The organism is Rhizobium sp. RHZ01, assembly GCF_014851595.1.
In the GTDB taxonomy this organism is placed as follows: domain Bacteria; phylum Pseudomonadota; class Alphaproteobacteria; order Rhizobiales; family Rhizobiaceae; genus Rhizobium; species Rhizobium altiplani.
In genome coordinates, this window is record NZ_JACUZZ010000009.1 from 1 (window position 1) to 55,291 (window position 55,291).

General features: G+C 60.4%; 62 protein-coding genes (1 of these 62 cut by a window edge). 40 read left to right on the plus strand and 22 right to left on the minus strand.

Features of this window, described 5'->3' with window-relative positions:
* Positions 1–385: ubiquinol-cytochrome c reductase iron-sulfur subunit (gene petA / locus IB248_RS11530; protein WP_246779233.1), on the minus strand; the 385-nt coding region annotated here is incomplete at its 3' end.
* 333 nt (positions 386–718) lie between these two features.
* Here petA and napE point away from each other — a divergent pair.
* From napE to IB248_RS11560, 6 genes are read left to right on the plus strand one after another with little or no spacing between them, the layout of a single operon-like run.
* Positions 719–913: a periplasmic nitrate reductase, NapE protein gene (gene napE / locus IB248_RS11535; protein ID WP_062368223.1), complete on the plus strand. Its 195-nt coding sequence runs from the start codon at positions 719–721 to the stop codon at positions 911–913.
* A 7-nt stretch (positions 914–920) separates the two neighbouring features.
* Positions 921–1,421 carry a ferredoxin-type protein NapF gene (locus IB248_RS11540; protein WP_192240805.1) on the plus strand — a complete coding sequence of 167 codons (501 nt, stop codon included), beginning with the start codon at positions 921–923 and terminating at the stop codon, positions 1,419–1,421.
* The gene (locus IB248_RS11545) at positions 1,414–1,701 is read left to right on the plus strand and encodes a chaperone NapD (RefSeq protein ID WP_192240806.1); all 288 of its coding nucleotides are present in this window, start codon (positions 1,414–1,416) and stop codon (positions 1,699–1,701) included. The genes IB248_RS11540 and IB248_RS11545 overlap by 8 nt, the downstream gene beginning before the upstream one ends.
* Complete coding sequence (napA, locus tag IB248_RS11550) at positions 1,676–4,183, plus strand: periplasmic nitrate reductase subunit alpha (RefSeq protein ID WP_192240807.1); 2,508 nt, start codon at positions 1,676–1,678, stop codon at positions 4,181–4,183. The genes IB248_RS11545 and napA overlap by 26 nt, the downstream gene beginning before the upstream one ends.
* Positions 4,150–4,653 (plus strand): nitrate reductase cytochrome c-type subunit, encoded by a 504-nt coding sequence (locus IB248_RS11555; protein WP_062368227.1) that lies wholly within the window; start codon positions 4,150–4,152, stop codon positions 4,651–4,653. The genes napA and IB248_RS11555 overlap by 34 nt, the downstream gene beginning before the upstream one ends.
* 8 nt (positions 4,654–4,661) lie before the next feature.
* Positions 4,662–5,372, plus strand: coding sequence for a NapC/NirT family cytochrome c (locus IB248_RS11560; protein WP_112644740.1), 711 nt, complete (start codon positions 4,662–4,664; stop codon positions 5,370–5,372).
* Between the two features lie 256 nt (positions 5,373–5,628).
* Here IB248_RS11560 and IB248_RS11565 read toward each other — a convergent pair whose 3' ends face one another.
* The 10 genes from IB248_RS11565 to IB248_RS11610 form a co-directional block, all read right to left on the minus strand.
* Positions 5,629–6,441: a c-type cytochrome gene (locus IB248_RS11565; protein WP_192240808.1), complete on the minus strand. Its 813-nt coding sequence runs from the start codon at positions 6,439–6,441 to the stop codon at positions 5,629–5,631.
* Positions 6,441–8,063, minus strand: coding sequence for a b(o/a)3-type cytochrome-c oxidase subunit 1 (locus tag IB248_RS11570; protein ID WP_192240809.1), 1,623 nt, complete (start codon positions 8,061–8,063; stop codon positions 6,441–6,443). Before IB248_RS11570 ends, IB248_RS11565 begins: the two co-directional genes overlap by 1 nt.
* Positions 8,053–8,610 carry a cytochrome C oxidase subunit II gene (locus IB248_RS11575; protein ID WP_062368230.1) on the minus strand — a complete coding sequence of 186 codons (558 nt, stop codon included), beginning with the start codon at positions 8,608–8,610 and terminating at the stop codon, positions 8,053–8,055. Before IB248_RS11575 ends, IB248_RS11570 begins: the two co-directional genes overlap by 11 nt.
* On the minus strand, positions 8,610–8,777 hold the full coding sequence (locus tag IB248_RS11580) for a hypothetical protein (protein WP_018856232.1): 168 nt from the start codon (positions 8,775–8,777) through the stop codon (positions 8,610–8,612). Before IB248_RS11580 ends, IB248_RS11575 begins: the two co-directional genes overlap by 1 nt.
* 7 nt (positions 8,778–8,784) lie before the next feature.
* Positions 8,785–10,044, minus strand: a complete 1,260-nt coding sequence (locus IB248_RS11585) for a cytochrome c (protein ID WP_192240810.1) — start codon at positions 10,042–10,044, stop codon at positions 8,785–8,787.
* A complete protein-coding gene (locus IB248_RS11590; protein ID WP_246779234.1) occupies positions 10,041–10,709 on the minus strand; it encodes a c-type cytochrome in 669 nt (222 codons plus the stop codon). Before IB248_RS11590 ends, IB248_RS11585 begins: the two co-directional genes overlap by 4 nt.
* A gap of 598 nt (positions 10,710–11,307) precedes the next feature.
* Positions 11,308–12,819, minus strand: a complete 1,512-nt coding sequence (locus tag IB248_RS11595) for a mechanosensitive ion channel family protein (protein ID WP_192240811.1) — start codon at positions 12,817–12,819, stop codon at positions 11,308–11,310.
* 433 nt (positions 12,820–13,252) lie between these two features.
* Positions 13,253–14,206 carry a C45 family autoproteolytic acyltransferase/hydolase gene (locus tag IB248_RS11600; RefSeq protein ID WP_192240812.1) on the minus strand — a complete coding sequence of 318 codons (954 nt, stop codon included), beginning with the start codon at positions 14,204–14,206 and terminating at the stop codon, positions 13,253–13,255.
* Positions 14,207–14,546: 340 nt separating this feature from the next.
* A complete protein-coding gene (locus tag IB248_RS11605; RefSeq protein WP_192240934.1) occupies positions 14,547–15,035 on the minus strand; it encodes a hypothetical protein in 489 nt (162 codons plus the stop codon).
* Positions 15,036–15,044: 9 nt separating this feature from the next.
* Positions 15,045–15,200, minus strand: a complete 156-nt coding sequence (locus IB248_RS11610; RefSeq protein WP_018856222.1) for a hypothetical protein — start codon at positions 15,198–15,200, stop codon at positions 15,045–15,047.
* A gap of 297 nt (positions 15,201–15,497) precedes the next feature.
* On the opposite strand from IB248_RS11610, the gene IB248_RS11615 reads away from it, so the two are divergent.
* The 6 genes from IB248_RS11615 (at position 15,498) to IB248_RS11640 (ending at position 21,219) form a co-directional block, all read left to right on the plus strand.
* On the plus strand, positions 15,498–16,037 hold the full coding sequence (locus IB248_RS11615; protein WP_192240813.1) for a cytochrome c oxidase subunit 3: 540 nt from the start codon (positions 15,498–15,500) through the stop codon (positions 16,035–16,037).
* The gene (locus tag IB248_RS11620) at positions 16,034–16,321 is read left to right on the plus strand and encodes a hypothetical protein (protein ID WP_192240814.1); all 288 of its coding nucleotides are present in this window, start codon (positions 16,034–16,036) and stop codon (positions 16,319–16,321) included. The genes IB248_RS11615 and IB248_RS11620 overlap by 4 nt, the downstream gene beginning before the upstream one ends.
* Before the next feature lie 347 nt (positions 16,322–16,668).
* Positions 16,669–17,121 (plus strand): cytochrome c, encoded by a 453-nt coding sequence (locus IB248_RS11625; protein WP_018856218.1) that lies wholly within the window; start codon positions 16,669–16,671, stop codon positions 17,119–17,121.
* A gap of 17 nt (positions 17,122–17,138) precedes the next feature.
* Positions 17,139–18,479: a cbb3-type cytochrome c oxidase subunit I gene (locus IB248_RS11630; protein WP_018856217.1), complete on the plus strand. Its 1,341-nt coding sequence runs from the start codon at positions 17,139–17,141 to the stop codon at positions 18,477–18,479.
* 27 nt (positions 18,480–18,506) lie between these two features.
* Positions 18,507–19,319 carry a CbbQ/NirQ/NorQ/GpvN family protein gene (locus IB248_RS11635; protein ID WP_062368241.1) on the plus strand — a complete coding sequence of 271 codons (813 nt, stop codon included), beginning with the start codon at positions 18,507–18,509 and terminating at the stop codon, positions 19,317–19,319.
* 7 nt (positions 19,320–19,326) lie between these two features.
* Positions 19,327–21,219: a VWA domain-containing protein gene (locus IB248_RS11640; RefSeq protein ID WP_192240815.1), complete on the plus strand. Its 1,893-nt coding sequence runs from the start codon at positions 19,327–19,329 to the stop codon at positions 21,217–21,219.
* 520 nt (positions 21,220–21,739) lie between these two features.
* On the opposite strand, the gene hemN is transcribed toward IB248_RS11640, so the two are convergent.
* A complete protein-coding gene (gene hemN / locus IB248_RS11645; RefSeq protein WP_192240816.1) occupies positions 21,740–23,092 on the minus strand; it encodes an oxygen-independent coproporphyrinogen III oxidase in 1,353 nt (450 codons plus the stop codon).
* Between the two features lie 219 nt (positions 23,093–23,311).
* Here hemN and IB248_RS11650 point away from each other — a divergent pair, with 219 nt between their 5' ends.
* Genes IB248_RS11650 through IB248_RS11670 form a run of 5 tightly spaced genes read left to right on the plus strand, consistent with a single transcriptional unit; the run spans position 23,312 to position 26,073 of the window.
* Positions 23,312–23,596 (plus strand): DUF2249 domain-containing protein, encoded by a 285-nt coding sequence (locus IB248_RS11650; RefSeq protein WP_062368245.1) that lies wholly within the window; start codon positions 23,312–23,314, stop codon positions 23,594–23,596.
* A 15-nt stretch (positions 23,597–23,611) separates the two neighbouring features.
* On the plus strand, positions 23,612–24,985 hold the full coding sequence (locus IB248_RS11655; RefSeq protein ID WP_192240817.1) for a hypothetical protein: 1,374 nt from the start codon (positions 23,612–23,614) through the stop codon (positions 24,983–24,985).
* Entirely contained in the window at positions 24,969–25,487 is a 519-nt protein-coding gene (locus tag IB248_RS11660; RefSeq protein WP_192240818.1) for a DUF2249 domain-containing protein, read from the plus strand. Before IB248_RS11655 ends, IB248_RS11660 begins: the two co-directional genes overlap by 17 nt.
* Entirely contained in the window at positions 25,480–25,782 is a 303-nt protein-coding gene (locus IB248_RS11665) for an iron-sulfur cluster assembly protein (RefSeq protein WP_192240819.1), read from the plus strand. Before IB248_RS11660 ends, IB248_RS11665 begins: the two co-directional genes overlap by 8 nt.
* A gap of 30 nt (positions 25,783–25,812) precedes the next feature.
* Positions 25,813–26,073, plus strand: a complete 261-nt coding sequence (locus IB248_RS11670) for a DUF6522 family protein (protein ID WP_169680313.1) — start codon at positions 25,813–25,815, stop codon at positions 26,071–26,073.
* Positions 26,074–26,253: 180 nt separating this feature from the next.
* Here the strand turns inward: IB248_RS11670 and IB248_RS11675 are convergent, their stop codons facing one another.
* Positions 26,254–27,468: an NnrS family protein gene (locus tag IB248_RS11675; RefSeq protein ID WP_192240820.1), complete on the minus strand. Its 1,215-nt coding sequence runs from the start codon at positions 27,466–27,468 to the stop codon at positions 26,254–26,256.
* Between the two features lie 201 nt (positions 27,469–27,669).
* Here IB248_RS11675 and nirK point away from each other — a divergent pair, with 201 nt between their 5' ends.
* The 4 genes from nirK (at position 27,670) to IB248_RS11700 (ending at position 31,283) form a co-directional block, all read left to right on the plus strand.
* The gene (gene nirK, locus IB248_RS11680; RefSeq protein WP_192240821.1) at positions 27,670–28,818 is read left to right on the plus strand and encodes a copper-containing nitrite reductase; all 1,149 of its coding nucleotides are present in this window, start codon (positions 27,670–27,672) and stop codon (positions 28,816–28,818) included.
* 78 nt (positions 28,819–28,896) lie between these two features.
* A complete protein-coding gene (locus IB248_RS11685; protein WP_192240822.1) occupies positions 28,897–29,856 on the plus strand; it encodes an SUMF1/EgtB/PvdO family nonheme iron enzyme in 960 nt (319 codons plus the stop codon).
* A complete protein-coding gene (locus tag IB248_RS11690; protein WP_025660781.1) occupies positions 29,846–30,541 on the plus strand; it encodes a Crp/Fnr family transcriptional regulator in 696 nt (231 codons plus the stop codon). Before IB248_RS11685 ends, IB248_RS11690 begins: the two co-directional genes overlap by 11 nt.
* A 571-nt stretch (positions 30,542–31,112) precedes the next feature.
* Positions 31,113–31,283, plus strand: a complete 171-nt coding sequence (locus IB248_RS11700) for a hypothetical protein (RefSeq protein WP_156828727.1) — start codon at positions 31,113–31,115, stop codon at positions 31,281–31,283.
* A gap of 230 nt (positions 31,284–31,513) precedes the next feature.
* Here IB248_RS11700 and IB248_RS11705 read toward each other — a convergent pair whose 3' ends face one another.
* Genes IB248_RS11705 through IB248_RS11720 form a run of 4 tightly spaced genes read right to left on the minus strand, consistent with a single transcriptional unit; the run spans position 31,514 to position 34,612 of the window.
* Positions 31,514–32,887 carry a 4Fe-4S binding protein gene (locus tag IB248_RS11705; RefSeq protein WP_192240823.1) on the minus strand — a complete coding sequence of 458 codons (1,374 nt, stop codon included), beginning with the start codon at positions 32,885–32,887 and terminating at the stop codon, positions 31,514–31,516.
* Positions 32,884–33,738, minus strand: coding sequence for an FTR1 family protein (locus tag IB248_RS11710; protein WP_192240824.1), 855 nt, complete (start codon positions 33,736–33,738; stop codon positions 32,884–32,886). Before IB248_RS11710 ends, IB248_RS11705 begins: the two co-directional genes overlap by 4 nt.
* Positions 33,735–34,070: a cupredoxin domain-containing protein gene (locus IB248_RS11715; protein ID WP_192240825.1), complete on the minus strand. Its 336-nt coding sequence runs from the start codon at positions 34,068–34,070 to the stop codon at positions 33,735–33,737. Before IB248_RS11715 ends, IB248_RS11710 begins: the two co-directional genes overlap by 4 nt.
* Entirely contained in the window at positions 34,070–34,612 is a 543-nt protein-coding gene (locus tag IB248_RS11720) for an iron transporter (RefSeq protein ID WP_025660787.1), read from the minus strand. Before IB248_RS11720 ends, IB248_RS11715 begins: the two co-directional genes overlap by 1 nt.
* 161 nt (positions 34,613–34,773) lie before the next feature.
* Between IB248_RS11720 and IB248_RS11725 the strand changes: the two genes are divergently transcribed.
* Entirely contained in the window at positions 34,774–35,454 is a 681-nt protein-coding gene (locus IB248_RS11725; protein ID WP_192240826.1) for an NnrU family protein, read from the plus strand.
* Here the strand turns inward: IB248_RS11725 and IB248_RS11730 are convergent.
* Positions 35,409–36,044, minus strand: coding sequence for a UbiX family flavin prenyltransferase (locus IB248_RS11730; RefSeq protein WP_192240827.1), 636 nt, complete (start codon positions 36,042–36,044; stop codon positions 35,409–35,411). The two genes, IB248_RS11725 and IB248_RS11730, sit on opposite strands and share 46 nt — an antisense overlap.
* Positions 36,031–37,539 (minus strand): UbiD family decarboxylase, encoded by a 1,509-nt coding sequence (locus IB248_RS11735; RefSeq protein WP_192240828.1) that lies wholly within the window; start codon positions 37,537–37,539, stop codon positions 36,031–36,033. The genes IB248_RS11730 and IB248_RS11735 overlap by 14 nt, the downstream gene beginning before the upstream one ends.
* A gap of 101 nt (positions 37,540–37,640) precedes the next feature.
* Between IB248_RS11735 and IB248_RS11740 the strand changes: the two genes are divergently transcribed.
* The 6 genes from IB248_RS11740 (at position 37,641) to IB248_RS31330 (ending at position 41,188) form a co-directional block, all read left to right on the plus strand.
* Positions 37,641–38,147: an SCP2 sterol-binding domain-containing protein gene (locus tag IB248_RS11740; protein WP_192240829.1), complete on the plus strand. Its 507-nt coding sequence runs from the start codon at positions 37,641–37,643 to the stop codon at positions 38,145–38,147.
* A complete protein-coding gene (locus IB248_RS11745; RefSeq protein ID WP_113471726.1) occupies positions 38,138–39,115 on the plus strand; it encodes a peptidase U32 family protein in 978 nt (325 codons plus the stop codon). Before IB248_RS11740 ends, IB248_RS11745 begins: the two co-directional genes overlap by 10 nt.
* A 3-nt stretch (positions 39,116–39,118) precedes the next feature.
* Complete coding sequence (locus IB248_RS11750; RefSeq protein WP_192240830.1) at positions 39,119–40,048, plus strand: U32 family peptidase; 930 nt, start codon at positions 39,119–39,121, stop codon at positions 40,046–40,048.
* The gene (locus IB248_RS11755; RefSeq protein WP_192240831.1) at positions 40,045–40,461 is read left to right on the plus strand and encodes a hypothetical protein; all 417 of its coding nucleotides are present in this window, start codon (positions 40,045–40,047) and stop codon (positions 40,459–40,461) included. Before IB248_RS11750 ends, IB248_RS11755 begins: the two co-directional genes overlap by 4 nt.
* Positions 40,458–40,640: a hypothetical protein gene (locus tag IB248_RS11760; RefSeq protein WP_018856190.1), complete on the plus strand. Its 183-nt coding sequence runs from the start codon at positions 40,458–40,460 to the stop codon at positions 40,638–40,640. Before IB248_RS11755 ends, IB248_RS11760 begins: the two co-directional genes overlap by 4 nt.
* A gap of 191 nt (positions 40,641–40,831) precedes the next feature.
* The gene (locus IB248_RS31330) at positions 40,832–41,188 is read left to right on the plus strand and encodes a hypothetical protein (protein ID WP_025660795.1); all 357 of its coding nucleotides are present in this window, start codon (positions 40,832–40,834) and stop codon (positions 41,186–41,188) included.
* An 85-nt stretch (positions 41,189–41,273) separates the two neighbouring features.
* On the opposite strand, the gene IB248_RS11770 is transcribed toward IB248_RS31330, so the two are convergent.
* Positions 41,274–41,486 carry a hypothetical protein gene (locus IB248_RS11770; RefSeq protein WP_018856187.1) on the minus strand — a complete coding sequence of 71 codons (213 nt, stop codon included), beginning with the start codon at positions 41,484–41,486 and terminating at the stop codon, positions 41,274–41,276.
* 123 nt (positions 41,487–41,609) lie between these two features.
* Between IB248_RS11770 and IB248_RS11775 the strand changes: the two genes are divergently transcribed.
* From IB248_RS11775 to IB248_RS11785, 3 genes are all read left to right on the plus strand, one after another.
* A complete protein-coding gene (locus IB248_RS11775) occupies positions 41,610–42,173 on the plus strand; it encodes a threonine transporter RhtB (protein WP_025660796.1) in 564 nt (187 codons plus the stop codon).
* Positions 42,174–42,268: 95 nt separating this feature from the next.
* Entirely contained in the window at positions 42,269–42,601 is a 333-nt protein-coding gene (locus IB248_RS11780; RefSeq protein ID WP_192240833.1) for a metalloregulator ArsR/SmtB family transcription factor, read from the plus strand.
* Between the two features lie 45 nt (positions 42,602–42,646).
* Complete coding sequence (locus IB248_RS11785) at positions 42,647–43,369, plus strand: CBS domain-containing protein (RefSeq protein ID WP_192240834.1); 723 nt, start codon at positions 42,647–42,649, stop codon at positions 43,367–43,369.
* A 295-nt stretch (positions 43,370–43,664) separates the two neighbouring features.
* On the opposite strand, the gene hutC is transcribed toward IB248_RS11785, so the two are convergent.
* Positions 43,665–44,387 carry a histidine utilization repressor gene (gene hutC, locus IB248_RS11790; protein WP_169680335.1) on the minus strand — a complete coding sequence of 241 codons (723 nt, stop codon included), beginning with the start codon at positions 44,385–44,387 and terminating at the stop codon, positions 43,665–43,667.
* A 56-nt stretch (positions 44,388–44,443) separates the two neighbouring features.
* Positions 44,444–45,805: a formimidoylglutamate deiminase gene (locus IB248_RS11795; RefSeq protein ID WP_192240835.1), complete on the minus strand. Its 1,362-nt coding sequence runs from the start codon at positions 45,803–45,805 to the stop codon at positions 44,444–44,446.
* A gap of 121 nt (positions 45,806–45,926) precedes the next feature.
* Here IB248_RS11795 and hutI point away from each other — a divergent pair, with 121 nt between their 5' ends.
* The 9 genes from hutI to IB248_RS11840 form a co-directional block, all read left to right on the plus strand.
* Positions 45,927–47,189, plus strand: a complete 1,263-nt coding sequence (gene hutI, locus IB248_RS11800) for an imidazolonepropionase (protein WP_192240836.1) — start codon at positions 45,927–45,929, stop codon at positions 47,187–47,189.
* Complete coding sequence (hutH, locus tag IB248_RS11805; RefSeq protein ID WP_192240837.1) at positions 47,186–48,721, plus strand: histidine ammonia-lyase; 1,536 nt, start codon at positions 47,186–47,188, stop codon at positions 48,719–48,721. Before hutI ends, hutH begins: the two co-directional genes overlap by 4 nt.
* Before the next feature lies 1 nt (position 48,722).
* A complete protein-coding gene (hutG, locus tag IB248_RS11810; protein ID WP_192240838.1) occupies positions 48,723–49,523 on the plus strand; it encodes an N-formylglutamate deformylase in 801 nt (266 codons plus the stop codon).
* 26 nt (positions 49,524–49,549) lie between these two features.
* Positions 49,550–51,238, plus strand: coding sequence for a urocanate hydratase (hutU, locus tag IB248_RS11815; RefSeq protein WP_192240839.1), 1,689 nt, complete (start codon positions 49,550–49,552; stop codon positions 51,236–51,238).
* A gap of 187 nt (positions 51,239–51,425) precedes the next feature.
* A complete protein-coding gene (locus IB248_RS11820; RefSeq protein WP_192240840.1) occupies positions 51,426–52,034 on the plus strand; it encodes a HutD family protein in 609 nt (202 codons plus the stop codon).
* A 210-nt stretch (positions 52,035–52,244) separates the two neighbouring features.
* Entirely contained in the window at positions 52,245–53,258 is a 1,014-nt protein-coding gene (gene tauA / locus IB248_RS11825; protein WP_192240841.1) for a taurine ABC transporter substrate-binding protein, read from the plus strand.
* Between the two features lie 75 nt (positions 53,259–53,333).
* Complete coding sequence (locus tag IB248_RS11830) at positions 53,334–54,125, plus strand: ABC transporter ATP-binding protein (RefSeq protein WP_192240842.1); 792 nt, start codon at positions 53,334–53,336, stop codon at positions 54,123–54,125.
* The gene (locus tag IB248_RS11835) at positions 54,122–54,976 is read left to right on the plus strand and encodes an ABC transporter permease subunit (RefSeq protein ID WP_192240843.1); all 855 of its coding nucleotides are present in this window, start codon (positions 54,122–54,124) and stop codon (positions 54,974–54,976) included. The genes IB248_RS11830 and IB248_RS11835 overlap by 4 nt, the downstream gene beginning before the upstream one ends.
* A gap of 66 nt (positions 54,977–55,042) precedes the next feature.
* Positions 55,043–55,291: the start of an LLM class flavin-dependent oxidoreductase gene (locus tag IB248_RS11840; protein ID WP_192240844.1), read on the plus strand. 1,107 nt of this gene lie beyond the right edge of the window; the window shows 249 of its 1,356 coding nt (coding positions 1–249); the start codon lies at positions 55,043–55,045; its stop codon lies off the right edge, out of view.

Here is a 55,291-nt window from a genome sequence, read left to right on the forward strand (position 1 = left end):
AGAACCAACCATTGTATTCGCCGGCCTGGCCGAGCGGGATGCAGCCGAGATGGGTGCACGAGCCGATCATGACGATCCAGTTTTCCTTGTCCTTGCCGGCCGAACGGTCGACGCCGGTCGCCTGCGCGTCGGACGGCAGGTTGGCGTTGCGCGCCACCGGGTCCTTCAGGTCGGAAAGCGGCACCTCATCGGCAGCCTTCACTTCCTCGGGCGTCCGGTTGCGGATGAAGATCGGCTTGCCGCGCCACTTGGCCGTCAGCGACATTCCCGGCTCGAGGCTGGAAACGTCAACCTCGATCGAGGCCAGCGCCAACGTCGAAGCATCCGGACGCATCTGGTCGATAAACGGCCATGCAACCGCAACGGCCCCAACCGCCCCCGCCATGCCTGTGGTGAGATAAAGGAAATCACGGCGAGTCGGCTCGTTTACGATTTCTTGCTCTGTGCTGTCTGTCACGCGTTGACCTTTCGACGCTTCAATCGATCGCTTCGCCGACTGGCGTCCCCTTGCTAAGCAAGCGGCTGCACGGCGATTATGACCTCCATAGGTCGAAGGGCGCTCCCGGTATTTGCGCTCCCTCAAAGATCGCTGCGCTCGCCCGACCGCCCTGGCAAAACAGCTCAACTTTCCCACGGTCCTTGCACGCAGGAGGAAGTGCAATTGAGACTATGCGTCTCCAAAAACGTGTGCTACGATTTTTGCCGTGGGGGAGCCGCCATGACCGATTTGATAGACAAAGCTCCGAAGGAAATCACTCCCCGCGGACGGCGGCGGGTCGAACTCCTTGCTTTCCTTGTCTTGGCCTTTGGAATCTGGCCGCTCGTCGCCGTTGGCGTCGTCGGCGGATACGGTTTCCTCGTCTGGATGTTCCAGATCATTTACGGCCCGCCGGGGCCGCCTGCGGGTCATTGAGGGCGTCATGCGGACAGAGCCCATCTCACGTCGAGCGTTGTTTTTCGGCCGACCCGCCAGGAGAAATATCGGAATCTGTCCTCCTGGGGCGACGGCCGAAAGCCTCAACGCGTGCACGGGATGCGGGCTTTGCGCCGAACGATGTCCGACCGGCATCATCCGGCTTTCGGACGGGATGCCCTCGATCGATTTCGCTTTTGGCGAATGCACCTTCTGCGGCGAATGCAGCTCGGTCTGTCCCGAACCCGTCTTTTTGACCGTGAAAGCCGATCGTTTCCCGCATGTCGCGGTAGTCGGCGATGGTTGCCTGGCGAAGCGCCACGTCGCCTGCCAGTCGTGCGGCGAATGCTGTCCCGAGCAAGCGATCCGCTTCCTCCCGCGGATGGGCGGCCCGTTCGTCCCGGAACTGAACGAAGCGCTCTGCAGCGGTTGCGGCGCGTGCCTCAGCATATGCCCGGTCAGCGCCATCGGCCTCCAGGCCCGCGAAATGGAGGCCGCCGATGTCTGAGCAGCCGCAGCGCTATCATATTTCCAGCGCGGTGATCGCGACGGTGCCGGCGCGAACCGAAGACGTCCTGGCTGCAATCGCCGGGATGGAGAATGTCGAAATCCATGGCCACGGCGGCGGCAAGATCGTCGTGGTGATCGAGGGAACGAATACGGGCATGCTCGGCGAATGCCTGACGCGCATTTCGCTGCTTGATGGGGTGATCACGGCGAGCATGGTTTTCGAGCACGTCGAGACAGAGGAGATGCGAAGCGATGACCGGAACACTGACGCGGCGTGACATCCTGAAGGCCCACGCCGCCGGCATCGCCGCGGCGACCGCCGGTATAGCACTACCTGCCGCCGCCCAGCCGGTCCCAGGCGGCGTCGAGGCGCTCGAGATCAAATGGTCCAAGGCACCCTGCCGCTTCTGCGGCACCGGCTGCGGCGTGATGGTCGGCGTGAAGGATGGCAAGGTGGTCGCCACCCATGGCGACATGCAGGCCGAGGTCAATCGCGGCCTGAACTGCATCAAGGGATACTTCCTTTCCAAGATCATGTACGGCGAGGACCGGCTGAAGACGCCGCTCTTGCGCAAGCGTAACGGCGCCTATGCCAAGGACGGCGAGTTCGAACCGATCACGTGGGACGAGGCGTTCGACGTGATGGCCGAGCAATGCAAGAAGGTGCTGAAGGAGAAGGGACCGACGGCCGTCGGCATGTTCGGCTCCGGCCAGTGGACGATCTTCGAGGGCTATGCCGCGACGAAACTGATGCGCGCCGGCCTGCGCTCCAACAATCTCGATCCGAACGCTCGCCACTGCATGGCCTCGGCGGCCTACGCCTTCATGCGCACCTTCGGCATGGATGAGCCGATGGGCGTCTATGACGATTTCGAGCATGCTGACGCCTTCGTGCTCTGGGGCTCGAATATGGCGGAGATGCATCCGATCCTGTGGACCCGCGTCGCCGACCGTCGTCTCGGTCACCCGCATGTCAGGGTTGCGGTTCTATCCACTTTCACCCACCGCAGCATGGATCTCGCGGACATACCGATGATCTTCAAGCCGGGGTCGGACCTGGCAATCCTCAACTACATCGCGAACCACATCATCCAGACCGGGCGGGTCAACCAGGACTTCGTGGATCGGCATACGCGGTTCGCCCGCGGCGTTACCGACATCGGTTACGGGTTGAGGCCGGATAATCCGCTGGAATTGAAGGCTGCCAATGCGACCGACCCGGCGAAGATGGAGCCAATTGACTTTGCCGCCTTCAAGAAATTCGTGTCCGAGTACACGCTGGAAAAGGCAGCTGAACTGAGCGGCGTTGATGCAGGCTTCCTGGAGCAGTTGGCGGAACTCTACGCCGATCCGGAACGCAAGGTCATGTCGCTCTGGACGATGGGCTTCAACCAGCATGTGCGCGGCGTCTGGGCGAACCAGATGGTCTACAACATCCACCTGCTGACGGGTAAGATATCGGAACCCGGCAACAGTCCCTTCTCACTGACCGGGCAGCCGTCGGCCTGCGGTACCGCGCGCGAGGTCGGCACCTTCGCCCATCGCCTCCCGGCCGACATGACCGTTACCAATCCCGAGCACCGCAAGCGTGCGGAGGAAATCTGGCGCATCCCGCATGGCATCATCCCGGAAAAGCCTGGCTACCACGCCGTTCAGCAGGACCGCATGCTGAAGGATGGAAAGCTCAATTTCTACTGGGTGCAGGTCAACAACAATATCCAGGCAGCACCCAACACGAGCAACGAGACCTGGCAGGGATACCGAAACCCGGACAACTTCATCGTCGTCTCCGATGCCTATCCGACGATCACGGCGATGAGCGCCGACCTGATCCTGCCGGCTGCGATGTGGGTCGAGAAAGAGGGCGGCTACGGCAATGCCGAGCGCCGCACCCAGCTCTGGCGCCAGCTTGTCCAAGCCCCCGGAGAGGGACGGTCGGACCTCTGGCAGATCGCGGAATTCTCCAAGCGCTTCAAGACCGACGAGGTCTGGCCCGCCAATATCCTCGACGCCAATCCGGAATATCGCGACAAGAGCCTGTTTGACGTGATCTTCCGCAATGGCGAGGTCGACCGCTTTCCCCTCAGCGAACTCGATGCCGACTACGACAATCAGGAAGCGAAGGCCTTTGGCTTCTACATTCAGAAAGGCCTGTTTGAGGAATATGCCACCTTCGGGCGCGGACACGGCCACGATCTCGCACCCTTCAACATGTACCACGAGGTGCGCGGGCTGCGTTGGCCGGTGGTCAACGGCCAGGAGACGCTCTGGCGCTATCGCGAGGGCTTTGATCCTTTCGTGAAACCTGGCGAAGGCGTGAACTTCTATGGCCAGCCGGACGGCAAGGCGGTCATCCTGGCCGTTCCCTACGAGCCGCCGGCGGAGGCCCCGGATGAGGAGTTTGACGTCTGGCTGGTGACTGGCCGCGTGCTGGAACACTGGCACTCGGGTTCAATGACATTGCGCGTTCCCGAGCTCTTCAAGGCATTCCCGGGTGCACGGGTATTCATGAACGCGGAGGACGCCCGCAAGCGCGGCATCAACCAGGGTGCGGAAGTACGGATCGTGTCACGTCGCGGCGAGATCCGGTCGCGTGTCGAGACGCGCGGGCGAAACCGCATGCCGCCCGGCGTCATCTTCGTTCCCTGGTTCGATGCAAGCCAACTGATCAACAAGGTTACTCTCGACGCCACCGATCCCATCTCAAAACAGACGGATTTCAAAAAATGCGCGGTCAAGATTCTCCCCGTCGCCATTTGAGGCGGCCTGATTGGATGCTGGTCACGGCGGGTATTCTGCTTTTCGTCGCGACGGCCACGATTGCCCAGGTATTGCCGGAGGCGGCACCGCAACTGGTCGGGCGAGTGCCGTCGATGGCGATCGGCCCGGCGGCGCCGCTGCCGAAGTGGATCGTGGATGACCGCCGCAGGATGCGCGCCTATCCCGACCAGCCGCCAGTGATCCCTCATTCGATCGAGGGATACGAGCTCTCGGTGAACGCGAACCGATGCCTTTCCTGCCACAAGCGCGAGTTCACCCAGGACTCCGGTGCGCCGATGATCAGCGTGACACACTACATGACCCGTGACGGCCAGATGCTCGCGGATGTCTCGCCCCGGCGCTATTTCTGCACCGCCTGCCACGTGCCGCAGGCGGACGTGCGTCCGCTGGTGAACAACCTGTTCAGGGATATGAGCGAAATGGGCGTCAAGCCTGCCGGAAGCGAGTGACGCCGATGATCTCATGGATCAAGAAAGCGATTGTCTGGGCCTGGTCGATCCTGACGACGCCTGCGGCCACGATTGGGCTCGGCGTCCTGACGCTCGGTGGTTTCATTGGTGGGGTGATGTTCTGGGGCGCGTTCAATACGGCGCTGGAACTCACCAATACCGAGAAGTTCTGTACCTCCTGTCATGAGATGCATGACAATGTTTACCAGGAACTGTCTCGCACGATTCACTTCTCGAACCGCTCAGGCGTCAGGGCCACCTGTCCGGACTGTCACGTGCCGCATCAATGGACCGACAAGATCGCTCGCAAGATGCAGGCATCCAAGGAGGTGTGGGGCAAGATATTCGGCACGATCAATACGCGGCCCAAATTCCTGGAGAAGCGGTTGGAGTTGGCACAGCACGAATGGGCGCGTATGAAGGCCAACGACAGCCTGGAATGCCGCAACTGCCACACCGCGGTGGCAATGGATCTGCAGAAGCAGACGCAGCGCGCTGCCGAGATTCACACCCGATATCTGCTATCTGGACAGGCAACCTGTATCGACTGCCACAAAGGGATCGCCCATGAGCTTCCAAACATGGAAGGCGTCGACCCCGGCTGGAAGATGCCGAAAGAGCTGGAAGGCAATGCGATGACGAGATCGACGCCGATCGAGGATCTGCAGGATGCCATAGCCAGAGCGCATGGATCCGCTTCCTCGCAGATGGTTGATTGATCTGCCGCGGAAACCGCACGCGAAGTGGCCATTCATTGGAAGGACGGCAAAAGGATGAGACCGCCTTCCGCGGAGTGGCTGACAGCCGAACACGATCGCGGTGAGGACCTCGCCCTCCCCCCTGAGAGGAAATGTTTTATCGGTCGTTCTTCTTCACGTGGCGTGTAACCACACGGGCGCGATCGAACGAGATGACAGTCGCCATTCAAGCACCGTTCGAATCACCGGCATTTTGACGACACTGCGACGGATCGGTTCATTCGGTGGACAGATAGGGCGGCGGCTGGTTAGCGTAGTACCGGGCTGCCTCTTCAATCTCTTCGGGCGTCATCGCGCGCGCAACGTTGCGCATCTGACTGCTGATGTCGTTCTGCCGCGAGCCAGATACGAAGGCCTGGAGCTGGGTCTTGAGGTAAAGTTCGGACTGGCCCTCGAGCCACGGACTGCCCAGCTTGTTTTCAATAGTGCCATGACACGAACCACAGGGCGCGATTCCTCTCGTTGGCGCGCCGCTGATCACGATCCGCGGGGCCGGATTGGCCCCGGCGGGATGAAAGCCCGGCAGTCGCGGCAAGAAGGCGTAGTATGCAGCAAGATCCTGCATGTCCCGCTCGGTCAGTTTTGCCGTGAACGGGCTCATGACAGCATTGACACGAACGCCGTCCTTGAAGTCGCGAAGCTGTTTATAGACCACGCTCGCATACTGGCCGGCCAGATTAGGGGAGTCTGCGCGGCTTACGCCTGTGGGGCCGTGACAGATGGCGCACTGCTGCGCAAGCGTGGCTCCTCTGCCTATCGCCTCCTCGTTGCGAGTTCGCGAAACTGCGGTTGCAATCTTCACAAGAGAAGTCTTGTAACCTGGCTGCACGGGTTCAGAAGCTTCTCCGCGCTGCGGCAGCCCGGCGGCCCGGCAGATGGTATCCCATAAGCCCACCACCTGCTCCCTTGCGTCAAGGCGCGGAAGCAGCACAAAGCCCAATAGCGCGGCGACAACGAAGATTGCGGCTGTGACGAAGACGCTGGTCAGCGTCCACCGGTTCCGAAAGCTGGTCAGCCTGTCGCCGTTCATCACCTTTCTCCCACATATACCGCTGGCACGGAGGTGTCATTGCGTATGGCAAGTTGAAGGATCGGATATCCATAGTTCGTGATCGTCAGTGCTACCATCAGGCCAACCCAAAGACCGTAGCTGTTCAGGGCCGCAGGAACTCTGGTGGTAGGATGGACGGCCAGCGCGAACCGATACTCCTCCGGCTGGCTCGGCGAAGCGAGATGCGAGCGGATAAGAACGACCAGGAAAAGAATACCCGAGGCAACGAGTATGAACCCGCCAATTGCCGAGAGCACGACCGAAACCGCCTCGTTCGCAAGCGCCGGATCGGTATAGTCGAAGAAGGACATCCGGCGCGGCATGCCGAGGATCCCGACATAGTGCCATGGGAAAGTCGTCACGATCATTCCGATGAACCAGAGCCAGAGCTGAAGCCTGACCAGACCAAGGCTGACGAGAGGACGTCCCGTCAGATGGGGCCACAGGTCATAAGCGATGGCGAAATACATTATGACGATCGCGCCGCCGAAAATGAGATGAAAGTGTCCGGTGATCCACTGCGTGTTGTGGATCGACGTGTCGAGCTGGTAGCTCATGTTTATGAGCCCCCCGGCCCCGCCGAAGCCGAGCATGATGAAGGAGAACGTCACCGCCAGCATCATGGGGTTGCGCCAGGGGAGCGCAGTCAGCCAGCCGAAGGCGCCCCTGCCCCCTCGCGCACGCGCCGCGATTTCCACAGACGCCAGTATGGTGAAGACGGTCAGCAGCGTTGGAAGTGCGACCAGGGCGGTGAAAGTGGAATGGATGAACTTAAAACCTGCACCGACCTGAGGGTCGGCGAAGGCGTGGTGGATGCCGATCGGCATGGCAACCACGAGAAAAAGGATGAACGAGATACGCGCCATGCTGTCGCTGAAGACGCGACCGCCGATCGCCCGCGGAACGATCGTGTAGTAGGCGATATAGGTCGGCATGAGCCAGAAATAGACGATTGCGTGCAATGTCCACGAGAAGAACACGCGCGCAAGACCGGCGTCGATCGTCGATTTGAACCCGAGCGCAACCGGGATGATTTGCAGGAGTAGCTCCAGGGCGGCGCCGACGGCGGTCCATGCCCATAGATACGAGCCGGCCACGTTCGCAAACATGGCGAGTGGCACTGGAGCGCCCGGATTGGCCCTTTTCCAAACTCTCAGATTGATGGACATGAGAGCCACCCAGATCCAGGAGCCGACAACGACCATCACCACGCCGATATAGTAGAGCGCGCTTCCGATCAAAGGCGGGTAGAAGGTGTAAAGCACCGACGCCCGACCAAGGGACACGGGGATCATCGCGATGACAGCGCCGACCGCAATCAGCCAAAAACCGGTCCAGGCCCAGCGGACTCCAACGAGGGCCTGCTTCAGGGAAGCCTCGCTGATCGCATAGCCGAAGGCCATTGCGACAAGCGTTGGGAACACATAACCCATCACCGTGCCATGAGCGGTCAGGGAACGGTAATACCATTCAGGATTGCTGATCCAGGGAGAGAGCGGACTGCGGACGTACATCTGCCAGGCGCCGAGCGGCAAGGCAAGGCCAAAGGTCGCGAAGGCGAGCCAGAAGTGCGCCAGAATTAGCCTGCGATTATGGAGCACAGGAAAGCCTCCTCTTGTCCGCAATTTCCGAAAGGAACTGCTGCTTGTCGACGGCCTTCACTTTCGCCCACATGCCTTCATGGCCAACACTGCAGAACTCCTGGCATGGCATGAGGTGTTCACCGGGTTGGTCGAAGCTGGCCTTCTGAACCGATACGTAGCCAGGAACGAGCATCGTGTTGATGTTGGTGCCCTGGATGAGGAAGCCATGCACGACGTCGGCGCTGGTGGCCCTGAAGGTAACCGGGGTCTGAGTTGGAACGACGATGCAGGGCGGGGAGAACGAATACTGCTGGCCGATCGCCCTTACCGTCACGGAGCCATCCTGCTCCACCGCGCTGCCCAGATTGGATTCAATGAACTCGCCCTGGAGATGGATCGTGGTCGGGTCGATGGTTTCGACCGCTGTCTGCGGCATGGTCGCCTGATGTATCCCGGCGAACGCCGCCATCCCCGCCAAAAACACAATAATCAAGATCGCAACGGTCGCCCAGCGCCGTTCGACGCGTTCAGCGACCGCCGCCGCTTCGTTGTGAACATCGCTCATCAGACGCTCCGGGGCACGAACACAAGCAGATAAAACAAGACCCACATTGCAACGACGGCGGCGGTCGCAATCCCGGCCACAACAACTGCTCCTCGTGGCCCTTCAGCGACAATGCGTTCGACCATCCGGTCGTCGGGGATATGGGCAGGCTCGTCAGGATTGATCATGTCGTCCTCATTGCAGTGGAGCAGATCGAAGCTTGTTCGCCTCGGCGGCGCTGACCGGGGTGCCACGGTTGCCCCATGCCGTCCTGATATATGATGCTACCGCGGCGACCTCGTCGTCGGAAAGCGTGACGGCAAACGGCGGCATGCCATGCGGCATGGGGTTCTTGGCGGTAGCCGGCGGATATCCGCCGTTAAGAACCATGCGAATACCATTTACGGCCGATTCCATCTGGATCGACTGGTTTCCGGCTAGCGGCGGGTAATGAGGAGGCTTTCCTTCGCCCTCAGCCCCATGACAGCTCGCGCAGTGCTTGTCATAGACGGTCTTCCCGAGACTGATGAGGAGGCTTGCTTCTTCGGTCCTGACGGAAGGCTTTGGCGGGGAAGGTTCATCCTGCGCAATGCTTTTCAGATAGACGGCCATTGCGCGCGTATCCTCGTCGGTCATGTACTGAAGACTGTTGTACACGACCTCGGCCATCGGCCCGTAGACCGCTCCGCGCGTCGATATTCCCTTCTGCAAGAGATCCGAGATCTCCTCGATCGACCAGTCGCCCAAGCCTGCTTCCTTGTTCGATGTCAGTGATGGAGCATACCAGTCCTGCATCGGAATCAAGCCGCCCTGAAATGCTTCGGACTCGCGACTCCCGCCGAGTGCGTTGATGGGCGTATGGCACATGCCACAGTGGCCAAGCCCCTCCACGAGATAGGCTCCCCGGTTCCACTCGTCGGACTGCTTTGGATTCGGCTTGAACTCGCCCTCATTGAAGAAGAGGGTTCGCCAGCCGAGGATCAGAGACCTGTTGTTATATGGGAATTGCAGGTCATGCGGCCGGTTCGTCTGGCGCACGGGCGCAATCGTCTTCAAATAGGCGAAGATCGCATCGCTGTCGTCGCGCGTGACCTTTGTGTAGGAGGCAAAAGGCATCGCCGGATAGAGGAGACCGCCGTCCGGGAACCTTCCGCTGTGCATGGTCCTGTAGAAATCGTCCGCCGACCATTTCCCGATGCCCGTTTCGGCGTCGGGCGTGATGTTCGAAGTATACAACGTGCCGAAAGGCGTCGGCATCGAACGACCCCCAGCAAATAATTTGCCCTCGGGCGCCGTATGGCATGCGACGCAGTCCCCGGCTCGCGCCAGATACTCTCCCTTTTTGACGACATCGCCCGATTGCGGCGACTGTGCGGCAGCCGGCACCAGCGTTGCGGCTATCGCCACCATCGATGACACGACAAGAGCGGTTGATATTCGAAAACGCGCGCTCATGGCGTCCTCCCCTTCTCGGGCTGGCTGCCGCACGCAAAGGGCAACGAATAAGAGCCGGCGGCAGATGGCGCAGGATCGGCGGGCTGAGCCTGATTGGCGAGATAAGCTGCGACAGCTCGAACATCGTCTTCCGTCAAACGTCCCGCGACGAGCTGCATGCAGTCGGGCGCAGTGGCCGTGCGTGTTCCATAGCGCCATCCTCCGAGCTGAGCGCTAATGTAACTGGCGCGCAAGCCGAGGAGGCCGGGAATGCCAGGCTCCTGGCCAGTCAGGGAGCCGCCATGACAGCTCACGCAGGCCGGAATAGAGCGGTCCAGGTCGCCCTGCGTCACAAGCGCGTGCCCGTGATCAAGCACTGCTGCGCTGGCATCCGTTGGCGGCTTCTCGGGAAGCGCCGGCCGCTGATCGGCGAAATATGCCGCAAACTGCCGCAGATAGTCGTCCGTCAGGAACGCGAGGAGATAGTTCATCGGCGGATATTTCCGCCTGCCCGATTTGAACGCTTCCAGCTGGTTGTAGAGATATCCGGCGGGCTTGCCCGCAAGCCGTGGGAAATACGGATCGTTCGTGCCCTTTCCCTGCTCCCCGTGACAGGGTGTGCAGGCCTGGACACGGTCGGCCATGTCGGGAGGATAGGCCTCCTCAGCAGACGCCACCGCGCCCAGGAGGCTTAGACAGCTTGCAAGGAAAACCCCTCGTACGAACACCAGCGTCACCCCACAGCATCGCACTTAGCTAAAAATCGTGATGCGATAGGATATCGCGCGAAGGCGCCTGTCAAGTGTGCCGAGGTATAGCTTTTCAGTGGGCGGTCGGTCGGCTAGTCAAAGGACTTGGTCAAAGCACCTTTGTCGCTTAAGGGCAGAGTTTCTTTAGCTGACTTTGCCAACGAAGCCGCGCTTTCGATTAATAACCTAGCACGGGCAAGCCCATGACGATCGGCGTCGGCCTTTCCGGCTGCCGAGATGGCAAGCCGTAGAGATGTCGTTGACGACACGGCGTACCCCGAAGACGCGTTCCACGGCTGCCTCGGCAGCGCTTCGTGTTGATCCTGCGAGGTCGACGTCGCCAGGATCTTTGTGTTCCGTAGTGGAACTGCTCAACAAATCCCAGTTTGGGCACTGTTTCACTGCCGAGAGCAAGCTTACGCCATTGATCTATCCGACCACGCCACTCACAAGGCAGCGAAATGAACACGAAAGATGCCCGCGCTTGCGCCGCCTTCCCTCCAGGACCACGGTCGAATAGGGGTTCAGGATAGAATCATCCGAGACCAAACAAATGCCGGATCCTTGCCGATACCGACGACGCATGTTGCAGAGGAGAAAGATGGTTCGCCATGTGCAAGCGCTCCTCCGCTTTCGACCGCGCGGACAATAGCATCGCCAGTTCTTCCGCAATGGCGGGACGTTCTCGCATGATCACGCCGAGCCGCTCCTTGGGAATCTCATATACTACGGCGGCCGTGATCGCCTTGATATCGCCCGGCTCCAGTGCACCCATCAGCACCCCGCGCTCACCGAAGACGTCACCCGGAGCAAGGCGTTCAAGCTCGATGGTTTGGCCATCCTCAATCTCCTCGACTGTCATCACACCGCTTCGAAGGATCATCAGCGACGTCAAAGAGGTGTCCCGATGGGCGGCGATATCGCCTTCCTTGAACGACAACCTGTTCATAGCGGAGGCCAACTCTTCTCGTTCCTCGCTTGTGAGAGAGGAAAACAGAGAAATCGCATCCAGAAGACGACGCCTTGACGTTTGACGTGGGACACTCATCTCGGGTGTCTCCTGGGTGAGGACTACCCTGGTAGCTCCTCCGTCGGAGGCAAGCTGAAGACCTGACGCCTCGGTGTGACGAAAGACGAGATCGTATAATTCGTTTCGAGCACGAGGCAGTTGACCGCGTTCCGACACCCGAAATGACAGTTCGATCTCCAGATAATTCGCATCCATCGCCGTAAAATTCGCGGTGGGAGGGGGCGTTTTCATGATCGCATTACTGCTCAACAGTACACGTTCCATGGTCTGGAGGATTACTGATGGCGGCTTGGTCGGGGCCAGCTTGAATTTCAAGGTTGAGCCGTGTGTGTTGTCCGGACTACTGATGTTGACGATCCGGCTCTTGGCGAGGACGCTATTGGGCACAATGATGAGGTCGTTGGTGCCGCTAAGGAGTTCGGTGGACCGCCAGTTGGTTTCCACAACGCTTCCTTGCGTGTCGTCTTCCAATCTGATCCAGTCACCTACGGACAGGGGCTTTCCGAGATTCAGCGCAATGCCGGAAAAAACATCGTTGAGGGTACTTTGCAAAGCCAGACCCAAAACGATAGCGAACACACCGGAGGTGGCGATGAGGGTGCCCACTGGTAAACTGAAGACGTATGCGATGATGCTCAACGCGGCGCCAAGATAGACAATCCCGACTACCAGGTCCTGCAGAAGTCGCCCTTCCCTCGGTTTCCGTTCGAGTGTCAAAAACGTGCGGACCAAACTGGCAAGGAGCATCGCTCCTCCGATCCACCAGATCGCTTTGAGGATCCCGGAGCCGATTCGATCAGCCACAGTTTCCGCAGTTATATCAGGCGCATACGGCGGAATTCTATGGTAAAGGAGCAAAGCCGTTAGGGCGACGAAAAATACGATGTTGGCCGCGAGCCGTCCAACTACGCGATCGCCCGTCAATGGCGTCGCGAGCATTCTCAGAAGAACGAGGATGGCAAACTGGACAACAGGCTCTTTCAGCAGACTGGCGAACTGATCTGAATACGATAGCATCAACCGTGACCTTGTCTAAAATCTCAGCCCGTCGCGAACTTCTCGACCTTTCTGATTTCAAAAGCACTATTCCCTCGCGCACGCAACTGCGTCGCAAGTCTGCGGCCCCGGCAACACCATCCGGGACCGCGGAAGCCACCATGAACCTGCCCAAGAAGACCAAGCCGTCCCCGGGGAGAGAGCCACGAAAAAACACGTCGGCAACGCCGCGACCTGCGACACGAAGTGGAAGAAGGCGAACAACACCTCGACCGCCGGCGGCAAGATTCTGGGGCTGGCAAATTGCGAAGCCCACTCGGTCAGTCTCCTCGCCAACACGCCAGCCATGTGCCGTCGATATGCGCGAAGTTAGACACGATATATCCGCCGAGAGAGGTGGCGACTGCTGCTGATTGTTCGGTGGCAGAACTGTCGCTGTGGAAGGAGTGAGTGGCTAGCCATAGCTGTGCATATACTCGTCTTCTTCGAAATCCTCGAAACCTTGGGACCAGCGCTTGCCGGGCCAGATATAGTCCACTCTCCCTTCCACGGGGCGGTAGACGGCAGTGTAAAGCGTCGGAAAGGAACCGTTCCTGGAATACAACGGCGGTAAAAGAAATAGATCGGTCAGTCGCGAGAGTGTCATGGTTGGATCATCGATCGCCTGCTGAATCAGATGCTGGCGCGCCAATGATGACGATGAGGGCCTGGCGGTTCGCTGATGGTTCGTGCAGGCCTTCAACCTGGTAACGATCGGCCGCTGGTGGGGAGCGAGCAGCACTGTGGCGTAGTGCCCTGAACGGTCGAGGACGGTCACGTTTTGTGGGAGCGCTACTGGTATTCGGCAGAGCGTCGCCACCGCCTGACTTACATCGTGGCAAGTTTCGAGGATGTAGCGGATGATCAAAATGATCGAGAAGCCAAGTCCTTGAGCACGGCTGCCGCCAAGGGTGACACTGGCGACAAGTCCGTCCTCGTTCATACCATCGACACAGCCTCCCCAGGGCCGCTGCGCCTTGCAGATCACCCGCATTCCCGACCAGGCTGTGATCTCAAATCGTTCCGAAACAATATCGGGTGGGTAATCGAAATTGCGGATGAGGGCTGGCCCTCCTCTTCCCAACCAGACGGCCTGACTGCAGCCGTGGCGTTCTGGCGCAGGACGGAAGTGACTGAGCATTCGATGCGCCACGTCATCGTCGCCAACGAGGTCGCACGCGCGGTCGTAGTGGAGCGTCAATTTCGGCATGTAATTCACCAAGGCCGCGCGGCAATCCTTCGCCGTTGGCGTCGGTGATGCTTGACGGCCGAAATACCATCGTTCTGCTTCCGCTCGCCCAGCAACGAACCGGGAAAGCCAAGCCTTTCCGGGGCGATCTTCCCGTTCCATGAGAAATCTCTTGAACATTGTGCAGCTATTGTAACCCGCTGCAAGCGGTGCGGCTACGTCGCTCTATTGCTCTAAACAACAACCGATCGTTCGGCTCTGCTGCGGCGGCAACTCGGCGTAGTCACCCGGTTCAAGTTCAGGCTGCACCCGCCAGGCCCGGTTGTCCGGTCGCGCGCCGCTACAATTGGAAAGGAGGATTTTGGGCGGATATCACAGATGAGGCGATTGATTCGTGGCCCGGTTGAAGATTGGCGGCCCCATTGCCGAGCTGTTCGAGGGTGGCGTCGGTTCCGCCTTTAAAAGGTCGAGGGCGACGACATCACAATCACCCCGAAGCTTACTGTTCAAACAGACGCACTTAGACGATCTCAGTCGCGAGCTGTGCGTCCAGAACGGTCATGCCCCCATGTCGCGCAAGTGCTTTCCGGATCTGCCCTACGATTTCCCGTTCGGCCTTGATGCGTCGCCGCATCAAGCAGAAGAACGATCGCAGGAGATATCCGATGGCATCCCACGACAGCCTGCAGTCGCCGTTCTTCAAAGCCAGCAGGACGTCGACAACCTCTTGCGCGGCATCCATGTCGAACAGGCGTTCGGTGGATCTTCTATTTTCGGCCTCCACGCGATCATGGTCCGGCATGATTGCATGCAGTGACGCAGAAACAACATGTTCCTCCAGGCCATGGGTTGCCTGGAGCAGCGGGATCAGGCCGCCCGTCACGGTATCACACAGCCTCTCGTCTACGTGGCAGGGAAGAAAATCGGCAATCGCTTCCAGAAGGTCGCACCACGATACAAGCTGCCCGTAGCAGGCCTCGAGCTCGGCGAATTTGTTCGGCATTTGCATGATCGCCATCTACCTTTGCAGAAAGAGGCTTGCGGCGATCGCAACGGCGGCAAGGACGGCTGACACGACGCCCGTCCGCTGCAGGACGCCCATGCGGTAGAGCGTGATTGCGAAAATGACGATCACAGGGGTGGCTATGGAAAGTCCGATCTGGGCGTCGGTCATCATGTTCTCCTTTGAAGCGGACCATAGGCCGGTCGAGAACAGACGTCTTTGAGATCGATCAAAGAGACAACAGCAGGCCCGGAAGCGACGGAAGGAGCAAGAAGAAGTGGGGGAACGGGCTGGCTACTCAATACGAAATGCCAGCCTTTGCCGTCCCGGATATCGTCTAGGACGCCACCAAGGTCTCATGTCTTGGTAAACAAAACCTTGCCGACAGGATTGACCGTTGATGCGAGGACCCTGGGGTTTTTGCGTTTCCTCAAAGAAGAAAGCAGATCCATTGCCTATCGAGGGCGCATGACCTCGACGACATCAGACGATCTCGCGGAGCCTGGAACTGGCGACCTGCTTGTTTGGATTCTTGCCTGGAGCGAACTGGCCGCGTTCGGGGCTCTCCTGGCTGCGTTTGTGATAGCCTCCTGGATCAGTCCGGAGGACTTCCTCGCAGGCAGGGCCAGGCTGGACACCACCATACCCATGGCAAACACCGTCGTCCTGCTTGCAAGCGGCTGGTTTGCCGCAATGGCCGCCCGGCAAACGAGATTGTTGGAGCGGCGGCTATTGTTGCTCGCAGCTGCGGCAGGAGGGTTCCTCTTCACCACCCTGAAGGTCCATGAGTACGGTCAGGAGGGAGCGTCCCTTCTTTCAAACGACGCGTTCTCGACGCTCTATGTGCTGATAACCGGTTTCCACCTGGCGCATGTGCTCTTCGGCTCTTGCGTGCTCGCCCTGATAGCTCGCTTCCCTTCCCGTGAGAACGTCCACCTGATGACGACCCTGTGGCACGTCATCGACATTGTGTGGCTCGTAATGTTTCCGCTGGTCTACCTTCTATGAAAATCGAAAACCGGACTTCCGCACGCCCCACCAAGGCGCTTGCCTATCTCTTCGCGCTCACCGGATGCATTGCCATCGGATCGACCTATCTGGGCGTCGCATCAAGACCGGCGTTCATGGCGCTTGTGGTCGTTGTTGCGATCGCAAAAGTCCGGTTGGTTGCTGCCGATTTCCTTGGACTTCGCGGTCGCCCTTCGCCGATTTACCCAGCCTTGATTGCATGGGCGATGACCATCCTATCCATGGCATTGCTGAAGACCCTCGCTTCGGGCACGTTTTTCTAGATCGCACTGGTCCAGAGCAGACAAAGCAATCCGTCGAGCGCGGCAAGGTAATCGGGTCGGTGCCGGCGCAGGTGCCCCTCGCAATGACGTGACGCTATTTTGCTATCGACGGAGCGGGCTTCGACGTCTTCCCGGTGTCCAGCCCGGCAACGTTGGTCTGTCGACATCCGGCTGCCTTTCTATGACGCCCGCCGCCGAGCTCAGACCTCACCAACAATGCGTAATCCTTCGCTTACTTGCGAATTGACAAAGACCCCCCGGCGGAATTCGGCCATCCACCAATAACGAGCCCCTGGCTCGATTTCCGACGTCACGGCGGCACCGCCACTGACATGAAAGGATGATCGATGGCTGAACGCCTGACCAAAACCGCGGCCCGAAACGTGTTCTACGGCGGGTCCGCTTTCTTCTTCGCTATATTCGTGGGCCTTACGGCCCACAGCCACTATTACATTCGAACGGTGTCCACCAACGAGGCGACCCTGACAGAAGGCGTCGCCCGCGGAAAACACATCTGGGAAAAGAACTCCTGCATCAACTGCCATACGCTTGACGGTGAAGGCGCCTACTTCGCGCCGGAACTGTCGAACGTCTGGATACGCTGGGGCGGCGACAAGGATCCGGCAAGTGCCCGCGAGGCGCTTCATGCGTGGATGGCCGCTCAGCCATCAGGCATCGAGGGGCGCAGGCAGATGCCGCAATTCAATTTGACTGACCAGGAGGTCAACGACCTTGCCGATTTCCTCGAATGGGTCAGCAAGACGAACACCCAAAACTGGCCACCGAACCAAGCCGGCTGACAGGAGAGGTTTTTAAGATGAAGTACAAAACTCAGAGCGTTGCGATGCTCTACTTCTACGGAGCGCTCGGCCTCTTCATGGCACAGCTCCTGTTCGGCGTGATCGCGGGCACAATCTACGTGTTGCCCAACACTCTCTCCGTCATGCTGCCTTTCAACATCGTTCGAATGGTACATACGAACGCACTGATCGTATGGCTGCTCATGGGCTTCATGGGCACCACATACTTCCTCCTTCCCGAGGAGTGCGAGACGGAGCTTTACAGCCCGAAACTCGCAAAGGCGCAGTTCTGGATCTTCCTCGTGGCCGCCGCAGTGGCGGTCGTCGGATACCTCTTCCATATTCACGAAGGCCGGGAATTCCTGGAGCAGCCCTTTGCCATCAAGGTCGGTATCGTCATTGTCGCCCTGATGTTCCTGTTCAACGTCACGATGACGGCTCTCAAGGGGCGCAAGACCACCATCACCAACATCCTTCTGTTCGGTCTATGGGGCGTTGCAATCTTCTTCCTGTTCGCCTTCTACAACCCCGTAAACCTTGCGCTGGACAAAATGTACTGGTGGTACGTCGTTCACCTGTGGGTCGAAGGCGTGTGGGAACTGATCATGGCCTCGGTTCTGGCCTTCCTCATGATCAAGTTGAACGGTATCGACCGCGAAGTCGTCGAGAAGTGGCTCTATGTCATCATCGGCCTGGCCCTCTTTTCAGGCATCCTCGGCACCGGCCATCACTATTACTGGATCGGCGCACCTGGATACTGGCAGTGGATCGGCTCGCTGTTCTCCACTCTCGAAGTCGCACCGTTCTTCACCATGGTCGTCTTCACCTTCGTCATGACCTGGAGGGCTGGACGCAAGCATGAGAACAAGGCGGCCCTCCTCTGGTCGATCGGATGTTCTGTAATGGCCTTCTTCGGGGCCGGCGTCTGGGGCTTCCTGCATACGCTGTCGTCGGTGAACTACTACACCCACGGCACGCAGGTCACCGCCGCTCACGGTCACCTCGCCTTCTTCGGTGCATACGTGATGCTGAATCTCGCCGCCATGGCCTACGCCATCCCGCAGATCCGCGGACGCGCGCCATACAACCAGTGGCTCTCGATCAGCAGCTTCTGGATCATGTGCGGGGCGATGTCGGTCATGACTTTCGCGCTGACCTTCGCGGGCGTCATCCAGGTTCATCTGCAGCGCGTTCTCGGTCAGTCCTACATGGACGTCCAGGACCAGCTCGCCCTCTTCTACTGGGTCAGGCTCGGCTCCGGCGTCTTCGTCTTCATCAGCGCGCTGATGTTCATCTGGTCGGTGCTTGTCCCCGGACGCGCACGCATGCCCAATGCAGCAGTACAGCCCGCCGAATAAGGCGGGCCCCCTCACTGGAGATCAGTCATGACAATAGCCCTCAATCATCCGCTGCATCCAAAGGACGAAATTCCCTACTATGCGCCTCAGGGCAATGAATGCGCCCTTTTCGAAAGCGCCTGGACGCGGCAACTTCCGGTCCTGCTGAAGGGCCCGACAGGATGTGGCAAGACCAGGTTCGTACAGCACATGGCAGCCCGCCTGGGGCTGCCCGTATCGACCGTATCCTGCCACGACGACCTGACCGCGGCAGACCTGACCGGTCGCTACCTCCTGAAGGGAGGCGAGACCGTATGGATCGACGGCCCGCTCACAAAGGCGGTTCGCAACGGTGGCATCTGCTATCTCGATGAGATCGTCGAGGCGCGCAAGGACGTGGCAGTGGTCCTCCATCCGCTCACCGACGATCGCCGGATCCTTCCCCTGGAAAGAACCGGCGAGCTTCTCGAGGCACAGTCGGGCTTCATGGTCGTCGTTTCGTACAATCCCGGCTACCAGAACCTTATGAAGGCGCTGAAGCCCAGCACGCGGCAGCGTTTCGTCTCGATCGAATTCGACTTTCTGCCGCGGGACAAGGAAATCGCCACCGTCTCGCGGGAGAGCGGGCTTCCTGAAGCCAGGGTCGCGTCTCTCGTCGATCTCGCCCGACGGCTCCGCTCGTTGAAGGGACAGGATCTCGAGGAAGGCGTTTCGACCCGGCTCCTGATTTATTGCGCGACGCTTGTCGAGGCCGGAATTCCCATGGTCGAAGCCGTCAGGGCCGCAATTATTGAACCACTGACCGACGAGGCCGATGTCAAGGCGGCGCTCGTTGAAGTTGCCAAGGCGACGATAGGCTAGGTGCGAGATGCTTGAGTTTCTGGAGCTGGAAGAAACCGTTGGACGCACCTGGCATCGCCTCGTAGGCGATACCAGCTCCTGGAAGCGCCATCCGGAGCATGCTGTCCATCTTGCCGACCTAAAGGCGCAGCTCGCGGTCTGCTTCCGCGCCTTTGGTGGTGGGCGCACGCTTCAGATCCAGAAAGCGCGCCAGAAAACCTCGTCTCATCGTCTGCGGCTTCGCCAGGTTGTCGGTCTCGGCGAGGAAAGAAGCGATCATCCATCCTGGGATAGTTCCGCGATCCATCTACCGGCCACGATCGACCTCTTCCACGACGAGAGGCTCAATCGTGACCTCTACTTCTGGCTCGCGGGATATATCGCTGTCGCACAGATTCCGGGGCCGGCGTCCAGCGACAGGATGCTGGGCGACATCGCCCGGATCGAGGCGGGGCGCAGCAATTGTGCGCGGTTGGTCAGGGAATTCCCCGGAATGGCAGAGCGATATGCCCGCCTCAGCCATGCGGTCCTTTCCTGCCGCGTTCGCGGGAAACTCCCTCAGGCAGAGATGCTTGTTGAAGATTTCGTGAAGAGTGCCCTCTCCTTCCCCTTGGAGCATGTCCTCCCGTCGGGGTGCCGGCCCGCTCTTGCGGCGGCTCCTCCCGGATACCTGCCGATGCTTCCCGTTCCCCTCTGGCCCGACTTCACCGGGCGGGCGGAATGCCAACCGACCGACCGAGACGACCTTCCATCCGACGACACATCATCTGATGACGATGGAAAGCGAGTTTCTCACGAGGCAAAGCGAAAGGACGATGCCGCCGACCGAAAGCGCGACCCGTTTATTCTCAACCGCTTCGAGAAGATCCTCGCCATGGCGGAAATGGTCAATGTAGACCGCCCGACGGACGACAGGGAGGACGACGAAACGTCGGCTGCCGACGAGCTCGACGACATCACGCTCAGCGGAACCAAGGAGCGGCCGAAGTCAAAGTTCCACTTCGATCTCGACCTCTCCCCCGAAGCCGTTGATCCTTCGCGAATAGAAGGCGAGTTGCTCTATCCGGAATGGAATTTCAGAACACAACAGTACGCTGAAGACCATTGCCGGGTCGTGCTCGGGACAATTCAGGACACGGAGATTTCCCCGATTGCAGGCGACCAGTCCGTGATCCGGAAGGTACGCAAGCAGTTCGAGATCCTTCGGCCACGACGTGAGATCTGCCGAGCACAGTTGGACGGAAACGAAATCGATCTTGAAGCGGTGGTGCGCTCGCGCATCGATCTTCTGGCCACCGGTTATCCCGATGACCGCATCTACGAATCTTCGCGTCCTGCGGCCCATGAGCTGGCCACATCCATTTTGGTCGACGTCTCGCTATCCACGGATTCGTGGCTCGACAATCGGCGGGTGCTCGACGTGGAGATGCAGGCGCTTAACGTGCTGGCTCGTGGGCTCGACGCCTGCGGCGACAGCTTCGCGATCGACACGTTCACGTCTCGCCGACATAGCTGGATCCGGGTGGACAGTGTAAAGCGCTTCGAGGAGCAGTTCTCCGCCACGACCGCCAGGCGCATCGCCAGCTTGAAGCCCGGCTATTACACCCGCATGGGCGCGGCCATCCGACACGTATCTAAGCAACTCGACTTACAGGGGGCAAGGAAGAAGCTGCTGCTGATTCTGACCGACGGAAAGCCGAACGACGTGGATCATTACGAAGGCCGGTTCGCGCTCGAGGACTCCCGGCGGGCGGTGATGGAGGCCCGCAATCGCGGCCAGGCAGTGTTTGCGGTCACCGTCGACCGCAATGCTGGCGATTACCTTCCCGCGATCTTCGGGCGGTCGGGCTTCTCGCTGGTCTCAAATATTGCGAAGCTTCCGAGCGCTCTTCCTGTGATCTATCGAAACCTGACGGCATAGCGGGACTACGATCACTGCCAGGGGCTTATGTGCGGGCGTCTGTGCTGGCGATCCAGGCGGTTCTTTTGGCATTGGGGGCCGACGTCGAGGCTGAGGGGCTGGGAAGATTTCCGGCGGCGCTCGCGCGCAAGCCAGGCGCCCTTGGTTCTGCGACTGGTCGCCCGCAAAAGGGGCGCCGGACAGGAGCATCGAAACAACGACGTTGCCATCTCGCGGACCATCCCATGTCACGCCGACCGTTTGACGAACGATGCCGCCTTCTGGCGGCGAGTTTCACCGAAACTGGCTCACCGCGAACTTCCGTCCACGAGATGCTGCGCGACAGGATTGAGATGGGCAGGCTGGCGACGGTGCTCGCAAGTGGAGCCTGGTCGCCACCCTGCCAATGGCGGCGAGCGAGACCCCCAGAGATTGCCGGCAATGGCGGATACGGTCTGGCGGGTTGCGTCTGGCCGAAACCGTCCCGGCCAGCAGAGAAGGCGAAAGGTCAACACCCCATGAAGAAGCGGGCGCGACCAGCTTAGGCTGCCTTGCTGTGAGACCGTCCCAAGGACCCGAAATAGGCGTCGAACGCGGCAGCAACCGCCCTGACCATAAAGCGGGAGCTCCTTGAAACGACCACCCGGCCCTCCTCTATCGTGACTACGCCGTCCGAGACAAGCGCCTGCAACCGGTCGTTTCTGTCGAGCAGAAAACCGCTCTCGTATCCTGATTCCTCGGCCAGCTTCGGCAGATCCACCTCGAAGTCACACATCAGGCGCTCGATCACTTTGGCACGAAGCTTGTCTTCCCCGGTTAGCATATAGCCTTTCGCCGTGGGCAAAACACCGGATGCGACCCGTTCAGCATAGCGGCCCAGCGCCACGTGATTTTGGTAGTAACCGGACGGCAGCCTTCCTATCGCGGAGGCGCCAAGGCCGATCAAGGTGGCACAGTCATCCGTGGTGTAACCTTGGAAGTTCCTGTGGAGGGTGCCGGCGCTGGAGGCGACTGCGAGCTCGTCACCTGGCAACGCAAAGTGATCCAGGCCAATGCGGACATAGCCACAGTTGACAAGTTCCTCCGCCACCGCCTCGGCCTGCTCGTTTCGCTGCGCGGCATCCGGCAACGCGGCTTCATCTATAAGCCGTTGATGCTTCTTGAAGGCCGGGACATGAGCATATCCAAAAACAGCGAAGCGCTCGGGGCTCAATTCGACTGCCTGTCTGACCGTATCCACGCACGATTGGACAGTTTGATGTGGCAGGCCATAGATCAGGTCGAAATTGATGCTCGTCACCCCGAAGGAGCGCAACCCTACGACGGCTGCCTGGGTCTGGCCAAAGGTCTGGATGCGGTTGATGGCCTTCTGTACGACGGGATCGAAACTCTGCACGCCGAGGCTGGCACGATCAACGCCGTTCTCTCCCATCGCCGCGATCATTTCTGGCGCGAGTGTGCGCGGGTCGATTTCGACGGCCACGCTGGCGTCGTCCTCGAACTGAAAGGCGCTCCTGAGTTTCATCATGAGCGCCGCGAACTCGTGGGGCTTCATGATCGTGGGTGTTCCACCTCCGAAGTGGACGTTCTTGACCGGCACATTGTTTCCGGCCGCAAACGACACCAGTTCGATCTCCTGGCTCATGACGTCGAGATATTCCAGGATCGGTGCGTCCTGCCGGGTGATGGTCGTGTGGCAACCACAGTACCAGCACATCGAGCGGCAAAAGGGCACGTGCAGATAGATCGAGACAGGGTCCGAGGCGGATATGGCTTGAAGCCCTTGCGCGTATTCGTCAGGTCCAACTGTCGCAGCGAATGCCGGTGCGGTTGGATAGCTTGTGTAGCGCGGGAGTCGGGCGTCGCCGTATTTGGCGACCAGAGCTTCCGACATGTCGATCTCCTTTCTTGAGGATCATCGCGCTCTTATGTCTGCCCGCCGCCTGCATTTCCTTGTCATATGTCAATGAAAACGAATTCGCACGGGTCAAACCTCCTCGATGTTTGTTCGCTGTCAAAGTGCCCCAATCCGCGCAAGCCTATCGTTGCCAACTGACAACGGATGCGCCGCGGTCCCGTCGATCATCATGCCAGCGGCTGAAGGAACAATCACATGACTGACGCGCCCTCCACGCAAAGCGAAATCACGCATATCGACGTGCGTGTACTGCCGCCATTTGAGCGTCATCCCCAAATCTTCGGCACGCTGCATACGCTGACGCCTGGAAAGGTTTTGCATATCACCAGTGATCACGAACCCCGGCCGCTTCAATACCAGCTGGAAACGGCACTTCCTGGAAAGTTCTCCTGGGAATACCTGGAGCAGGGGCCGGAGGTCTGGCGTGTGGAGATCACCCGTCTCGACGCCGGCTGCGACTGCTGCTGCGGCAGCCACTAGCACCGGAGAAGCACGATGATGCCAATGGGCGCCAGTCTGTCGCGATGGACCATGTGCTACTTCGGCGCAGCGCTCCTCTTTCTGCTGTTTGCGGAGGTTCTGCTTTCAACAGGAAGCTGGGCGCCATCCGTCGACGTCAGCGATCCTCGCGCCCTGATCGTCGTGCACTCTGTAACGATTGGATGGCTTGCCCTCTTGATGATTGGCGCGCTGCTCCAGTTCGCACCGGTTCTTACGGGGTTGAGCCTTCCCAAAGGACGGTACGACGTCCTTGGCCTCGGCGGCATCGTCGCCGGGCTTGCTCTTCTGCTGCTGGGCTTCCATTTGATCGACCGTGGATCCGAACTCGCGGGCGGGGTGATGCTCGCTGCGGTCGCCACTCTGGCGCCTTCGCTTTCCTGGGTGGGAACTGCGTTGCTGCTGGTGCTGTGGCGCGGTCGCAAAAGCCATCCGGCATCGCCCCTCGTCCTGATCGCAATCGGTTGCCTCGCGGCAACAGCCGCCCTCGGCTCGCTCTTTGCTGTCACCGTTTCGGGTGTCTCCCAGGCACCGGTTTTCATCGTCCTTCTGCTCCATGGGGTTCCCTTCCACGCAAGCTTCGGCCTCGGGGGGTGGATGACGTTGGCGGCCATCGGCGTAAGCTATAAATTGCTCCCGATGTTCCTGTTGTCCGACGACATGAAGCGGGCGCAGCTTATCGCCAACATGGCTGGCGCGAGTATGGTCGTGCTGGCGGTGGCGACTGCGATTTCACTGACGTGGCCGACCGTTTCCCAATGGTTGCTCGCAGCGGCAGCAATAGTGTTCGCTGTAGCGATCGCCATATATGTACTGGAGTTGATATCGGCCTACAAAGGACGCCGCCGCGGGCCTCTGGAGGTGAACATGTCCGGATCACTGCCGGCCTTCACGCTACTCGGACTGTCAATGTCGATGCTCGCGACAGGCCTCGCATCCAATGTGGGGAGCCATTTTCTCGCAGCCGCGGTCTACCTGTTCGTCTTTGGCTGGCTGACGGGCCTGGGTCTTGCCCAATTGCTCAAGATCGTTCCCTTCCTGACGTGGATCGAGGTCTTCGGCCCCCTCCTCGGACGCCGGCAGACGCCGCGTCTCTCCGATCTCGTATCGGGAGGCCGGGCCGCGATCTGGCTTTGGCTCTTCTACGGCGCGGTTGTCGTCGCGTCGTTTGCAATATCTTTGGCTTTTGACGGCCTTTTCCGTGTTGCCGTCATCCTCCAGACCTTCTCGACCGCTGCTCTCATCATCGAGCTTGTCCTTGCTCGCTCACTCGCAAATATAGATGCTTCGATGAAGACAGCACCATTCAAAAAGCCGGCGCTTCTTTTCGCCGTTAATCAAAGGGGTAACGCCAATGGTTCAGCTTCGTGAACTCGACGTACGTCAGATCCTGCGGGACGGTGGGATGCCGTTCCAATTGATCATGGATACCGTCTCCAGCCTTGATCCTGGCGAGGGACTTAGGCTCCATGTGATATTCCAGCCGGTTCCCCTGATCCGTCAGCTCGAGCAGCGGGGCTACTCGCACGTCGCTCGAAAGCTTTCGGACGATGACTGGGAGATCGATTTCGTCCCCGGCGACCAAGCTGTCGAACCTGAGCCGGCGGCCCCGGCGACGGAAGCCATCTGGCCCGATCCGGTTTGGAACCTCGATCTAACCGACCTTCCGCCTCCCGAACCGATGGAGCGTATCCTCGCGCGGCTCGAGACGATGGAAAGCGGCGAAGTCCTTTTCGCCCTGCTGAACCGTGAACCGGTTTTTCTCTTCAATGAGCTGAAGGACCGCGGCCATGAGTGGATCGGGAACTTCGACGACAGCGGAAAGGTTTACAGGATCATGATCAGAGCGACGCCGGCAGGTTCGGATGGCTGATCTCTCTGCGAATATGATCCTCGACGTGCTCCGGGGAATCAAGGACCCGGAGGTAGGAACCAGCATCGTGGACCTCGGTCTCATCTACGAGATAGATACCGACCCCACAGGCATCGTAAGGATCAAGATGACCACGACCACGCGCTTCTGTCCGGTATCGGGCTTCATCGTCGAGGCGGTAAAGAACCGTGCCGCCGAGGTCGACGGCGTGATCGATGTCGTTGTCGATCTCGTCTACGATCCTCCATGGTCGCCAGACATGGCCGTGCTGTTTTCATTCGAGCAGCCAGCCTGACGACGGCCAAGGATAGAAAGGCATCAAACTGTGAACATCGACCTTGATAACCTGGCCGTAGATGCTTCCTATCTGGCAGGCCGGTTTGGCCTGTCGGCAGAGACGCTTCGGGGCTACATGAAGCGGGGCCTTGTCCGTGGCACAGTCGAGGCCGGTATTGGTGACGACGCCGGCAGGACGCGCCTTTCGGTCCGTTTCGGCAACCGCATCTGGATTGCGATCGTCGGCTCAAACGGCAGCATTTTGAGCGAAGAGACAAGATTTGTCGCAAAAGGACCGCAGGGCTCGTAATCGGGTACGAAGCGGTTGCCCCACCCTGTCGCTTGTTCCCGCCCGTCTCTCTGGAGCGTTCGCTTGCTGATGGCCCCGACCTCGTGAGCGCCACAGGACCGTCATCGCGCGTCTTGCCACTTCCCCTTTCGGCTATCGGACGACCGCGCCAAAACGCTCGGCGCGGTCGCTGCCCGACACTCATTTTCCCCTGACGGTCAACGGCTTGCGGCCAGTGCAGAGCATCGGGGCATGCTCGAATGCAAACATTGCCAACGCAGCCATCCATCCGATCGCCGAAGTCATCAATATCTGTGCAGTGAACGATGGCGCGATTTCTGCAAGCGGTCGCAGAAGAGCCACGAAGGCAAGAACGACATAGGATGCGTTCGTCATCCTGCTCGATTTGAGCTTGCGTCCGGTATGGCCGCGAGTGGCACGCGTCATGACGGCCAGCATCATCAGCGAAATGGCGCCGATGGCGAAGACATGCAGCACGGCGATCTGGGGTAGGCCTGTGGCACCAAGAGCGACGGCGGCAAATCCCAATGGGACGAAGGCAAAGGCGGCATGTAGGACGAACACGATCGGTTCCGCCCAAGTGGTCCAGCCGCGCCAACGGTACAGGCGAATGACATTCATCACCGTCGCGACAGCGGCGACGATGCCGGTCGCGATCGCGTCTGGCCAGACCGCCCAGGATCCTAGCGCGACTGCGCCCACGATGATCGTTGCCGCGTCATACCGATTGTACGGTACGGGAAAGTCGGTTCGCCCGAACTGGTTCAGCCAGTTGCGGGTAAAACTGGGAAGGATTCGGCCACCGACGATTGTCACCAACAGCACGTAGGCGCTCAGCCCGAGACGAATAGGCAGCTCGGGGTTTATCCCGTTGATTGCCTTCACCTGGAAGCAGATGTTGGCGACGGACAGGATGAATAGCCCGGCGACAACCTTCAGGTCCTTCCATTTCTTGCCTGCGACTACTTCTCGCGTGCACAGGACAAGCATTGCGGGCAAGAAGAGGGCGTCGACAAGAGCGGCTGCCACAACCCCTGTAAGACCGCTCGCCAACATCGCGAGGCGACCAGCGCACCAGATCGAGAACAGGAAGGCCAGCGGTCGCCCGGCTATCGGAAGTCTGCCCGTCCAGTTCGGTATTGCCGTGAGCAGAAATCCCGCCAGGATTGCCGGCGCGAAGCCGAACAGCATCTCGTGGGCGTGCCAATATAGTGTCCCATAGTCTTCAGCGACCGGAACGCCAAGCGTCAGGTAAGCGGTCCAGAGGCCCATGCTGACAATGCCCCAAAGCGCAGATGCTAGAAAGAATGGCCGGAAGCCATACGAGAAGAGGACAAGGCCGGTCCGCGACATGCCGCGGGGGACGCGCGTCTCGGCGTCCATGGTCTTCTGCATGATCGTAGTCTCCAAATTGACGGCCAAGCAATGCCAAGTTTTGGAGCGCAGGTCGTTGATATTACGCAAATAGGGACAGTACAACTTTGCGCTGCCACAAATAGCAAATTTGCGCCAAGTCAAAGAGTTCGACCGCCTTTTCTCTACTCTCCTTGTCGACAGGGCGGGGTTCGCTCGCTCTTCGACCACAGGAGTTGGGAAATGACAAACACTATGCAAATGACCCGGCGCACCATGCTGACCGGCGCCGCTGTCGCAGGGGCGCTTACACCCATCATCGTCGCGAGCACCGCTGCCCATGCCGACGATCATGCCGCCCCCGCGGAACTCAAGGGTGATAAGAAGGTCGACCTGTCGAAGCTGGCTCGTGAAAAGGTCGAACTCATAAAGCCGCCGTTTGTGCACGCCCACGATCAGAAGGCCAAGGGTGGCCCAAAGATCAAGGAATTCACGCTTACCATCGAAGAAAAGAAGATGGTGCTGGACAAGGACGGCACGGAAGTGAACGCCATGACGTTCAACGGCTCGGTCCCCGGCCCGCTGATGGTTGTCCACCAGGACGATTATGTCGAGCTGACGCTCGTCAATCCCGAAACCAACACGATGCAGCATAACATCGACTTCCACGCCGCGACCGGCGGCCTTGGGGGTGGCGCTCTGACCGTCGTGAACCCCGGTGAAAGCACCGTCCTGCGCTTCAAAGCCACGAAGGCAGGCGTCTTCGTCTACCACTGCGCTCCTCCCGGAATGGTGCCTTGGCACGTGACATCGGGGATGAACGGGGCAATCATGGTGCTGCCGCGTGAAGGCCTGACAGACGGTCACGGAAAGCCGCTCGTCTATGACAAGGTCTATTATGTTGGCGAACAGGACTTCTACATCCCTCGGGATGAAACCGGGAAATTCAAGAAATACGAAAGCCCCGGCGAGGCCTACGAGGACACCGTTGCGGTGATGAAGACCCTTACGCCGACCCATATCGTCTTCAACGGCGCGGTCGGTGCACTGACTGGCGACAACGCGATGACCGCCAAGGTCGGCGAAACGGTCCTGATCATTCATTCGCAGGCCAACCGCGACACGCGTCCGCATCTCATCGGTGGCCATGGCGAATACGTCTGGGCAACCGGCAAGTTCGCCAACGTGCCCGACATCGACCAGGAGACCTGGTTCATTCCGGGCGGTACCGCAGGCGCTGCGATTTACACCTTCGCTCAGCCTGGCATCTACGCCTACGTGAACCACAACCTGATCGAGGCGTTCGAGCTTGGTGCGGCGGCTCACTTCAAGGTCACGGGGGACTGGAACGACGATCTCATGACGTCGGTCAAGAGCCCGCAAGCAAGTTGACCATTGGCGGGGGAGGTGCGCGGACGGGGGTGGTCCGCGCACCGTTTTTTATAAGGAGGCGCTACTCGCGAAAAGACCATGAACAGGCACGCTGAGACTGGATCGGTTTCAGGCATCTCGATCGCTATTCCACTCGCTCTTCTGGCCGCGCTCTCCGGAGCGGTTGCCGTGAAGGCGGGTTTTGCTTCGTCCGGTCAACACGACGGTGGAGTTACCGCTCCGGAAGTGGTCACCATACAGCCTCATTCTTTCGAGTATCGCGAGGCGACCGAATACTTTCGCAAGGGGCTTGCCGTCGACGCGCCAAAGCACGACGCGAAGGTCCGCCTCCCGCTCGACGTCATGAAGTTTCAGACGAGCCGCGCAGAATATCAGCGCTGCGTGCTGGACGGCGCGTGTGCACCGGCCGAATATGAAGGCCAGGCCGGGCCTGACCTGCCGGTTACAGGGGTGAGCTACGACGATGCAGTGCAGTACGCGGCATGGCTATCGCAGCGGACAGGCGAGAACTGGCGCCTGCCGAGCGACTTTGAACTTGCATACGCCGCAGCCGACCGCTTTCCTGACGATGCGCTCGGCATCGATGACGACGACACGAACCCGGCGACACGTTGGCTTGCCGATTACGAGCGCGAGGCCCGCCGCGCGGCGTCGACCAACCCCAAGCCGCAGCCGAGAGGTTCGTTCGGCATCAGCACGACCGGCCTTGTCGACTTCGCGGGCAATATCTGGGAATGGACCTCCACGTGCAACAGGCGCGTCGATCTAGACAAGGCAGCAGAGACGGAGGCACTGGATCCAGCAGGCTGCGGCATTATAATAGCTTCTGGTAAGCACAGGTCGCCGATGAGCAGCTTCGTTCGAAATCCCAAGGGCGGTGGCTGCGCAGTCGGAGCGCCGCCCGACAATCTCGGTTTCCGGCTCGTCCGCCGTCCCACGTTTTTCCAGAGCGTGGTGGCGTTCGCCCGCAGGGCCGCAACGGACGCTCTTGGCCCCCATATCAGCGCCCAGACGGAGCAGAACGAAAATGAAGGTTGATCGCGCAGTAGTGAAGTCCCTGCCGCTCTTCGAGCGGATGACGGACACCGACCTCGACACGATGCTCGAGCATGCTGTGCCGCGTCGCATCGCCCAAGGAGATACCGTTTTCGAGCAAGGGGCACAGGCGAAGTCGTTTTTCCTGCTGCTGCATGGGCGGCTCAAGGTGACGCAGGTGACGCAGGACGGCCAGCAGATCATTGTCCGGATGGTACACCCCGGCGACTTGTTCGGCTTCGCCATGGCGTTTCGCAGGACCGACTACCCAGGCACGGCCCGTGCCGCGGCCGAGAGCTTGATCCTCGGATGGCCGACGGACATGTGGGGACGCTTCGTCGAACAGAACCCACGCCTGGCGATGACTGCGATGCAGACCATCGGCCAGCGGCTTGAAGAGGCCCACGTCAGAATTCGCGAGATGTCGACGGAGGAAGTTGAAAAGCGCGTCGCGCACGCCGTGCTGCGCCTGTCCAAGCAGGCGGGAAAGGCCGACGGTGTTGGCATCCGGATCGACTTCCCGATATCGCGGCAGGATATAGCGGAGATGACCGGAACGACCCTTCACACGGTCTCACGCATCCTCAGCGCGTGGGAATCAAAGGGTATCGTCGAGGGCGGGCGGCAGAAACTCACCGTCACCGATCCGCAGCGCCTTCTGAAACTGGCCGACGGCGAACGCGAGTAGACCGCGATGGCCGTGATGTTGGACAACGGCATACGGCTGCTTCTTTTGGCCGCTGGGCGCCATCCCTTCCGGGTTACGATCGCCGAGACCGCCGAGGCTTTCGGGGCGTCACACCCACACCTTGCGAAGGCAGCGAACCTTCTGGTTCGTCGCGGTTTTTTGGCGAGCCGGCGCGGCAAGAGAGGAGGCCTTTTCCTTGCGCGGTCGCCAGAGACGATCTGCCTTGCGGAGGTTGCCGCAGCGCTCGTTTCCTGCGAGGCCAGGTCGGATGCGCTGGACACTCTCCAAGGATGGCGGACGATAGAGCAAGGAGCTGCCCTCGCCTATAAAGGTCATCTGGCCAGACATACGCTCGCTGACCTCCTTAAACCCGCCAACTCAAGGTAGCTCCCCTTACACCTTTGAAGCGCTGCGGCATGCGGGATGTCTTCGCCAGGGGCGCATGCGTCGATATTCGCCTTCCGTTTCCCGATAACTTTGATGGAGGTCAAAGTGCGCTCTTGCCTGCTTCGCTAGGCTTCGTGCAGGCACTGAATCAATTGCTCGCTCAAGCGGGTTCAACGGAAAAGAAATGAAAAGAACCATGAGACCACAGCAGAAGCCGTTCGTCGTAGAGATCAAGAAGCGCAGAGCTCCCCGTGCAGCCGGAGCCGAACACAAGCCCGACCTTGATGCGCGCACCGGCAAGGTCGACACGGACAAGCTTTGCCGGCTGGTCTTCGGTCGTCTGCAGCGTTCCTGAAACAGGCTGATGCCTTGTGTGCGGCCGGCGATTTTTCCAAACCTTCCGGGCACTCAGAAATCCCTCCGCACCAGCGGTTTTCCATCTCGATAGTGTTTTGCGATGGAGAGCTTTGATCGGTCGCAATCGACGGTCACCGCATCTGATTGGTTTGCCTCGCCGACGGCTGAATGATGCCCTCTTCCCACAAGAGGTGTCCTTGTCAACAGACCAGCAACCCTGGAGCGTCGCTAGCTGAACGCCGCCCAGCCGACTGCAAAGGTCAACGTCGGAAACGCCAAGAGGCACGTCGCCAGGAGCCGCCGGCCGAAACACCGGTCGTACAGACCAGTGATCTGATGGCAAAGTGCGACAGACCAGACGGCGGCCGCCAGAACCAGCGCGCTTCTTAGATCGTCGGCGATGGGCAAGATGATCCCGTCCATCCGCAGCTGCGATATCGTGAGCGACAGAAGGCCCGTGAACAACGAAGCGGAAGCAAGGGGAATAAGGGATTGCGCGAGGTGATGCATCGGGCGGACGCGATTGCGAAGGATCCAGGCGCTCGCTGCCAGAGGGAACCCAAAAGCGAGGGTCGCCAAGGCAGCTGACAATGCGAGAAGCGCAAGCAGGGACACGGCGTCGACGATCGTCATGATATCGCCGGCTGCAGGATAGTTGGTCAACAGCCACCATGGCAGCCGTAACGAAAGCGGCCACATCAACTGTGCGTCGAGGCAGGCTTCCACCAGCCACTGGCGTATGGCCAGAAACCAGTCGCTGCCCGACCAGGTGAGCGCTGCCGGGACGAGACCAAGCATGACCGGGAGCAACATCGCAGTCTCCCATCCGGTCGCCATCCGGCCGGATCCTCGCACGATGTCGATCGCCGGCTTTCGCCACGCCAGCCGGATCGCGCCCCTATGTCCGGAACAACGGCCGCACATGTGACAGGCGGCAGCGCCCTGCATGGTCTTGATGGGGACCAGGGGCGCACAGTTCACGGCGTCGGGTCGGCCGCCTGGCGCGTGGCGCCAGCTCGCGGGATCCACCCTGAAATGGAGGGGCGCTATCTTCGACACGATGCCGAATACGCCGCTGACAGGACACAGGAACCGGCACCACACTCTCTTGGCCTTGCCATAACGAGCCCCAACCGCGATTGCTGCGAATGTCGAGCCACCGAGCAGAAGTGCGGCCGGCTTGGGATACTGATAAATGCTCGTAAGCTGACCGTAAACTGTGGTGGAAATGAACGACAGGACCGGCCAACCCGACCACTTCATCCAGCCAGGAATCGCCCTCCCCGCGCCCCGCTCACTGGCAAATTCCGAAAGCGCGCCTTCCGGGCAGAGTATCCCGCACCAGAACCTGCCGACGAGCGCCGTTGCAAGGATCACAAACGGCCACCAGAGGCCCCAGAACACAAATTGTGCAAAGCGCGTCAGGTTCGTCCATATGTAATCGGTACTCGCAGGAAGAGGCAGGACGACGGGCACGGCCAGAAGCGCCGCATAGCCTGCCACGATTCCCCATTGAAGGCGCCGGATGAACACCTGCCACCGCAGGAGAAGATCGCCAAAGCCGCCAAGAAGCGCCTGCGCGCCAATCTGGATGGAGGTCATGCAGGAGCCTTGGCGCTTAGCGGCGGCATGTAAGCCAGAGAGGCGGTGAGCCAGTAGGCGCCGATGCCCAGAAGAGGAAGAAGTTCTGGACGGGCCCGATAGCCTGCGAGCCCGGCGAGGAAGGCGCCGGCCCCCCTGCCATCGTCGAGAAGCCAGCTCAAGTCCCATAGCGGTGCGGTCAAGGGCGTCAGGATGCCAAGGGAAATCGACTTGTCGATGACGGTCATGGCCAGGCCGCTGCCGAGGATGATGAGGAGCGCCTGACTGATCCGCGACAACACCTTCTTGGATGCCATCGCCGCACCGGCCCTAAACGCCCAGAACGTTCCCACGGCCAGCACCAGACCAATCGCTCCCGACACGACGACAATGCCGGTCTGCCACCCTTCGGACGCAGAGAGCATTCCATAGAGAAAAATGACTGTTTCGGCTCCTTCCCGGGCTACGGCAAGCGCCGCCAGGGAAGCGAGACCCAGCCAGTTGCCAGCCCGTACATGCCCGAGCGCCTCATTGCGCAGTCCCCCGGTATCGCCCTGTTCCATCCGGCGCATCCAGAACACCATTCTCAGCATGAGGACTGAGGCCAGCGACGCCATGATCATCTGGAGTATTTCCTCGGCATCCCCGTCGAGCAGTGCGGAGGCCCGGCTCATGATAAGCGCCAGGGCGGCGGCGAACAGGATGCCGGAGGCAACCCCCGCGGCAATCCATCCGACGGCTCTTCTTTGAGCGGAAGGCCCCTCCCGCAACGACCAGGTCAAAAGGATTCCGACGACGAGCAAGGCTTCAAATGTTTCCCGCCAGACCACGGATGCGATCTCGAAGGACTGCAGATAAAGATTCGCGCTCATTTGGCGACCATGCTCGCCGGTGGCATGTCGAGGTGAAAGTCGTCGAAGAAGGCATAGGTTCCGACATCCAACGAGCGAAACACGAGAAAGCTTGAGGCGCCCGGAGCGAGCACCTTTTCCTTGCGCAGCGGAATGCTTTCGAATTCGACCGGCGTCGAGCCGTCGTTGTGAAGCTCAAGCTTGAAACGCGTGTTGGCTGGCACCTCGATGACGGACGGCGAGATCATCCCATTGCTGAAGTGAATCTGGATGACCGGATCGTCGCCCTGCGCAAGGGCGGGCATGACCGCGAGGCAGACCGAGAGCCCCGAAACGAGTGTTCGCAGCCACATCAGTAGCCGCCCTTCTTTCCGACGCCGGCAAACACGAATTCATATTTCAGGGTAAATGCTTCAGGCCACGCGGCCACTCCGGTCTCCTTGTCGACATGCCGGCCGAACGACATCATGCCGTGACCGCCAGGGTGCACGGTGAGTTCAAGCGCATAGCGGCCTGGCCCTGAGAGCTTGACGTTGTCGCCGTAGTGCGGCCCGTCGCTTGCGACCATCGCCTCAAGGGCACCCCCCTGTTCGGCGCCGTTGTCCAGATTCTTCACCCTGTATTCGACATGAAGACCCGGCACCCAGTCGCCCTCGGCAAAGCCATTCGCGTTCTCGGCCGTGGCGTGTATGTCCGCTTCCAGATGAACGTCGGATTCGGCCGTTGCAAGCATCATTCCCGGAGGATCCATTTCGACCGGCTGAAGATAGACGGCTGCCACTTCCATCCCACTCGCGAGCTGCGGCGCTCCGATCGGATATTCCGCGGCGCGCACAGCAAAAGGCATGGCGGCGAGAAGAACAGGCGCGAGGCAAAGGCAGGTAGCTCGAAGCATTGTGTGTGATCCGTAAAAGGTGACTGAACGGCTCACCTTTACCAGCGCAATTGCCCCACTCTTTGCGCTGGCGCAAAGATCAGGACTTCGCAAGGCTGATTTGACATTCCTCAACGCCCGTTGGTGCAGATCGTGCCATCGACAAGAAAAAGGAGGCGAGCGTGACCGAGTTTCTAGCCGCGTTTGTGGTGTTTCTGGCGCTTCATTCGATCCCCGCTACACCAGCGGTTCGAGCAGGCATCATCAGTCGGATTGGCAGGCCGACCTACTTCGTCGCCTATTCAGCGGCCTCGCTGCTGGCCCTGGCCTGGCTCTTTGCCGCTGCGCTGAAACTTGACTACGTGCCTTTGTGGGACCTGCAGCCCTGGCATGCGGCGATCACGTTTGTCCTGGCCCCCCTGGGCGGCTTCCTGGTGATTGCAGGACTTATTAGTCCCAATCCCCTTTCGATCACCGTCCGGTCATCGGAAAGACCTGGCGCCGTGGTTGGCATCACCCGCCATCCGGTACTCCTCGGGTTCGCGATCTGGGCAGCGGGACACATCATCGCCAATGGCGATCTGCGGTCCATTCTGTTGTTCGGCGGTTTCGCGCTCTTTGCCATCGGCGCCATACCGATGATCGAGAAGCGGGCAAAGCGGCGGCTTGGATCACGGTGGGAGAGCCTGGCTGCGCCGACCTCGATCCTGCCTTTCCGGGCGTTTCTGGCTGGAAGGCGACCCGCCTTCGACGTGCCCTTGGTCGCCTCCATTCTCCTGACCGGTATCCTTGTTGGCTGGCTCTTGTTTGGCGGCGGTCATGCCCTGCTTTTCGGCGCCGACCCTGTTGCAATATTCGGCTGATCGAATAACGCCTCGCCAAGCCAGGCGCGCGATTGATGCGGCACAGGAAGTCCAAGCAGATCGACTGCCCGACGAGCGAGGTGGTCTACCACGTCCTGGATGGACTCGGGGCGATTATAGAATGCCGGCACGGGCGGCATGACGATCGCTCCCATTTCCGTGACGGCGACCATGTTGCGAAGGTGCCCGAGATGCAACGGCGTCTCGCGGGTGAGCAGGACCAGCCTGCGCCTTTCCTTCAGTTGAACATCTGCCGCCCGAGAAATCAGGTTTTGAGACAACCCCGTGGAGATCGCTGCCAGCGTCTTCATGGAGCAAGGTGCAACAATCATGCCGGTGACCGGAAACGAACCACTCGCGATAGCCGGTCCAATGTCGTTGTTGTCGTATGTCCTATGTGCCTTGAGCAGCATGCGCCCGTGGGCTTCAGCCCCAACTTCGTGAGCGAGTGTCCGGCAGCCACTGTCGGAAACAACGAGATGCACCCTTACATTCAGCGAGACCAGCAAATCGAGCGCGGCGACGCCAAGCGCTGCGCCTGACGCTCCTGTCACTGCAAGCACGACATCCTTGTGTTCAGATACCCGCATCACGTCGCAGCCTTTCCCATGTTTGCGCGGCCTTTTCCTCAAGGTTTTCGGGCATCTCCAGCACTCGACCCCATTCCCTTTCGGTCTCAGCGCCGATCTTGTTGGTGGCGTCCAAGCCCAACTTGGCGCCGAGCCCGGACTTCGGAGACGCGAAGTCGAGGTAGTCGATTGGCGTGTTTTCCAGCACCACCAGGTCCCGCGAGGCATCGAACCGGGTTGCGACCGCCCACATGATCTCCTCCCACTTCCTGACGCTGATATCCGGATCGACGACGATGATGAGCTTCGTATAGTTGAACTGCGGGAGCATCGACCACAGCCCCATCATGATGCGGCGTGCCTGACCCGGATAGCGCTTGTCGATCGAAACGACGACTGCCCGGTAGGAGCAAGCTTCCGGCGGAAGCCACAGATCCCTGATCTCCGGAAACTGGCGCTTCACGATCGGGATGAAAAGCTCGGTCATCGCCTCGCCCAGCCGTGATGGTTCGTCTGGCGGGCGCCCGGTATACGTCGAGAGATAAACCGGCGAGCGCCGCGTGGTTATCGCACTCAACCTGACGACTGGAAACGGCTCCACGCAGTTGTAGTACCCGGTATGATCTCCATAGGGTCCCTCTGGCGCCGTTTCCTCCGCGGAAACGTAACCTTCGAGAATTATTTCGGCATTTGAAGGGACCGCAAGCGGGACGGTGAGCGCGCTGGAGACCTCGGTTCTCGATCCGCGCAGAAGGCCGGCGAAGTTCAGTTCGCTCATGCCTTCGGGAAGTGGAATGACGCCGGCGAGAAGCGTCGCCGGATCGGCCCCGATCACAACGGCGATCGGCATATCGAGGCCCTTACGCTGCCACAGCCGAAAATGCTTCGCGCCACCACGATGGGCCAGCCACCGAACGATCAGCGACGAGCGGTCGCGGACCTGCATCCGGTATATGCCCACGTTCACGTCCCTGGGGTCGTCGGGATTGCATGTAATCACCAGCGGCCAGGTCACGAGAGGCGCCGGCTCGCCTGGCCAGCACCATTGTACCGGAAGCTGCCCGAGGTCGATCTGCGGTCCCTTGTAGACGACCTCCTGCGAGGCAGCCGCCCTGCGCAAGCGAGGTCGCATGCTGCCCACCGCCTTGAGCATTGGCAGCTTGCTCCATGCATCGACGAGCGACACGGGTGGTGTCGGCCGCTGAAGCTCGGCCAGGTCATTCGCGAGGCCCGTCAATCCCGCTTCGCCGACGCCAAAGCCGAGCTCGATCCGCTGCCTTGTACCGAACAGATTTACAACGACGGGTATCGGGGAGAACCGTCCGTCGGCGTGTACGGGTTGTTTGATGAGGAGGGCGGGGCCACCCTCGGAAAGCACTTTCTGGTGCAGGGCGGTCAGTTCATGCACGAGCGACACGGGCTCCTCCACGACAAGCAGCAGCCGTCGCTGCTGCAGATCGAAAAGGAAGGACTGCAGGTCGCCATGCCGTCTGGCTTTTGGTTCTTCATTACGCATGACGCTGAAATCGACGAGGAAACCGTCCTTGTCTTTGTCTCAGATCAAACAGAGCCTCGCCAAGAAAAACTAGGATGGCTTGTTCAATCTGAGAGGCCGTAATGCTCGCCCCATCTCGCCTGATGGCGACCGCCCGCATCATTCCATTGCCGATCGTCGGGCGCATCGCCGACTTCCTGCTCAAGGAGGTTCTTTCAATTCATCCGAAACTCTTCGACCGGCTCGGTGAGTACAGCCAGTCCCGCTTTGCATTCGTGCCGTCGGACTTCCCGTTTTCATTCCTGATTTGCCCAAAAGATCGCACTGTCCAAGCCTTTCGTCGCGGTACCCACATGGTCGCTGACACCACCATCTGCGGACCGCTGGTCCTGATGCTGGCCCTTGCCGAGGGCAGGATCGACGGCGACGCCATATTCTTCGCCAGAAAGCTCACTGTCACGGGTGACATGGAGGCGGTGCTGGCACTTCGAAACGCCCTCGATGACAACGAAATAGACCTCGTTGACGCCGTCGGGAGATTGTCGGGCCCGATGACCCGTTCCATCACCGGAGCCCTCGGTTCGGTCCGTCGGCAAGCGCTGAAGGCGCATGGTGTCCAATGGAGCTGATCTGCCCTGCAGGAACCCCTGCATCGTTTCGCGAGGCCGTCGATGCCGGGGCTGATGCCGTCTACTGCGGCTTTCGCGACGAGACAAACGCGCGCAACTTCCCAGGTTTGAATTTTGATCTCGCCGAGCTTCGTGATGCAATCGGCTACGCACGCGCGCGAAAGGTGAAGACGTTTGTCGCTCTCAACACTTTCATGACGGCCGGCAAGGAAGATCTCTGGTACCGCAGGGCAAGGGAAGCGTCGGAAGCGGGCGCCGACGCCCTCATCGTTGCAGATTTCGGATTGATGGCGCATGTCGCGGAACATCACCCGGCACAGCGCCTCCACATCTCCGTTCAGGCGTCTGCCTCCAATCCCGAGGCCCTTTCATATCTGGTCGACTGTTTCGGTGCTGCCCGCATCGTGCTGCCGCGTACCCTCACCATCCAGGACATCGCCCGCATTGCACGAAGCGTGGACTGCGAATTGGAGGTTTTCGTCTTTGGCGGATTGTGCGTCATGGCAGAGGGGCGCTGCTCGCTGTCCTCCTACGCGACCGGCAAGTCGCCAAATATGAACGGCGTATGCTCGCCAGCCAGCCACGTACGCTACCGGCAGGCCGGCGGCGACCTGGTGTCTGAACTGGGTGGCTTCACCATAAACCGATTTTCCGAAGAAGAACCCGCTGGCTATCCGACGCTGTGCAAGGGTCGCTTCGCAGTCGGACAAAGCGCGACCTACGCTTTCGAGGATCCGGTGTCGCTGGACGTCATGGACCAGCTCGACGAACTTCGGGCGGCAGGCGTCAAGGCATTGAAGGTCGAAGGCCGTCAGCGCGGCAAGGCCTACATCTCGGAAGTCGTTTCCACGCTTCGCGCCACGCTGAAGGCGGCGCCTGCGGACCGCCCGGTCCTCATGTCACGCCTTCGCAAACTCAGCGAGGGACAACAGACGACAAAGGGCGCCTATGAGAAGCGTTGGAGGTAGTCGATGAAATCTCCCTTGAAGCTTACCTTGGGGCCGCTCCTCTATCTTTGGCCGACAGAGCGCTGGCGCGACTTCTATTTCGCAATCGCCGACCAGTCGCCTGTCGACGTCGTGGTGCTTGGGGAGACCGTCTGTTCCAAGCGGTTGCATTTCATGGAACCCGAGTTCGTGGCTGTCGTTGAACGCCTGGAGGCGGCGGGAAAGGAAGTCCGTCTCTCCACGCTCGCCCTTGTAACCCTCGATCGTGAATCGAAATATCAGAGATCAGTTGCAGCCGATGAAGATCACCTGGTCGAAGCCAACGATCTTTCCGCCCTTCAGATGCTGAAGGGCCGGAGTCACACCGTCGGACCCTTCGTCAATGTCTATAATGGACCGTCGGCCAAGCTTCTCGCACGAAACGGCGCGGCCAGCATCTGCCTGCCCCCGGAGCTGCCGGCAGCGTCGGTCGCCGAGATCACGCGATCCTGCCCCGGAGGCGATTTCGAGCTCTTCGCGTTCGGCCGCTTACCCCTCGCCATCTCGGCGCGCTGCGCGCATGCCCGATCCAAGGGAAAGACCAAGGACAATTGTCAGTTCGTTTGCCAGGAAGATCCCGACGGCCTTTCCGTAGGCACGCTTTCAAACCAGCCGTTTCTCGCATTGAACGGCGTACAGACGGTCTCCCACTCCTGCCAGGCGCTCCTGGAAGGGCCGGAGGAGTGGGACGCACTGGGCGTCAGCTCACTGCGCCTCTCGCCGCAGGATTGCGACATGGTTGCCGTGTCCGCGCTCTATCGAAAGATGCTCGACGGTCACCTCGAGCCGGCGGAGACGGGCTCAAGAATACGAAGCATCTATCCCGACGTCCCGTTGTCGAACGGATTTCATCACGGGCGCGCCGGTGCGGAATGGATCGCAAGACAAAGGAACACAGAAGGAGCGAGCAGATGACAGGGAAGCAATCGCGAAGCGGCAGTCCCGCCGATAATCACATTCTTGCAGCGGTTCGCCAGATCAAGGCTTTCGCGAAAAATCCGGCGCTCGATTGCGGCTGCTCCACGGTTGTGGGCCAGGTCCTGGTCAGCCTGGTGCCGAAACAACGCGCTGCAGTCGTCCAGGAGCTCTTTCTGTCTGCCATGCGACAACGGGACAAAGTGTCGACCCTTATGGAACTTCTGAAGGAACTCGACCAGTTCGGACCGGCAACAGAGATCGGGGAGGTTGAGGAGGCGGCGTTGATCTTCGACGACCTGGCCCAGCAGGCGCGGTTGGGATCGCAGCTCCTGAGAGCCTTCGCCTTCAATCGAAACGACATACTCGCTCCATCAACCAAGCATGTTGAGGTGCAGGAGGCCTTGTCGTGAATTCCGAACGGAGCTGGCAGAGACATATCGACGCTCTGGAGTTCGTCAGCCTTTGGGGAGCGTCTGGCGGCGAGCAGCGGGCCGTCCTGGAGGCGTTCCTTTTCCATTCCCGCGGGTGGTTCTCGAAAGATCCGGGTGACCTGCAGGACCGGCTTTGCAGGGAACGCTCCGGTGAATAGCCTTCATTCCAGTTCGCGTTCATCGAGTGCGAGTTCGAGCCGGCTTCACGAAGGTATTTGGGCACGGCAGGTATGATGTCACTGTTTGACGCAGATCAAGGTTTTGGGAGAGCGCATCGCTCATCTTCGCAGAACTTCGGCAAGGGATCGGCGTCAGCGGCGCTTTGGTGCGCAGCAAGGAGGGAGCAAGTTTGCGGTATACGGTAGTCGCTGCGTGGCTGGACGGAAAGGAGAGATCCGGACGCATCGTTTTGCAGGCAGCCGGTCGTTCACGGACGATCGTTGTCACGCGACGTGCGCTCCTCAATGTCGACACCCCTCCCCGCGCCACGGAGGAACGTCTCCTTCAACATCTTGATAGTTTCTGTGAGATGGCGCTCGCCTTCATCGGCGATCGCCAGGACGACTGCGAGACGCTCCTTGTCAGAGCGACCGACGTTCGCAACCGCAGAAAAGCAGAACCGGTTCCGGAGCCGCTGTGGACCTGGCAAGACCAATGGGGCTCCTGGAAACAGAAAGGCAGTCGTTCTCGGCTCGGGTTGGTCTGAGCGGCAGGATCGCCCCGGTCGTCAATATCGCGCCGCTCGGCGCTCATGCCTTCGGCTCTGCGCATTTGCGCCGGACTTTCGGCGTTCAAGGTTCATCAAGCCACAGCGCCGTCGCCAGGTAACCGGCAGCGATCGTGCTGCCGAACAGATAGACAAACATGCCCTGGGCGACATAATAGTCGGGCACTTCAATACCTGCGCCCCAGGAGCCGACCCTCCAGATAGCCAATCCAGCCACGGATCCGATTGCGAATCCGGCCGAAAGGCGGGTAAGCAGAAACCAGATCAAGTGAGGCATCGCGGTACCTCCATCCATGTCCCAGCATAACACGTCGTGTGGCGACAAGTTCTCCCAAAATGATCAATGTCAATGTGGCCGACGTCGCATCGTGCGAGCAGCGAGTTTCACAGGATACGGACCATGAATGACCTCAGCTTTGCACTTGGTGCTTTCACACTTCTGATACTGCCGGGACCGACCAACGCATTGCTCGTCATGGCGTCGCACGGCCTATCTCGCATTGGCTTGCTTGAGGTGCTCGCCGCTGTTGTCTTCGCTTACCTTGCGATCATAATTCCCGTTTCAAGCGTCGCTGGTCCTTTCCTGCATGCTCACCCTCTCGCGCTGCAAGTCGTGAAGGCCATCTCCGCCGTCTGGGTGCTCTATCTTGCATTCAAGCTTTGGGGGCGCAGTACCGTCGCCTCGACGGAATTTGCGGGTCCCCGGCACGTGTTCGTGACGACATTGCTCAATCCGAAGGCAATAATAATCGGATTGACGATCATTCCCTCCGCGCAGGATGGACTTGCGCTCAGCACGATGATGGCGTTCGTCGCCGTGGCACTCTCGACTTCCCTGATTTGGCTTGCCGCCGGCAGGCTGGTGATCGGCGAAAGCGATCACATGCCCTTGATCGCCAGGCGTTGCGGTTCAGCAGCATTGATGATCTTCTCCATCGTTTTGACGGCGAGTGCTCTTCGCTAGGAGACAAGCCGTCTTTCCCCAGCAATTTGCGCTGGCTCAATGAAGGGATCCGGGAGGTCGCTACTATTCGCTCCGTTCATACCGGAGGAAATGCGATGCTCGGCGACGACGGCGAACTCGCTGCATATTTCTCGGCGCTCGCGAATGCCCATCGCCTGGCCGTGTTGAGAACACTCGCCGAGGGCGAAATCTGCGTCAGGGAACTCGCGCTCCGCATCGGTCTGGGCCGGTCCGCCCTGTCGCGGCACCTGAACATCCTTCGACGGCATCAGCTGGTCAAGCAGCGTCGTGAAGCGCAGACGACCTACTATTCTCTGTCTGGCAGCAGAAGCGACAAGGCGCTCCTGCTCGTTAACACCATTCTTTTTCCTTATGGGGTCCAGTTGTCGATGTTCGGGTTCTCGGACGTCACGCGGGACGGCGTGTAGGCATTTGTAGAACCGGTTCCCGTTTGCGCCCTGGAGGTGCCTGAAATGCGCGTAAGTCAAATCATGACAGAAGGCGTCATCACGATCACTGAGCGGGCGACCGTGATCGATGCTGCAGAACTGATGCTCTACCATCGCATCAGTGGCCTTCCGGTGCTTGATGCGCGGGGCGGCCTGGTGGGCATGCTGAGCCAAAGCGACCTGGTGCGGAGGACGGAGGCGCAGACCGAGACGCGCCGCTCATGGTGGCTGCAACTCTTGACGGGTCAGGACTGCCTTGCCGACGAATATGTGGCCTTGCGCGAACGGCGCGTTGGTGAAGTCATGTCGCGTCCGCTTGTGACCGTCTCTCCTTATGCGACGCTGACCGAGGCGGCAGAATTGATGGAGCAGACAAGTGTAAAGCGGCTGCCGGTCGTCGTGGGGGACAGCCTCGTCGGCATCATTGCCAGAAAGGACTTCCTCAAGCCGCTTCGACAATCGCGATCGGTCTCGGTCTTTTCGATTGATGACAGGACGATCCTATCGAACGTCGAGGCGGAATTGCAGACCAGGGAATGGGCTCGATGTGGACAGATCCGCGTCAGCGTCAATGCCGGCATTGTCGTGTTGAGAGGCACGGTTCCCGACGAACGGGTGCGGGCGGCCGTAAGAGTGGCGGCGGAGAATGTCGCCGGCGTGCAGGACGTTCGGGACGAACTCACCTGGATCGATCAGAGCTTCAGGATTTTGGCGCCGTCACCGACCGTCGAAGAGAGGCTGAACTGAACGCGCCTCAACCGGCGGCTTGACCGTTCCGGAAAACCGCATGGCGGGCCCCGACCCGATAACGGGAGAGGCAAAAGTGCTGACGCCAATATGCATTGCGGCAGTCTTGCCGGCGATGGCGAGCTTGCTGCGGCATGCGAGACATCAACCTTCTGCAGTTTGAGACGTTTTGCGTGACGTTCGGTTGCGTTCACTGGCGAGCCACGAAACTCGGGTAGGAGACTTGCGCTTCGAGGAACCAGGTGCCTTGCTGACAAGGCCGCCGTCTGACAACGCCGTCTGACAAGGCCGTTCGCTATTGCGACGCCGGGGTGAAGCGCGCTACCAGTGCGTGCCGGTCGCCGGGATAGGTGAAGCGCACGTGAGTGACTGGCCCGACATTGCTCCAGGTGCGGCGTTCGACGACCAGACAGGCAGTGTTGCGCGGGATGTCCAGGGCGACAGCCTCGTCCGCGCCGGCCGATACGGCATGGATGCGGTGCTCGGCGCTACTCCATGGGATCTGATTGATCAGCCAGGCGCCGGGTGCCATCTCGGAAAAATCGGCGTCGGCTGCCTCGGGTACGGTCGACAGACTGATTAGCCTTTCCTCGAGGCAGAATGGCCGCCCGCCCGCGTGATGAATGCAGGCCACGTCGACAACGGAAGAGCCCGGCATGACGTCCAGGCGTCCGATGTCCTCGGCCCTGGCCTTGCGTTGCACGCGCTTTGAGACCGTGAAGGCATAGGCGAGATTCAATGACTTGACCTCGGCGCCGATGTCGTGGATCTCGAGGACGGCCGATTGCGCCTGCGGCTGTGTGACGAAGCTGCCGGACTTTTTCCGACGCTCGATGAGGCCCGCCTTGGCGAGCTGGGTCAGCGCCTTGTTCACGGTCATGCGCGAACAGTCATATTGCTTGGTGAGATCCACTTCGAACGGGATGCGGTGACCCGGTGGCCATTCGCCCGAGACGATGCGGCCTTCGATGTCACTCACGATCCGCTGATGCAAGGTGATGTCCTTGCTTTGGTTCATCGTCACGCTCCGGTTATACCTCCCGCTCTAATGTGAATGTCGGGACCTGGAAAGCCCTATGCTGAAAGAAGCTCGCCCATCGCCTTCAGGAACCGGCGATTGATTGCCTCGCGCGCTACGTGGCGGCCGCCTTCCACCTGCTTGCGGCCGAGCGCCCAGACACTGTCGACCGCGACACCGCCGGCAAAAATCCAATGATCGAGCAACTGGTCGCCTGAAAGGTAGGGCACGGCCGTCGTGTCGAGCGAGATGAGATCGGCGTGATGACCGACGGCAATTCCCCCAGGGGCCTTCAGGGCGGCGCCGCCGCCGGTTATTGCATGATCGAACAGGCTGCGCGCCGTTGAGCCGCCGGGTGCAGCCACCACATTGCGGGCCCTCAACGCCAGACGCTCTGAGTATTCAAGCTGGCGCAGTTCGCCGGAAAGCGAGATCGCCACGTTGGAATCGGAGCCGACGCCGAGACGTCCGCCTTGTTCGATGAAGAGCGGTGCCTCGAAGGTGCCATCGCCGAGGTTGGCCTCGGTAATCGGGCAAAGGCCGGCGATCGCGCCGCTACGGGCCATGCCACGGGTTTCCTCGTCGCTCATGTGCGTCGCGTGGATCAGGCACCAGCGATCATCGACGGGTTGGTTGGCAAGCAGCCATTCGACGGGCCGGGCGCCCGACCAGGCAATGCAATCCTCGACTTCCTTGACCTGCTCGGCAATGTGGATGTGGATCGGGCCGTTACCGGCAAGCGGGACGACCGTCGCCAGTTCCTCGGGCGTGGCGGCGCGCAGGCTATGTGGGGCAAGGCCGAGCTCGGCACCTTGAAGCCTCATCGTCACCTTGCGGCAGCCGTCCATCAGGGCGGCAAAACTGTCCAGCGAATTGATGAAGCGCCGTTGACCCTCGATCGGTGCGGCGCCGCCGAAGCCAGAATGGGCATAGAATACGGGAAGCAGCGTCAGGGCGATACCGCTGACATTTGCCGCCGCCCCGATGCGCTCGGCCAGCTCGGCAATGTTGGCGTAGGGTGTGCCGTTCTTGTCGTGGTGCAGATAGTGGAATTCGCCGACCCGGGAAAAGCCGGCCTCCAGCATCTCCATGTAGAGCTGGGCGGCAACGGCTTCGACATGTTCGGGCGTCATCGACAATGCGAACTTGTACATGACCGTGCGCCAGCTCCAGAAGCTGTCATTGGCTGGTCCCCGCACTTCGGCAAGGCCGGCCATGGCGCGCTGGAAAGCGTGGCTGTGGAGATTGCCCATCGCGGGCACAAGCGTGTCGTGACGATCATCGGCTGGCGTCGGAGCGACGTTGGCCTCGATGGTCGCAATCAGGTCGTCCTCGATCGTCACGCGCACGTCCTTGCGCCATCCCTGCGGCAGAAGTGCCGCGCTCGCATGAAGTCTGGTCGCCACCGTCTGAGCCATAACGCTTTTTCTCCTCTTTGGCGCCGCGCATCTTTCTTTTCCATGGAAGCGCACAAAATTTCACTTGTCATCGGTTTATTATGTATATACATGTTTCCGCATAAGGAAAGGCGCAAAGCTGATGAATGGGAACAAATTTTCAAGCCATGAGTCATCCGGCGACGTCCGTCCGCATCTGTGGCGGAATGTGCGCCTGGCAACACTCGACCCGCAAAAGCAGGGCCTCGGCATCGTCGACAAAGGCGCCCTCGTCACCGAGGGTGGGCGCATAAGCTACGTCGGCTCCGAGGCCGAACTGCCGGTTGCCGCGATCGAGCGCGCCGAGATCACGGATCTCGAGGGCCGCTGGATTACACCGGGCCTCGTCGACTGCCACACCCACATCGTCTTTGGCGGCAACCGCGCCCGCGAGTTCGAGATGCGCCTCGAAGGTGCGACCTATGAAGAGATTGCGCGCGCCGGCGGCGGCATCGTGTCTTCCGTCAAGGCAACAAATGCGCTCTCGGTCGAAGGCCTCGTCAAGGCGGCGCTTCCCCGCTTGGACACGCTGATCCGCGAGGGGCTGACGACGATCGAAGTCAAGTCCGGCTATGGGCTGAACGTCGATGGCGAGCTGAAGATGTTGCGCGCTGCCCGCCAGCTTGAGCGCCTTCGCCCGGTGCGCGTCGTCACGTCCTATCTCGGCGCCCATGCAACGCCGATCGAGTACAGGGGGCGCAACAGCGACTACATTGCCGAGGTCGTCCTCCCAGGCCTCGAATACGCCCATGCCGAGGGCTTGGTCGATGCGGTCGACGGGTTCTGCGAGGGCATCGCCTTTTCCACCGCCGAGATCGCCCGGGTCTTCGACAAGGCAGAGGCACTCGGTCTGCCAGTCAAGTTGCATGCCGAACAATTGTCCAATCTTGGCGGCGCCAAGCTCGCCGCCTCCCATGGTGCGCTCTCTGCCGACCACCTCGAATATCTCGATGCCGAGGGTGCTGCCGCCATGGCTGCGGCCGGTACGGTCGCCGTTCTCTTGCCTGGCGCTTTCTACGCCATCAACGAAAAGCAGAAGCCGCCCGTTCAGGCGCTGCGCGACGCCGGCACCCGTATTGCCATTGCGACCGACTGCAATCCCGGCACCTCGCCGCTCACCTCGCTGCTTCTGACGATGAATATGTCAGCCACGCTCTTCGGCCTGACCGTCGAAGAATGCATTGCGGGGGCGACCCGTGAGGGTGCACGCGCCCTTGGGCTTCTGGGCGAGACAGGAACGCTCGAGACCGGCAAGTCCGCGGACTTTGCGATCTGGGACGTCGAAAGCCTCGCGGAGCTCGTTTACCGCATCGGCTTCAACCCGCTTCATGCACATGTTTTCAAGGGCGAAAGGATCGACCGTTGACCATTACCCTTCATCCAGGCTCCGTCTCGCTCAGGGATCTGGAGACGATCTACTGGACCGGTGAACCGGCGAGGCTCCATGCATCTTTTGATGCCGGTATCGCCAAGGCCGCTGCCCGCATTGCAGAGATCGCGGCCGGCAATGCACCGGTCTATGGCATCAATACCGGCTTCGGCAAACTTGCTTCGATCAAGATCGACAGTGCTGACGTGGCGACGCTCCAGCGCAATCTTATCCTGTCCCACTGCTGCGGCGTCGGCGCGCCATTGCCCGAAAACATCGTTCGCCTGATCATGGCCTTGAAGCTCGTTTCGCTCGGTCGCGGCGCCTCCGGTGTCCGGCTCGAACTGGTGCGTCTGATCGAAGGCATGCTCGAAAAAGGCGTCATCCCGGTCATCCCGGAAAAGGGTTCCGTGGGCGCTTCGGGCGACCTTGCGCCGCTGGCCCACCTGGCCGCCGTGATGATGGGCGAAGCCGAAGCCTTCCTTGCGGGTGAACGCCTGTCCGGCGCGGCCGCCCTTGCGAAGGCTGGCTTGAAGCCCGTTGTGCTGGCGGCCAAGGAAGGCCTTGCGCTCATCAACGGCACGCAGACCTCGACGGCATTGGCGCTTGCCGGTCTCTTCCGGGCTCACCGCGCAGCTCAGGCAGCACTGATCACCGGTGCCATGTCGACCGATGCGGCGATGGGCTCGTCCGCGCCTTTCCATCCCGATATTCACACGCTACGCGGCCACAAGGGCCAGATCGACACGGCTGCGGCACTTCGCGCGCTCCTCGAAAGCTCCGTCATCCGCCAGAGCCATATTGAGGGCGACGAGCGTGTGCAGGATCCCTACTGCATTCGTTGCCAGCCGCAAGTCGATGGTGCCTGCCTGGATCTTCTGCGCTCGGTCGCGCGCACACTGGAGATCGAGGCAAATGCCGTCACTGACAACCCGCTGGTGCTTTCGGACAACTCGGTTGTCTCGGGCGGCAATTTCCATGCCGAGCCGGTTGCCTTTTCAGCCGACCAGATCGCCCTCGCCATCTGCGAAATCGGCGCGATCGCACAGCGGCGCATCGCCTTGCTGGTCGATCCCGCGCTTTCCTATGGACTGCCGGCCTTCCTGGCAAAGAAGCCGGGCCTCAACTCAGGCCTGATGATCGCCGAGGTAACGTCGGCAGCGCTGATGTCTGAAAACAAGCAGATGTCGCACCCGGCCTCCGTCGATTCGACGCCGACATCCGCGAACCAGGAAGATCACGTTTCGATGGCCTGCCATGGCGCGCGTCGTCTGCTCCAGATGACCGACAACCTCTTCAGCATTATCGGCATCGAGGCATTGACCGCAGCACAGGGCGTGGAATTTCGTGCGCCGCTCACGACAAGCCCCGAACTGCAGAAGGCGATCGCCGCCATCCGCAGCGTGGTACCGACGCTGGAGCTCGATCGCTACATGGCGAACGATCTGAAGGCGGCGGGCGACCTTGTCGCGACAGGCGCGCTCAATGCATCGGTCTCAAGCGGCATCCTGCCGGCTCTGGAGGTCTGAGATGGCTGTCGTCGACGTCAAACAGGGTTCTTCACCCATTATCCTGGGTTTTCCGCACACCGGCACTGACGTGCCCGCCGGGATCTGGGAGCGTCTGAATGATAACGGCAGGATTCTTGCCGATACCGACTGGCACATCCACGACCTCTATGACGGCCTGCTTGCCGATGCGACGACGGTGCGCGCGACGTTCCATCGCTACGTCATTGACGCCAACCGAGATCCGGCAGGCGTCAGCCTCTATCCCGGCCAAAACACCACCGGCCTGGTTCCTGAAACGGACTTCGACGGCAAGGCGATCTGGAAGGATGGACGGGCACCTGATGAAGCCGACATTGCGGCGCGGCTCAGGGACTTTCATGCTCCCTATCACGCAGCCCTTGCCGCCGAGGTCGAGCGTGTGAGAGCAATTCATGGCGTGGCGATCCTCTATGATTGCCACTCGATCCGCTCGCATATTCCTTTCCTTTTCGAAGGCAAGCTGCCGGATTTCAACATCGGCACCGATATGGGCAAGACCTGCGATGAGGCCATCGAACAGGCGACGCTCACGGTCGTCGAGGCGTCCGAAGGCTATGACTGCGTGCTCAACGGCCGCTTCAAGGGTGGGTGGACGACACGCCACTACGGCCAGCCTGAAACCGGCGTGCACGCCATCCAGATGGAACTGGCGCAATCGACGCATCTTGAGACCGAGGCGCCGCCGTTTGCCTACGACGCTGCCAAGGCAGAGCGCCTTCGCGTCCACCTCAAAGACATTCTGGTGCGTATCGAACAGATCGCGCCGGGCCTGAAACGATAACGATCACTCGACAGGGGGAACCCCGCATGACCTCAAATCCACGTCACAACATTCGCGAGATCCGCGCACCGCGCGGCAGTGAACTCAACGCCAAGAGCTGGATGACCGAAGCGCCGCTGCGCATGCTGATGAACAACCTCGACCCTGACGTCGCGGAAAATCCAAACGAGCTGGTGGTTTATGGCGGCATCGGCCGCGCAGCCCGCACCTGGGACGATTTCGACCGTATCGCAGCGACCCTGAAAACTTTGAACGAGGATGAAACGCTCCTCGTGCAGTCCGGCAAGCCAGTCGCCGTGTTCCGCACGCATAAGGATGCCCCCCGCGTGTTGATTGCCAACTCGAACCTCGTGCCGCACTGGGCGACGTGGGATCACTTCAACGAGCTGGATAAAAAGGGCCTTGCCATGTACGGCCAGATGACGGCCGGCTCATGGATCTATATCGGCACGCAAGGCATTGTGCAGGGAACCTACGAGACCTTCGTCGAGGCCGGCCGCCAGCACTACGATGGCAACCTCAAGGGCAAATGGATCCTGACCGGCGGTCTTGGTGGCATGGGTGGCGCACAGCCGCTCGCAGCCGTGATGGCGGGCGCCTGCTGCCTGGCCGTCGAATGTGACGAGACGCGCATCGATTTCCGTCTGCGTACACGCTACGTCGACGAGAAGGCGAAGACACTCGATGAGGCCCTGGCGCTGATCGACAAGTGGACGAAGGCCGGCGAAGCAAAGTCGGTCGGACTGCTCGGCAACGCTGCCGAAGTCTTCCCGGAACTCGTTCGCCGCATGAAGGCCGGTGGCCCCCGCCCCGATATCGTGACCGATCAGACATCCGCGCACGATCCGCGCAACGGTTACCTGCCAGCCGGCTGGACTGTCGAGGAAGCCAAGGCCAAGCGCGAGAGCGATCCGAAGGCTGTCGAAGTGGCCGCGCGCGCTTCTATGAAGGTCCACGTCGAAGCGATGGTTGCCTTCTGGGATGCTGGCGTTCCGACGCTCGATTACGGCAACAACATCCGTCAGGTTGCCAAGGACGAGGGCCTGGAAAACGCCTTCGCCTTCCCGGGCTTCGTGCCTGCCTATATTCGCCCGCTGTTTTGCCGCGGCATCGGTCCCTTCCGCTGGGCAGCCCTGTCGGGCGATCCTGAAGATATCTACAAGACCGACGCCAAGGTGAAGGAGCTTCTGCCTGACAACAAGCATCTGCACAACTGGCTGGACATGGCCCGCGATCGCATCGCTTTCCAGGGATTGCCGGCACGCATTTGCTGGGTCGGTCTCGGCGATCGCCATCGTCTTGGCCTTGCGTTTAACGAGATGGTCAGGAACGGCGAGTTGAAAGCACCCGTTGTCATCGGCCGCGACCACCTCGACTCCGGCTCCGTCGCTTCACCGAACCGCGAGACGGAAGCGATGAAGGACGGCTCCGATGCTGTCTCCGACTGGCCGCTTTTGAATGCGCTCCTGAACACCGCATCGGGTGCGACCTGGGTGTCGCTCCATCACGGCGGCGGCGTCGGCATGGGCTTCTCGCAGCATTCCGGCATGGTCATCTGCGCCGACGGCACTGATGAGGCGGCGCGCAGACTTGAGCGTGTTCTCTGGAACGACCCGGCAACCGGCGTCATGCGCCATGCCGACGCGGGCTACGAGATCGCGATCGAGTGCGCCAAGGAACAAGGCCTGCGCCTGCCCGCGATCCTCGGAAACTAAGCCTCACATCAGTCGAACAAGGCCGCCGCATCGTGCGACGGTCTTGTCGACGATGAGAAGGATCAATGCCTGCGAAAAGCCTGTGCCATGAGGAGTGGATCGAAGGCATCTCCCTAAATAGGGGGAAAGGTTTCCACTGTCGCTCAGTTCCAGCCGGTGACAGGGAGTTCACAATGATGGAGCAAAAATGACCCGCGCCACCGTCCTCAGAGCCAGCAATTATCGCCGCATGCCGTGGAAGAACGGCGGCGGAGAGACCGTTGAGGTCGCCGTCTCGCCCGAGGGGGCGGCCCTTTCTGATTTCGACTGGCGCGTCAGCATGGCAACGGTCGCGACCGATGGCCCCTTCTCGATCTTTCCCGGCATCGACCGGACGCTTTCGATTATCGACGGCAACGGCATGCAGCTCGCAATCGACGGGGATGATCCGCTGTTGCTGACGCAGGACAGCGCTCCCCTTGCCTTTGCCGCCGATGTCGCTGTCACTGCAACACTTGCCGAGGGACCCATCACGGACCTGAACGTCATGACGCGTCGCGACGGATTGCGCCACCGGGTCGAGAGGGTTGATATCGATTCCAGGGCCACCTTTCAGCCCGCCGCGCCGACGTGGCTTCTCCTGTGTCATCGGGGCGCGCTCACCGTTGAATGGAGTGGTCAAAGCGTGGATCTTGGCCAAGGCGATACGCTTCTGTTCGAGCAACCCGGGGATGTCTATCTTCTACTCGAACAACCCGGGGATGTCGAGGTGAGCGGCAGAGCGCGCTGCTTCCTGATCCTTATCGATCCGGTCTGACGCGATTTCCCAATTATGGTGCCGATCGAGGCCCTCAGAGGCCTGAGGCTCGAATGTTTGCGCCTCAACTCAATCAAAAAACAATATTGTTCTTATATTCTATAAAATAGATAGTTTTGCCTGTGTCCACTGAAGCATCCGCCCTACGGTTCCAAGCGTCGAAACAAGTTCAGGCGCTGAAGCTGACGCTCATCCGCAAGGGGGCGAAACATGAATATCAGGACATTATTGGCGGCGATCACACTCGGTTCCGCGAGCCTGCTGGCAACATTTACGGTAGAGGCAGCCGACAAGAAGGTCGTGGTGGCCTATCAGACGGATGCGCTGCCGTCGTCGGTCGCAATCGCCAATGGCGAATTTGCGAAGGCAACCGGCTACGACATCGATTTCCGCAAGTTCAACTCCGGGGCAGAAATCTTCGCGGCCATCGCTTCGGGCGATGTGCAGGTCGGCTACGTCGGCTCGAGCCCGTTCGCGGCTGCGACCTCGCGCGGACTGGAGGTCAAGGCCTTCTACCTTTCCTCGATCTCCGGCATCGACGAGGCGCTGGTTGTTCGCAACGGTTCTGGCATTGCGTCTCTGTCCGACCTCAAGGGCAAGAAGCTCGCTGCCGCGCCGGTATCGACCGACCACTATCAGCTTCTTGCGTTGATCAAATCTCTCGGACTGACGGAAAAGGATGTTCAGGTCTTTGCAATTCCGCAGCCCGAGATCGTCGCCAGCTACAACCGCGGCGACATTGACGGTGGCTTTGTCTGGGATCCCGCGCTGACCGAGCTGAAAAAGAACGGCAAGGTGCTTGTCACCTCCAAGGATGTCGCCGACAAGGGCGCGCCAACTTTCTCCGCATGGGTTTCCGCATCGAAGTTCGCCGATGAGAACCCGGCGTTCCTGAAGGGCTTCGCCAGCGTGGTCAACAAGTACTACGCCTCCTTCGCGGCAGACAAGAAGGCCTGGGACGCCGACAGCGAAAATGCCAAGCTGCTTGCCAAGACACTTGGTGGCACACCCGAGCAGCAGGCTGCCGCACTGAAGAACCTCACGCTGCTGACCCCTGAGGTGCAGGCGTCCGAGGCCTGGCTCGGTGGCGGCGAAAAGTCGGGCGCTGCCAAGATCCTCAAGGACACGGCCGCCTTCCTGAAGGATCAGGGCAAGGTGAGCGAGGTGCTGCCGAGCTACGCGGCTTTTGTCACGCCGGATGCACTTGTCAACGCAAGTAACTGAAATAACGAACAAATCCTCCCATCCTGGTACGCTGGCGCGATATCGCGCCGGCGTCACAACATGAAGAGACGGCACATGCTCAAAGTCGATCACGCAAGCGTCTATTTCCGGACGCGGGATGGCCGGACGGTCCATGCCCTGGATCGCGTTTCTCTCGATATTCCAGACAACAGCTTCGTCGTGGCACTTGGTGCATCGGGTTGCGGCAAGTCCACACTCCTCAATGCGATTGCGGGCTTCCTGCCGCTTTCCTCGGGCACGATTACTCTTGATGGACGACCGGTCACGCGCCCTGGCGCGGACCGAGGCGTCGTGTTCCAGAAGGATACCCTGCTGCCTTGGAAGTCGGTCGTCGACAATGTCGCACTTGGCCTTCAGTTTACGGGTACTCCAAAAGCGGTGCGGCGTACCCGCGCGGAAGAGCTTCTGTTTCTCGTCGGTTTGAAAGACTTCGCGAAAGCCTTTCCCTACGAATTGTCGGGTGGCATGCGCCAGCGCGTCGGGATTGCCCGCGCCCTTGCCGCCGATCCTGATGTGCTTTTGATGGACGAGCCTTTCGGAGCCCTGGACAGCTTGACGCGTGAACAGATGCAGGAACTCCTCGTATCGATCTGGAAAACAACGGGAAAACGCATTTTCTTCATCACGCATTCGATCGAGGAAGCTCTGTTCCTCGGGACGCAGCTTGTGGTGATGTCGCCGCGTCCCGGCCGCATTGTGGCGCGCTTCGAACTCGATTTCGTTCGCGAATTTGCCCGCACTGGCGACGCCCGATCGATCAAGATGGCACCGGAGTTTGCCAGTTTGCGAGAAGAAATCCGGACCATTCTGCATGGCTCCGACGAGATCAGGAGTGCGGCGGAATGAGCAATGTCATCGAAACGGCGGGCGTGGTCGTGCGGGCCGAAACGGACCAACCGAAAACCGTCGAGATGAACGGGTTCGGCGTCGGCGAACGCAATACGCTTGTCATCAGCTTCGCGACGGCCGTCGCTTTGATTGGAACCTGGTGGCTGATCGCCAGGCTGGGGTTGGTACCGCGTCTTTTCCTGCCGACACCACAGGAGGTCGCCACGCAGATCGGAGCCGTCTATCGTGACGGCTATGCCGGCGCGTCGCTCGGCGAACATATTTCGGCTAGCCTGTTCAGGATTGCAACGGCAGCTGCCATCGCCATTGCCGCCGGCATCCCGATCGGCCTGCTGATGGGGCTCAATCGCTGGGCGAAGGGCATCTTCGACACACCGATCGAATTCTACTGGCCGCTACCGCCCCTCGCCTATCTGCCGCTGATGATCATCTGGCTCGGCATCGGCGAGACGTCGAAGGTAACGCTTCTCGTGCTTGCCATGTTCGCACCGATCTGCCTTTCGGCGCAGGCTGGCGTGCGCGCCCTGCCGATCGAGCGCGTCAACGCGGCGCGGTCGCTTGGCGCCCGGCCCTGGCACCTTCTTGTCAGCATCGTTTTGCCATCGGCTCTGCCGGAGATCCTGACGGGTATCCGCATTGCGCTTGGCGTCGGATGGGGCACGCTCGTCGCTGCGGAGTTGATCGCCTCCAACCGCGGCATCGGCTACATGATCATGTCGGCGTCCCAGTTTCTGGCAACCGACGTCGTCTTCGTTGGCATCGGCATCATCGCTGCCTGTGCATTTGCCTTCAGCGCTGCCGTTCGCCTCTTGGAAGCGACCCTCGTTCCGTGGAAAGGTAAGAGCTAGGGGATACGCAAAGCGTCCCTCGTGGCTCAAGACGGTGCCGGGTCTACCGGCCCAGGGAATGACTGTATGGAGCAGATGCAGATCTACGCGTTCGACATGAACTGCGTCGGTCATATCAATCACGGCATGTGGACGCATCCACGCGATACGTCCCTTCACTATACCGACCTCGACTACTGGGTGGACTTTGCCCAGACAGCCGAGCGGGGCAAGCTGGACGGGATATTCCTGGCGGATATCGTTGGGGTCTACGATGTCTACAAGGGAAGTCCGGCACCCGTCATCGAGGCTGGCGCGCAGATCCCGGTCAACGAC

Excerpts from the sequence above, each read along its gene's own strand:
- napE (WP_062368223.1), top strand. The coding sequence starts at position 719 with ATGACCGATTTGATAGACAAAGCTCCGAAGGAAATCACTCCCCGCGGA.
- IB248_RS11540 (WP_192240805.1), top strand. The coding sequence starts at position 921 with ATGCGGACAGAGCCCATCTCACGTCGAGCGTTGTTTTTCGGCCGACCC.
- IB248_RS11545 (WP_192240806.1), top strand. The coding sequence starts at position 1,414 with ATGTCTGAGCAGCCGCAGCGCTATCATATTTCCAGCGCGGTGATCGCG.
- napA (WP_192240807.1), top strand. The coding sequence starts at position 1,676 with ATGACCGGAACACTGACGCGGCGTGACATCCTGAAGGCCCACGCCGCC.
- IB248_RS11555 (WP_062368227.1), top strand. The coding sequence starts at position 4,150 with ATGCGCGGTCAAGATTCTCCCCGTCGCCATTTGAGGCGGCCTGATTGG.
- IB248_RS11565 (WP_192240808.1), bottom strand. The coding sequence starts at position 6,441 with ATGAACGGCGACAGGCTGACCAGCTTTCGGAACCGGTGGACGCTGACC.
- IB248_RS11575 (WP_062368230.1), bottom strand. The coding sequence starts at position 8,610 with ATGAGCGATGTTCACAACGAAGCGGCGGCGGTCGCTGAACGCGTCGAA.
- IB248_RS11580 (WP_018856232.1), bottom strand. The coding sequence starts at position 8,777 with ATGATCAATCCTGACGAGCCTGCCCATATCCCCGACGACCGGATGGTC.
- IB248_RS11585 (WP_192240810.1), bottom strand. The coding sequence starts at position 10,044 with ATGAGCGCGCGTTTTCGAATATCAACCGCTCTTGTCGTGTCATCGATG.
- IB248_RS11595 (WP_192240811.1), bottom strand. The coding sequence starts at position 12,819 with ATGCTATCGTATTCAGATCAGTTCGCCAGTCTGCTGAAAGAGCCTGTT.
- IB248_RS11600 (WP_192240812.1), bottom strand. The coding sequence starts at position 14,206 with ATGTTCAAGAGATTTCTCATGGAACGGGAAGATCGCCCCGGAAAGGCT.
- IB248_RS11605 (WP_192240934.1), bottom strand. The coding sequence starts at position 15,035 with ATGCAAATGCCGAACAAATTCGCCGAGCTCGAGGCCTGCTACGGGCAG.
- IB248_RS11610 (WP_018856222.1), bottom strand. The coding sequence starts at position 15,200 with ATGACCGACGCCCAGATCGGACTTTCCATAGCCACCCCTGTGATCGTC.
- IB248_RS11615 (WP_192240813.1), top strand. The coding sequence starts at position 15,498 with ATGACCTCGACGACATCAGACGATCTCGCGGAGCCTGGAACTGGCGAC.
- IB248_RS11620 (WP_192240814.1), top strand. The coding sequence starts at position 16,034 with ATGAAAATCGAAAACCGGACTTCCGCACGCCCCACCAAGGCGCTTGCC.
- IB248_RS11625 (WP_018856218.1), top strand. The coding sequence starts at position 16,669 with ATGGCTGAACGCCTGACCAAAACCGCGGCCCGAAACGTGTTCTACGGC.
- IB248_RS11630 (WP_018856217.1), top strand. The coding sequence starts at position 17,139 with ATGAAGTACAAAACTCAGAGCGTTGCGATGCTCTACTTCTACGGAGCG.
- IB248_RS11635 (WP_062368241.1), top strand. The coding sequence starts at position 18,507 with ATGACAATAGCCCTCAATCATCCGCTGCATCCAAAGGACGAAATTCCC.
- IB248_RS11640 (WP_192240815.1), top strand. The coding sequence starts at position 19,327 with ATGCTTGAGTTTCTGGAGCTGGAAGAAACCGTTGGACGCACCTGGCAT.
- hemN (WP_192240816.1), bottom strand. The coding sequence starts at position 23,092 with ATGTCGGAAGCTCTGGTCGCCAAATACGGCGACGCCCGACTCCCGCGC.
- IB248_RS11650 (WP_062368245.1), top strand. The coding sequence starts at position 23,312 with ATGACTGACGCGCCCTCCACGCAAAGCGAAATCACGCATATCGACGTG.
- IB248_RS11655 (WP_192240817.1), top strand. The coding sequence starts at position 23,612 with ATGATGCCAATGGGCGCCAGTCTGTCGCGATGGACCATGTGCTACTTC.
- IB248_RS11660 (WP_192240818.1), top strand. The coding sequence starts at position 24,969 with ATGGTTCAGCTTCGTGAACTCGACGTACGTCAGATCCTGCGGGACGGT.
- IB248_RS11665 (WP_192240819.1), top strand. The coding sequence starts at position 25,480 with ATGGCTGATCTCTCTGCGAATATGATCCTCGACGTGCTCCGGGGAATC.
- IB248_RS11675 (WP_192240820.1), bottom strand. The coding sequence starts at position 27,468 with ATGCAGAAGACCATGGACGCCGAGACGCGCGTCCCCCGCGGCATGTCG.
- nirK (WP_192240821.1), top strand. The coding sequence starts at position 27,670 with ATGACAAACACTATGCAAATGACCCGGCGCACCATGCTGACCGGCGCC.
- IB248_RS11685 (WP_192240822.1), top strand. The coding sequence starts at position 28,897 with ATGAACAGGCACGCTGAGACTGGATCGGTTTCAGGCATCTCGATCGCT.
- IB248_RS11690 (WP_025660781.1), top strand. The coding sequence starts at position 29,846 with ATGAAGGTTGATCGCGCAGTAGTGAAGTCCCTGCCGCTCTTCGAGCGG.
- IB248_RS11700 (WP_156828727.1), top strand. The coding sequence starts at position 31,113 with ATGAAAAGAACCATGAGACCACAGCAGAAGCCGTTCGTCGTAGAGATC.
- IB248_RS11705 (WP_192240823.1), bottom strand. The coding sequence starts at position 32,887 with ATGACCTCCATCCAGATTGGCGCGCAGGCGCTTCTTGGCGGCTTTGGC.
- IB248_RS11710 (WP_192240824.1), bottom strand. The coding sequence starts at position 33,738 with ATGAGCGCGAATCTTTATCTGCAGTCCTTCGAGATCGCATCCGTGGTC.
- IB248_RS11715 (WP_192240825.1), bottom strand. The coding sequence starts at position 34,070 with ATGTGGCTGCGAACACTCGTTTCGGGGCTCTCGGTCTGCCTCGCGGTC.
- IB248_RS11720 (WP_025660787.1), bottom strand. The coding sequence starts at position 34,612 with ATGCTTCGAGCTACCTGCCTTTGCCTCGCGCCTGTTCTTCTCGCCGCC.
- IB248_RS11730 (WP_192240827.1), bottom strand. The coding sequence starts at position 36,044 with ATGCGGGTATCTGAACACAAGGATGTCGTGCTTGCAGTGACAGGAGCG.
- IB248_RS11735 (WP_192240828.1), bottom strand. The coding sequence starts at position 37,539 with ATGCGTAATGAAGAACCAAAAGCCAGACGGCATGGCGACCTGCAGTCC.
- IB248_RS11740 (WP_192240829.1), top strand. The coding sequence starts at position 37,641 with ATGCTCGCCCCATCTCGCCTGATGGCGACCGCCCGCATCATTCCATTG.
- IB248_RS11745 (WP_113471726.1), top strand. The coding sequence starts at position 38,138 with ATGGAGCTGATCTGCCCTGCAGGAACCCCTGCATCGTTTCGCGAGGCC.
- IB248_RS11750 (WP_192240830.1), top strand. The coding sequence starts at position 39,119 with ATGAAATCTCCCTTGAAGCTTACCTTGGGGCCGCTCCTCTATCTTTGG.
- IB248_RS11755 (WP_192240831.1), top strand. The coding sequence starts at position 40,045 with ATGACAGGGAAGCAATCGCGAAGCGGCAGTCCCGCCGATAATCACATT.
- IB248_RS11770 (WP_018856187.1), bottom strand. The coding sequence starts at position 41,486 with ATGCCTCACTTGATCTGGTTTCTGCTTACCCGCCTTTCGGCCGGATTC.
- IB248_RS11775 (WP_025660796.1), top strand. The coding sequence starts at position 41,610 with ATGAATGACCTCAGCTTTGCACTTGGTGCTTTCACACTTCTGATACTG.
- IB248_RS11780 (WP_192240833.1), top strand. The coding sequence starts at position 42,269 with ATGCTCGGCGACGACGGCGAACTCGCTGCATATTTCTCGGCGCTCGCG.
- IB248_RS11785 (WP_192240834.1), top strand. The coding sequence starts at position 42,647 with ATGCGCGTAAGTCAAATCATGACAGAAGGCGTCATCACGATCACTGAG.
- hutC (WP_169680335.1), bottom strand. The coding sequence starts at position 44,387 with ATGAACCAAAGCAAGGACATCACCTTGCATCAGCGGATCGTGAGTGAC.
- IB248_RS11795 (WP_192240835.1), bottom strand. The coding sequence starts at position 45,805 with ATGGCTCAGACGGTGGCGACCAGACTTCATGCGAGCGCGGCACTTCTG.
- hutI (WP_192240836.1), top strand. The coding sequence starts at position 45,927 with ATGAATGGGAACAAATTTTCAAGCCATGAGTCATCCGGCGACGTCCGT.
- hutG (WP_192240838.1), top strand. The coding sequence starts at position 48,723 with ATGGCTGTCGTCGACGTCAAACAGGGTTCTTCACCCATTATCCTGGGT.
- hutU (WP_192240839.1), top strand. The coding sequence starts at position 49,550 with ATGACCTCAAATCCACGTCACAACATTCGCGAGATCCGCGCACCGCGC.
- IB248_RS11820 (WP_192240840.1), top strand. The coding sequence starts at position 51,426 with ATGACCCGCGCCACCGTCCTCAGAGCCAGCAATTATCGCCGCATGCCG.
- tauA (WP_192240841.1), top strand. The coding sequence starts at position 52,245 with ATGAATATCAGGACATTATTGGCGGCGATCACACTCGGTTCCGCGAGC.
- IB248_RS11830 (WP_192240842.1), top strand. The coding sequence starts at position 53,334 with ATGCTCAAAGTCGATCACGCAAGCGTCTATTTCCGGACGCGGGATGGC.
- IB248_RS11835 (WP_192240843.1), top strand. The coding sequence starts at position 54,122 with ATGAGCAATGTCATCGAAACGGCGGGCGTGGTCGTGCGGGCCGAAACG.